The following is a 57671-nucleotide window of genomic DNA, read 5'->3' as shown; positions in this document are numbered from 1 at the left end:
TTCGCAATAAAGCTACGGTGTACGCGCATGAAGCTTGCTTGTGGTAACTTCTTCTCTAAAATTACAAGTGTATCATGTGTTACATACGTTTCCCTCGTTGTTTTTACTGTTACTTTCCCATCTACAAGCCCTACATATATAATATCTTCAATATTCACAAGTACGATTGATTCTTCAATTGGTAATGCTAATTTATGCATCTCTGCTGTTACATCTGTCCCCTTTATTTCGTGCTTCGTTTCTATTTGCGCTTGTTTTTGTTTTTTATACTTCTTTAATGTCTGCACAATACGCTCTTCATCAAATGGTTTTAAAATGTAGTCTAACGCATCTACTTCAAATGCTTGCAGCGCATATTGATCATAGGCAGTAGCAAATACAATTGCAGGTGGATTTTTCATCTTCTTTAATATATTCGCGATTTCAAATCCGTTATCATCGGATAATTGAATATCTAAAAACACAATATCTGGTCTACTTTGCATTAGTTCTTCTAATGCGTCTTCCACACAATCAGCCTCACCAATTATCTCAACTTCTTTCGTTCTCTCTAATAAATACTTTAGTTCATCACGTGCTAACATTTCATCGTCAACTACTAATACTTTTAACACCCGGCTCTTCCTCCCCTACTTTTTTTGGAATAATAAAGGTAATCTCCGTCCCTTTATTTAATTCACTTTCAATATGAAGCATCGTTTCTTTCCCAAATAACCCAATAAGACGTTCATTAATATTATATAAAGCTGTTCCAGTCCCTTTCTTTGACGAAACTACCATCTTTCCTAATTGTTCTAAACGTTCTTCCTCAATTCCCTGTCCATTATCTTTTACTTCAAAGTGAACCATACCCTCTTTTTCAAAAACATGCACTTCCACTTCGCATACTGGTTGCTTCTTCGGAAAAGCATGTCGCAATGCATTTTCAACCAATAGTTGAAGAACAAATGGTGGTACTAAAGTTGTCTTTAGCTCATCTTCAATATACATCTTTACCTCATACTTATTTGGGAACCTTGCTTGTTCTAGTGATAAGTATGCCTGTACATGGTTTAATTCTTGTTCTAGTGGAATCAATAACTGACGTGCCCCTTGCAAATTACAACGGAAATATACGCTAAGCTGTAATAATAACTTCCTTGCTTTTTCTACATCTGTTCGGCATAGAGCTGATACTGTATTAATCGCATTAAATAAAAAGTGTGGGTTAATTTGCGCTTGTAATGCTTTTATCTCCGCATCTTGAAGTAATTTACTTTGCAACTCAGCTTCTCCTAACTCTAACTGCGTGGAGAATATTTTTGCTAACCCTTCTGCTAATTCCTCTTCCACACGACTTAACTGGTTAGGATTTTTGAAATAGAGTTTTAATGTCCCTATCGTATTTCCATGCGAAGTTAGTGGAATTACAATCGCCGCTTGCAAAGGGCAGCCTTCATGTTGACAATTAATAACCTCACGTGATTTCGCTTTCATTATTTTCCCTGTGTTTAACACTTCTTTCGACAAACCGGTTATTAAACTATGTGAAGGAATATGGTGATCTGATGCTAATCCAACATGAGCTAATATTTTCTCTGTATCTGTTAAGGATACCGCATCTGTTCCTGTAAAACGGTGAATAATTTGTGCCACATGCTTACATGATTCTTCTGTTAAGCCTTGGCGGAAATACGGTAACGTTTTATCTGCAATACGTAATACTTTATGGGTCTGAAGTGCCTTTGCATTCTCCTCCTGACGCAAAATAGCTTGTATCATAGAAAGTAAAATAAAACTTCCAAAACTATTTACAAGAATCATTGGTATCGCTATTGTTTTCACAACGCTAATTCCATCCTCTATAATTAATAAAATCATTAGCATTTCTAAAGATACGATAAAAACACTTAAAACTGCTGAAAACTTAGGAGTAATTGTACGATTATATTTTTTGAAAATATATCCAATATAACCAGTTATAATCCCAGCTAAAATAGAAGAGATTGCGCAGCTTAGCGCTGTCGTACCACCAAGCATATAACGATGAATACCAGCAATAAATCCTACTCCAACCCCTACGATAGGGCCACCAAGTAAGCCGCTAATACCGACACCCATAATACGCGTATTCGCAATTGTACTTGACGAAGAAACACCTTGTAACCAGTTTTCATTCATAATCGTATTTCCTGCTATTTCAATCCCAGTGTAATTGCTTACAATTGTAAATACCGAAAAAATACAAATAAGCTTCAGCTTATCTACATAGCCATCCTGTTTATGAAGGAGGCGTCTGAAAGTTTTAATATGAGAGAGTAAAAATCCTAAAATAACTATAAGTCCGACTCGTTCGATCATCATGAGTACTAAATTTAGCATCTTTGATTCATTCCTTTTTATTTAGTTAGTTTTATTATGGGAAAATAATGAAGTCGGCGTCAAGAAGAACGAAATGTTTTTTGAAATATTTTACACATAATAACTTCCTCTTTATTTGACAATACAATAGAAGAGTGCTAAAAATAAAGTAATATAATACAGTCCTTTAACCCAACCCCGTGAGGTTGAGAAGGAAGTCGGAATACAATATACGTATGTTCTTTTTTGGGGATACGTATGCTTTTTTGGCCTTCTCATCATATCAGGTGAGAAGGCCTTTTGTTATTCTTCCATAGCGACTGTAGAAAATAAGGAGGAGTAATAATGAACGTCACTACTGATGTACAACAAACAACAGAGGAGACAAAAGCGAAAAGATATAAAACATTATTTGGTTCTGCGCTAGGATATGCAGCAGAAGGTTTAGATATGTTGCTATTATCTTTCGTACTTGTCTATATTTTAAAAGAGTTTCACTTAAGTCCTGTTGAAGGTGGAAACTTAACTTTAGCTACCACAATAGGAATGTTAATTGGTTCTTATTTATTTGGATTTATTGCTGATTTATTTGGCCGTATTCGTACAATGGCCTTCACAATCTTACTGTTTTCACTAGCAACCGCACTCATTTATTTCGCAACAGACTACTGGCAATTATTAATTCTGCGCTTTTTAGTTGGAATGGGAGTTGGTGGTGAATTCGGAATCGGAATGGCCATCGTAACAGAAACCTGGTCTAAAGAAATGCGCGCTAAAGCGACATCTGTTGTTGCACTTGGATGGCAATTTGGTGTACTGATTGCTTCACTCCTTCCAGCATTTATTGTCCCACACTTTGGATGGAGAGCCGTTTTCTTATTTGGATTAATTCCAGCTTTACTAGCTGTCTATGTCCGTAAAAGTTTAAGTGAACCGAAAATATGGGAGCAAAAACAACGCTACAAAAAGGAACTGTTGCAAAAAGAAGCTACAGGTAAATTAACAACTACTGAAGCAGAACAACTAAAACATATAAAAAAATTCCCACTTCGAAAGTTATTTGCCAATAAAAAAGTAACAATTACAACAATTGGTCTTATTATTATGTTGTTTATCCAAAACTTCGGATATTACGGAATCTTCACATGGATGCCCACTATTTTAGCAAATAAATATAACTATACATTAGCAAAAGCAAGTGGCTGGATGTTCATTTCTACCATCGGTATGCTAATTGGAATTGCAATCTTTGGTATTCTAGCTGATAAAATTGGTCGCCGTAAAACTTTTGCAATCTATTATATTGGCGGTACAGCATACTGTCTCATTTACTTCTTCTTATTCACAGATTCAACATTATTATTATGGGGAAGTGCATTGCTTGGATTCTTTGCAAATGGAATGATGGGAGGATTTGGAGCAATTTTAGCTGAAAACTATCCTGCTGAAGCTCGCTCTACCGCTGAAAACTTTATTTTCGGTACAGGACGTGGGTTAGCTGGATTTGGGCCTGTTATTATTGGCTTACTCGCTACAGGTGGCAACCTACTTGGAGCATTGTCCTTGATTTTTATCATCTACCCAATCGGGTTAATTACAATGCTACTATGTGTACCAGAAACAAAGGGAAAAGTATTAGATTAAACGTAAAAGAGGAAGCATCTTATTTAAGATGCTTCCTCTTTTACGTTTTTATTTATTTTGATTTACTAGCCTTCTGAAATAAGAATGCAGTTTTATCTTCTTCTTTTACAATACCTTGTTTTAATGCTAATTCTCCCGCAACTTTAGGCGCTAACCATAGCATTGGGAATAACAAAATTGATACCGGAACTGCCGTCACCACGATAAACGATTGTAGCGCATTAATACTTCCTTCACCCATATATAAAAGAATTGCTGCAACTGCGCCCATAATAAGCGACCAAAAAATTCGCAAACTAATTCTAGGATCTCCGTCTCCAGTCACTGCCATTGAAATGGAATACGCCATTGAATCCCCTGTTGTCACTACAAATAAAATTGTTAATAAAAGAAATGCTGGTCCAATAATATTAGAAAGTGGCAATTGTCCTGTAATTGCAATCATAGCTGCCGGCATACCAGATTCACTTAATGCGTCCGAGATAGACCCAGGATTCATCAACTCATAAAACACGCCTGATCCACCTAATATAGTAAACCAAAACGTTGTAATAATAGGTGCGATAATTCCAATTGCAACGATGATTTCTCGAATCGTTCTCCCTCTTGAAATTCGACTCACTAAAATTGCCATCATTGGTCCGTATCCAATAAACCATCCCCAGAAAAAGATTGTCCAAGATCCTAACCAACTTGTATCACCACGGTATGTGCTCATCGGTATAAACTCATTTACATAAAATCCAAACGAAGAAACAAACGAATCAATAATAAATCCACCTGGCCCAAATAGTAATATGAATGCCATTAATACAATTGCCAATCTAACATTTAAATTACTTATAATTTGAATCCCTTTATCAATACCTGTTACTGCCGATATGGTAGACACGGCCACCACACAAACAATAATTGCTAATTGAGTAGTAAACACATTAGAAATTCCAAATAATTCTTGTAATCCATAACTTGCTTGTAAACCTAAAAATCCAATTGGGCCAATTGTACCTGCAGCTACTGCAATAATTGCAGCTGCATCAATTATCGTTCCAAGCAGGCTCTTTCTTAATTTTTCCCCAAAAATAGGATATAAAAGCGTTCGAGGTTTTAGCGGCATATCTTTATGATAATGTCCATACATCATAACTACCGCACTAATTGTACCTAAAATCGTCCATGCTAAAAATCCCCAATGCATATAACTTTGTGCTAAAGCAGGCATAACTGCTTCTTTCGTTCCAGCAGATATACCATCATGTATTGGTGGCACCGTCATCAAATGATACATTGGCTCTGCTGCTGCCCAAAAAACGCCACCTCCGGCAAGTAATGTAGACATAATAATAGCAAGCCATTTTGCCGTACTAATCTCAGGTTTTTCTAATCCTCCAAGCTTAACTCTCCCATATTTGGAGAACGCCATACACATCGCAACAATAAATGTACCTAATAATAAAACTTGCCAGAAGGCACCGAAATATTTAATTGAAAAAGCGAAACTTTTATTAATCGCACTCTCTACATAATCCTTGTTCAAAAAAACTGCAATTACAAATAATAAAAGTGAACCACCACTAATAATAAATACAGGCCAATCAGTTTTTCGACTCTTCATCCTCATTTACACTTCCTCCTTCCTCAGCAATCTAAAAAAACAACTTTATTATGTTTTATTGTTTAAAACCAAAACACAATAATTATATATGCATAACATTTTATCGACTTCCCACATACTTATGTTGTCCCTAAAAATATGCCAAATCCCTTATTAAAAAGAAAGAATCTCTTCCTCTTACATAAAAAAGCAAAACAAAAGACCTTATATTTCTATAAGGTCTTCGAAACAGAAATTTGATTATAACATAAGGAACTCCTTGGTTCAAAAAGCCTCTTCCAAAAATAACCGAGAGTAAAGGCTTCCATTTGCTACATAACAGTAATTAAAAAAATTATATTTCACAGAAAAAAACTACACTAAATATCATTTATGAAAGAAATTTGGCTTCAAAATTTCATTCGGATACGGTTTATGATAAATGTGGGTGGTAGCTGGAGATAATGGTGGAATAAGCCATACCCAATTACCTGTTACAACACGACCACAAGCAGCTTCTTGCTTCTCAAATTGCTGAAATTGTTGTGCAGCAGTATGGTGATCAACAATACTAACTCCTTGTTTTTTAAAGGAGTGTAGTACGGCAATATTCAACTCAATTAGCGCCTTATCTTTCCATAAGGTACCGTTTCTCGATGTATCTAAATCGTAGAGTAGGAAGCGAGCGCCTTGTCATATTGCTATGATAGGTTTCTCAAAACCCCTCACCGAACCGTACGTACTCCTCTCAGAGTATACGGCTCTCCATCAATTGCTTGTCAAAGTTATTTTTTTCTGTTTTTCGCTATAAGTTCTACTCTCATATCATAGTGAATTTCATTATGGCAATCCTCACATACGGCTAATGTTTTGCGTCTACGGGCAATCATTAATTTTTGCCATTTGGCTTTGCCTTTCTCAACATCTTTCATTTTTCGGACATGGTGCATTACTAAGTTAGAATCGGTTTTACCACAATGTTCACATTTGTTGGCTGACAACCTATCCATAAGACTAGTTGTTGACATATGAACTCTTGAGGCTAACAAGTTGTCGATGTTATTTTCTTGTGTTTTCATCTTAGTTATATCAACCGTTCTAAATCCTTCCCTGTAGAAAGAATGAGAGTGTTGTTTGCCTTTTTTATCTTTGTAATTGACTATGAATACACCGTTTTTGCAATATTTCCCCTTAATTTTTCCGATTGAGCTTTTATATTTATTGGCGAATGTTTTATACATGCTGTATTCTAGAACGTAACTGAATTTTTGGAGTACCGTTGAATTAACTGCATATTTGTAGTAGTTGTACATCCCTCTGATCTGTAATACATAATTATGTAGTATTTCCAAATCATCTAGGTGTGCCATTTCCGGTCTATGCTTTGGTTTCCAAGTTTCTTTCCCATTCACATACTTCATTTCTAAAACATTCAGGGCAAGTAATTTATTTCGCCATGTTTCATGGGGGATTTCAAGTCTTACTTTTAGATTGTGATGTCTTCTTTTTGCACCTTTCACCGAGTATTTGGTAAATAACTCGTTTCTAGTGATATTGACGTTGTACCCAAGAAATGTTGCTTTCTTGCTAGAGTGGGTGATAAGTGTTTTTTCTTCTGATAAAGTTAATTTTAATTCTTCATTGAGAAATTGAGCTATATCAGATTTAATGGCTTTGGCATCATCTTTACTGCCGATTATCATTACAATAAAGTCATCAGCATATCTAACATATTTTAGTGACTTAAATTTATCCGACATTGGATTGTAGTAGGGACGTTGTCCCCTTTCCTTAACCCATTCGTTGACTTGCTCGATTAATTCCTGAGCTTCATTGTGTTTACCTTGTTCTCTTAGTAAGTCTGCTTTCTTACGCCCTCTTTTTATTTTGAGGTGTAAGTATTGATATCTTTTATCAACTTCTCTGTCTTTTGGTTGACCTTTTCCGAACTTTTCAGCGTATTTTTCCATGTATATATCTAGTTCGTTTAGATATATGTTGGCAAGAAGAGGACTGAGAATCCCTCCTTGTGGTGTTCCACTGAATGTTTTGTGGAATTGCCAATCCTCCATGTACCCAGCTCTTAGGAACTTCCATATTAATCCGATGAGTGTTTCGTCATTGATACGTTTTCTTAGTAGGTTAATTAGGATATGGTGGTCGATATTGTCAAAGAAACCTTGAATATCACCTTCAATAAACCATTTAGTTCCATTACCACTCTTTTTAATTTGTTTCAAAGCTGTATGACAACCCCTATTTTTCCTGAATCCATGTGAGTTCTCAGAGAAGTTTGGTTCATAAATTGCTTCTAAGATATACTTTATTACTAATTGGACAAGTTTATCGTCAAATGTCGGTACCCCAAGAGGACGTTTTTTCTTACTCCCTTTTTTATCAATATATACTCGCTTAACAGGAGTAGGTTTATAGTTACCATTTTTAATGTTGTTGATGATTTTAGATACTCTATTTTTTGAGAAGCCATCAACAGTTTTATTTATGGTTCCTCTGGTCATATTACCTGGATTGGCATATATTTCTTGATAACCTTTATAGTAGAATTCTGGATTATAAAGATTTCTATATAATCTTTTGAACTTATAGTTTTCTTTAATAGTATTCTTCGACAAGGTGTTCAATACATAAACTGGATTTCTCATCAGCATCTCGCTTCCTTCCTGTTTATTATCATCATGAACTAATTGACTACCTTCCTTCGCCATCCTGATTTCACAACCATGACCTAACGTAATTTGTCATACGTTAGTGTGATAGGCTTTCCCTATCTCTGACTACTACGAAGGCTCCGTTACCATATGGAATATTCAAGAGCCACATTTCTTGGTTTTTACCTTGAAATCATCCTCTATAGCCATAAATGGCGCTTCCACTTAGGTAATCCCCATTTAGTACCTTGTAAATAGTTTGTAGTAATGTCGGTTGGGACTTTCAATCTTTACTAATGTACTTTAGTTGGTTCTCTAGTGTGAAACACACCTCTCTCCACAAAAAATAGATGAGCTGAACTAGAGACATATCGTTTCAATGTCTATTTCGATATGGTCGTCGATAAGACCCCTTGATTTATCCTTCACGCAGTTTAGCATTCAACCTTGTTTACCACGGTACACCTAGAAATTCAGTCGCACTCATGACATTAGAGTGACTTATCCCGTTGCAGCCATGCTACACTCCCCGCTCACTTTCGATTACGGATAAGGCTACCGGTGTCGGGTTGTTATCTTGTTTCACTTCACCCGCTGATTTACTAAATCAGAGTTTACAAGGCCCTTATGGGCGCACCATCATCTCCGCAACAGCCGGAAGTAAATTATAACGATCATGATCTGCTAAGTTGCGCGCCCCAATTTCTGTTCCCATATACCATCCATTGAACGGAGCGGCTGTATAAGAAATACCGCCAATTTCTAAACGCATATCTGAAATCATTGGAACACCATACCATTTTACTCCAAGTGATGAAATAGGGTATTCTGGGTGTTCAATTGGCACTTCTTTTACTTCTTCTCTCGGAATTTCTTTATATATAGGCGCTTTTCCATCTATAGAAAACACAAGTGGCAATACATCGTAATTCGTACCCTCTCCTTGCCAACCAAGCTCCTGACAAAAGTCCGTAAATGTAGCGGAATGAGAATCACCAATCACTCCCGTTTCTGTTTTATATCCTGCATATCGAATCAATTGGTGATTATAAATTCTTATATTATTTTCTTCACCTTGATATTGCTTAAAAATCGTAATGGTTGGTTTAACTTTTCCGTCGTTCGTTGCATATTTAATATGATGAATTAATGCATTATATACACCCTCTTCATCATTTACTTCGCGCGCATCTAATATGTGCATCTTACTCCAAAATAGTCTTCCAATACATCTATTACTGTTACGCCATGCCATTCGTGAACCATGAACAAGTTCTTCAAATGTATGCTCATATGTCCCTGTCTTCTCTATCTCAATTTGAATTTCTTTTATACGTTCTGCTATCAATTGTTCTTTATGAAGCTCCTTATAACAAATCGTAATAAAATTACTTGCTTCCTCTATTAATTGTTTCGTTTTACTCATAAACAATCTCCTTCTATTTCAACAAAACCCTGCTACTTTACAGTATAAGCAAAAAGGATAGGAGTCACAAATGAAAGTGAGAGTGTTACTTTTATTGTAATATTTTTCAGAAAATTAATGGAATTACTATTGACTTATATGGAAAATGGGTGTATTTTTGACTCAGGTAAAGTATTTTTACCTAGACCAACTTTTTAAGTCGAAAGGAGGGAATGTTATGTCTTCATTTCAATTGCCAAAGCTTTCATATGACTATGATGAACTAGAGCCACATATTGATAGCAATACACTTGCCATTCATCATGGAAAGCACCATGCGACATACGTAAACAATTTAAATGCTACTTTAGAAAATTATACTGAATTACATAATAAATCTTTAGAAGAATTGCTATGTAATTTAGATGCTTTACCGAAGGAAATTGTTACAGCTGTACGAAATAACGGCGGTGGTCACTATTGTCATAGTCTTTTTTGGGAAGTGATGAGCCCACGAGGTGGCGGTGAGCCTAATGGAGACGTTGCAAAAGTAATTGATTATTATTTCAATACCTTTGACAACTTAAAAGATCAACTTTCCAAAGCAGCTATTAGTCGTTTTGGAAGTGGCTATGGATGGCTTGTTCTTGACGGTGAGGAACTCTCTGTTATGAGTACACCAAATCAAGATACGCCTTTGCAAGAAGGGAAAATCCCCTTACTCGTAATTGATGTATGGGAACATGCTTATTATTTAAAGTATCAAAATAGGCGCCCAGAGTTTGTTACCAACTGGTGGCATACAGTAAACTGGGACCAAGTAAACGAGAAGTATTTACAAGCAATTCAATCACAAAAACATTAGTCGTACGTATAAGGTAAATTTGGTAATGTAAAATCAGTATTGTCGAAATCCTCCAGAATCCCCCGGATTGCCACCGGGGGATTTATGATTACTTCATTGTATTTATATAATGTTTTAAAATATTTTTTATTTCTAGTTTCAGCTCTCGGAACAAAAATCCGAATTCACGAGCCTTTCCATTATGTAACGTACAGTTAGTTACCTCATTATAAGGAGCTATATTTCCCCCAGCTTTCTGAATGAGTGCTTTTATTCCTGTCTTCTCTTCTATGAAATGAATAATTTCTTCCATAGAAACTGCTCCGTTACTACAGGCGTTAATTGGTCCTCTCACATTTGCCATTCCGCACCAAGCTAGAAACTCTCCTGCCTCTTTTTCATGTATAAATGACAAAGTTCCATCTACATGATCCACAACGATAGGTTTTTGGTTCACAATACATTCAACGTAAAATTGTAACCTTTTCGTATAATCATTTTCTCCAATAACAACTGGAAAACGCACTGCAACGACTGGGAATGTTGCATGTTGAAATACAACGGCTTCAGCTAATCTCTTTCCTTCACCATAATTGAAGTCATTCCTATCTCCATACGCGATTGCATACTCGTACGGATTAAAGTCTTCTTCTGATAAGCTTAGGGCAGGTTCATAGACGGCCATTGAAGATGTCATAACATATTTCTTCGTTTTCCCTCGTAACACTTCACATATTACCTTCGCTGCATTCGAGCTATAGCATAAATTATCGTATACAATATCATAACTTTTATCTCCTAGACGCTCTGCTAGTTGTTTTTCATCTTCCCTATCTACAATAAGTCTTTTTACTCTACTGCCAAAAGAATCTTCCGTAATTCCTCTCGTCGCAATCGTTACATCGTGCCCCTCTTGCAAAAGTGCTTCTACTAAATGTTTACCAAAAAATCTTGTTCCCCCTAGCACCAATACTTTTTTCAACTTCATCATCCCCACTTTAGCAAATTGTAAAATACTACCTCTCTATTATAAGTGCTAACATATAAAAAGCATGGAATTCGTTTAACGATTCCATGCCTTTATACAGATAATATATTAACGTACTCGATATTTATAAATACAATAACAGAAGTATAAAATAGAAATTACAGATACATAAACCCATAATTCATATACGAATCCCTCTCCCCACACTCCCATAAAATAAAAGAGTGAAGGTAAAGTCAATGTTACCCATGATTGTACGAAGGCAATCCTTCCAAGATATTGATTAATGTTCTTCTTTTGTGTATTTAATACAAAGAATAAATACCAAAGTAATGCCCACATAAACCACGTTAACGCATTAACAACATCATGGAATTGAACAAATGAAACAACCATATAGAATAAGGCTATAATTGCTACCCAAATACAAAACCATCCTAGACCACTACTATCCATTCCTTTTATAAAAGTAACACCTACATATAAATAAGTTAATCCAAATAAGAAAGTAGCCGCATATGAATACACTGTCCAATTGCTTTGGTCAGAAATCATAATCAAATAAAACGGAATAATAATTTGTAGTGCACCCACAAATAAATTAAAAACACCCGCACTTTTCATCTCTGCTTTCCCTAATATAACAAGACTATTTAAAAATAAAGCTGCCCCTGAAAGTAATAATCCTACATAACCCATATATATTCGTGTGAAAATCTTTACCTTTCACACTTTTAACCTCCCCACACTATAAAATGATACTTATATTATTTTTCTTCCCATTTAAAACTACATACATAATTTTTCACCTAAATAAGTCAGACCTCCTACCTCAAAAAAGGAGTGAACTTAAAACGCTTTCAATAATAAATACTCCTATCAAAACATGAACTAGGATTCCTTGATTATAAACGGACTCTAGCAATGATACAAGTGTTGGAATACATTTCAATAATACGCTTTCAATTCCCATAAAAAATTAATAAAATAATACATTACTCTATCTCATTCTACTACCTTCTAGCATAAGATATTGTAAAATCATATCATTTAAAACAGCGAACGTTCTTTTCTAGGTTCGCTAATAAACTTAGTAGAAAATGAATATAAAAAATGACCTCTTGCTTTTATGCAAAGGTCATTTTTTATATTCATCATTAAACTTCTAAATAGCCATTTTTATTATTTGATTGCCATTTCCAAGAGTCAGCACACATTTCTTCTAATCCGCGTGTTGCCTCCCAGCCTAATTCACGCTTTGCTTTCGATGCATCAGCAAAACATACTGCCACATCACCTGGGCGACGCTCTGTAATTTTATAAGGAACTTTCTTGCCCGAAACTTTTTCAAACGCTTCAACCATCTCTAGTACACTATAGCCCATGCCTGTGCCCAGGTTATAAGCATCTACTCCTGTTGTACTCAGTACTTTCTCAAGCGCCTTTACATGACCATTTGCTAAGTCCACAACATGGATGTAATCACGGACTCCTGTTCCATCTTTCGTTGGATAGTCATTTCCGAATACGCTTAATTCTTTTAACTTACCTACCGCTACTTGCGTTACATATGGCATTAAGTTATTTGGGATTCCATTTGGATCTTCTCCGATACGCCCACTTTCGTGTGCACCAAATGGATTGAAATAGCGAAGTAATGCGATACTCCATTCTGCATCTGCAAATGCTACATCACGCATAATTTGCTCAATCATTAATTTCGTTTGACCATATGGATTTGTTGCACTTAATGGAAACTCCTCCGTAATCGGTGACGTTTCCGGGATACCATATACAGTTGCAGATGAACTAAAGATTATCTTCTTTACATTATGTTTCTGCATTACTTCACATAGCACTAACGTGCTTGTAATGTTGTTATGATAATATGTTAATGGAATCGCTACTGACTCCCCTACAGCTTTAAATCCTGCAAAGTGAATAACTGCTTCAATTGAATTTTCTTCAAAAATTGCGTCAAGCGCTTCGCGATTTAAAACATCTTCTTTATAAAACTTAAATTGTTTTCCTGTTATTTCTTTTACTCGATTTATAGATTCTACCGAGCTATTCGAAAGATTATCCACTACTATAACTTCGTAACCGCTATTTAGTAATTCTACACATGTATGACTACCAATATATCCTGCTCCACCTGTTACAAGTATTGCCATAATTATAGTCCTCCATATTTCATTCATTATAAACTTCTCAAAGTATATCACATATTTCTTATCCTATGTTTAACATGCGAACACAGAAACTTACATTTTATCCCATAATAATTTTATAACATATACGATTCTAATCAGGTAATAAAAAAATGCCACATAATAAAAATTATGTGACGTTTTTTTATTAAATTACGTAACAATATACACTTAGAAAATGCGCAAGACTACCTAATAATACAAAAACATGAAAAATTTCATGATGCCCCATATATTTAAACTCTAACCATTTTGGCTTTGTTCCATAAATAAATCCACCAATTGTATAAAAAATGCCCCCAAGTACTAAGAAAATAATGCCTCCTGTACTTAAATTCTCAGCTAACGGTGCAAAGAATAAAACAATTAACCAACCCATCGTAATATAAATTGCTGTCGATAACCACCTTGGACAACTAAACCAAAACATCTTAAATACAATGCCACAAATCGCAGTTGCATAGACTAAACAAAATAATAGCAAACCACTTGCTGAATTTAATGTAATTAAGCAAAAGGGTGCATATGTACCTGCAATTAATATAAAAATCATAGAATGATCTAGCTTCCTAAAGAAGTATATAACACGTTCATTTGCCACAACACTATGATATACAGCTGACGCCGTATAAAGGACCATCATTCCAATACCAAACAAAATAACAGCTGTAATTGCAGCAAATGATGGCATCTTGATAGAAACTTTCACAAGCATAGCTAATAACGCAATAAATGATAATATCGCTCCACCTAAGTGAGTAAATGCATTAACTGGTTCCCTTACATAAGTATTCATAATAACACCCCTCATATAATTACATGTAGTTTTGATAACTACATGTAATTATATACACATTTCTTTTTAAGGTCAACATTTACAATTCATTTGTTTCGTAATACCATATTTAAAGATATATTAAACATTAAGTTCCACTAAGTTATAAAAGTGAGGGATTCTACGTGGAAAATATAAATGAATTACTTAAGACATTACATTTAGAAAAAAACATTAAACTTGAGGATATTCCAAATGTTGACTTATATGTAGACCAAGTTGTCCAACTATTTGAGAATACTTATGCAGATACAACGAGAACTGATGATGAAAAAGTATTAACAAAAACGATGATTAATAATTACGCAAAAGGGAAACTATTCATCCCTATCAAAAATAAAAAGTATTCAAAAGAGCATATGATTTTAATTAGCCTAATTTATCAATTAAAGGGAGCTCTCTCCATTAACGACATAAAAAGTTCATTAGAAACTATAAATGACTCCTTATTAAATGATGATTCATTCGAATTAAATACGTTATACAAAAATTATCTTGCTCTTACTGAAAGCAATGTCGAAAGCTTTAAACAAGACGTAAATAACCGTGTTACAGAAGTAAATGAGATTTCTTCCTTAGAAGATACAAAGCTAGAAAAATTTCTACTACTAACATCCTTCGTGACTATGAGTAATATGTATAGACGTTTAGCGGAGCAACTAGTGAATGATTTAAAAGAATCATAAATAAAAAACTATCCACCTATTAAAGTGGATAGTTTTTTATTTACTTAATTGCTTCATGAACTTTTAGTTGTTTCCCTTTAATCGTTGTAGTCTTCATGACTTTCAAGATAAGTGGTCCTTTTCCATTTAATATTTCAACGTAAGAAACATTATCTTGTATCGTAATAATACCTATATCTTCTGCTGTAACACCTTTAATTTTAGCAATTGTACCGACGAAATCTACCGCCCTAATTTTCTTTTTCTTCCCGCCATTAAAGTACAGCTTCATAATGCCTTTGTTGATATCTGCATTTTTATCTTTCTTTATAATTGGTTTAGCATGTATCTTTTCTTCAAATGCAGCTTTCTCTTTCATAACTTCTTCTTTTGAAGGTCCAATTGCCTTTGGAATTTCAAATCCAATATACTCCTCAATCTCTTCTAAAAATCTATTTTCATATGGTGTTATAAATGTAATAGCTTTTCCACTATTTCCAGCTCGTCCCGTTCTTCCAGTACGATGTACATAGCTTTCTTTTTCAAGTGGAATATCATAATTAATAACATGTGTAATATTATCAATATCAATTCCTCTCGCAGCTACATCTGTGGCTACTAAATAACGGAATTTTCCTTTTCTAAAATCATCCATGACTTCAAAACGATCTTCTTGTACCATACCACCATGTATTTTATCACAAGGATAGTTAGCTCGTTTTAATTGTCTATATACATGATCTACATTTTCTTGTGTACGACAGAAAATAATACAGCTATCAGGATTCTCAATCGTTGTTACATCTTTAAGTAGTGAAAGCTTCTCGTCTTCTATCACCTCAAAAAGAGTATGTTCAATTTTATCCGTCGTAATCCCAGCTGCTTTAATTTCAATATGAATTGGTGAATTCATATATGTACGAGACAATTTCTCAACATCTTCTGGAAGTGTTGCTGAAAATAACATCGTCATTCTTTTTGTAGGTAATTCATCAATAATTGCCTCTACTTGATCGATAAAGCCCATATTTAGCATCTCATCTGCTTCATCAATAACTAAATACTTCAAACACTCTAAAGAAAGGGTACCCTTCTCAATATGATCCAACACACGACCAGGAGTACCAACTACAATATGTGTCTTTTGCTTTAATTCTAATTTTTGATGTGCAAATGGAGATTTCCCATAAACTGCCGCAGCCTTAATCCTTTTGAATCGACCTATATTTGTAATATCTTCTTTTACCTGTACCGCAAGCTCTCTCGTTGGTGTTAAAACTAATGCTTGTGGTTTATTCTCTTCCCACTCCACCATTTCACAAAGTGGAATACCAAATGAAGCTGTTTTTCCACTTCCAGTCTGGGACTTCACAACAAGATCCTTCTTTTGTAATGCAACTGGAATAACCTCACCTTGTACTTCTGTTGGATGATCATACCCTAACCCAGTAAGTGCCCTTACAATTTCCTTACTTAATTTATAATCAGAAAAACTTTTTTTACTCATATATTAACCTCATTTTATTCTGTATTATTTTCTTTTTTATCTTTTGTATACGTTACTATCACCCTACTTATTATACTTGAAACCTTACATAAAAGGTGAATCATGCCAGATTCATCTTTTTATATAGAAACAAACCTTTTCATTTCATATATTGTTCAACTACTTGATAACATCTTTTGCTTGCATTGTTAGCATTAACCTTTTCATAGTATCCTACATCCACTCCAAAAAAATAAAAAGAATACATACAACCTTGTGTAATTAACTTAATTTTTCAACCTTTTTCATAAACGAACAATAAAAATAAAAAAACGTTTTAAATTCGTTTTTAACGTTGTTTTTCAGGTATAAAATCTACTTTTTCAAAAAATGTTAAGAAATTCTTTGACTTCTTAATAAAAATAATGTAAATTATCCTATGGACGAACATTTTTAATTAATAAAAATAAAATATTCGTATTTTAGGGGTGTAAATGATGGAAAACGTATTCGACTATGAAGATATTCAATTAATTCCTGCAAAATGTATTGTAAATAGCCGCTCTGAATGTGATACAACTGTCACTTTAGGAAAACATAAATTTAAATTACCTGTCGTACCTGCAAATATGCAAACGATTATTGATGAAAGAATTGCAACTTATTTAGCTGAGAACAACTACTTTTATATCATGCATCGTTTCCAACCAGAGAAACGAATCTCATTCATTAGAGATATGCAATCACGTGGATTAATCGCTTCTATCAGCGTTGGTGTAAAAGAGGACGAATATGAATTCGTACAACAATTAGCTGCTGAGCAACTGACACCTGAATATATCACGATTGATATCGCACACGGTCATTCTAATGCTGTGATCAACATGATTCAACATATTAAAAAACATTTACCAGAGAGCTTCGTTATCGCTGGAAACGTTGGAACTCCAGAAGCGGTAAGAGAATTAGAAAATGCTGGTGCCGATGCAACAAAAGTTGGTATTGGACCTGGTAAAGTTTGTATTACTAAAATTAAAACAGGCTTCGGAACTGGTGGTTGGCAGCTAGCTGCACTTCGCTGGTGTGCAAAAGCTGCAAGTAAGCCAATTATCGCTGATGGTGGTATTCGTACACACGGCGACGTAGCTAAATCTATACGATTTGGGGCAACTATGGTCATGATCGGTTCTCTATTCGCTGGTCACGAAGAGTCTCCAGGGGAAACAATTGAAAGAGATGGCAAACTTTATAAAGAATACTTCGGTTCTGCTTCTGAATTCCAAAAGGGTGAGAAGAAAAACGTTGAAGGTAAGAAAATGTTCGTTGAGCATAAAGGTTCTTTAGAAGATACGTTAATCGAAATGGAACAAGATCTTCAATCTTCTATCTCTTACGCTGGTGGAACAAAATTAGATGCTATTCGTACTGTAGATTATGTTGTCGTGAAAAACTCGATTTTCAATGGTGACAAAGTATATTAATTCTTAAATTAACTTGAAGGACAAGCATTTTCATGCTTGTCCTTCTTTTTTGTATATAAAAATGAAAAATATTTTAATTTAACCGAATTTTCTATCATTATATTTTTAGATAGTCTTAATAAGGAGGATATACGACTTGAAAAATGTAATAGAAAATCGTCTTAATTGCGCAGAGGTACCTGCTGAACTAACATGGGATTTATCCGATTTGTATAATTCTGATGCCGAATAGCATACTGCATTAAACGCATTGGAAAATGATATACAGAAACTTGATTCATTTAAAGGACATTTACATACTAGCTCCCACACTTTATTAAATTGCCTACTTTTAGAAGAAGAACTTTTAATGACGTTAACAAAACTGTACTCATATGCAAATTTAAAAGAATCTACTGATCGTACAAATCCAAGTATTCAAGCGAACTCTTCCAAAATTTCTGCTTTATGGACGAAAGTACATACTGCACTATCCTTTATTCATAATGAAATCCTCATATTCGGCGAAGGAACAATTGAAAAATATTTAACTGAAGAAACAAAACTTGAACCTTTCCGTAAATCGTTACTAGAAATACTACAAAAAAGGCAGCACACACTGCATCCACTGCAGTAGCTCAAATGATTAAAGAGGAAGGACAACCCGCTATTGATCGCTGGTGGTACAATGAAACATGCCGGAGTAGATATGTCAAAACCAGACGCAATCCGTAAAGCTGTTTCTTACGTTGGTTCATTAATTGATAAATTAGAGCATTCTTATCAAGTATAAAAAATAAGCCCTCGCTTTATGAGGGCTTATTTCATATTTACTTCCCAAACCGTTTGCGATATCCACATTTCCTGCAAAGTTCTTCAACCGCAACTCTTTTCGAAAATCCATCGACAATGTTTGTTGCTCTTTCACCTTCGATAATGTTAGAAAATGAATCATTATTAATATTCCCAAGGTTAATAATCCCTTCACCATCTAAACAACAAGGAATAACTGTTCCATTCGCTAAAATACCCGCTTGATTACGAAGTCCATGACAGAATCCTTTCCCATCATCCTCTTCTTCATGTAATGCTGGCCACTGGAATTCATAGTCTTGATTAATAAAGACACGTTCTGCAATTTTTATACCTTTTCCTGGTGTAAGCTTCTCTTCAATTTGATAAGATAGATCAAATTCATTTTCAATTATAGATAATAACTCTCTATTTTTCTGGATTTCAGCATTCGTTTTATTATCCTGAGTTAAATTCCATAACCTTAACGATACAATTAAATCTGATTGACTTGTCGCTTCCCTAATGAAGGAAAGTATACTCCTTACATAGCCCTCTTTATCTTGCGAACCTGGATGTCCATCAAAACTATGCAGTGAAAAATTCATTTGTCTTAACGCAGGCTTATTTAACAGCCTATGTCTTCTCTTATTAATTAACGTTCCGTTCGTTGTAATATTAACTTTAAACCCTTTTTCATGACTTAAGTCTAATAGTTGATCTATTTTCGGGTGGAGCAACGGCTCACCCTTCACGTGCAAATAAATGTAGTCTGTGTGAGGTTTAATTTGGTCTAATCTTTTAGCAAAATCCTCCACAGAAATGAATTGCTTCTGCCTTTCCGTCGGCGGACAAAAGCTACACGCAAGATTACATACACTCGTAATCTCCAAGTAAAACTTCTTAAACTTCTTCACCTTTAATTCCTCACTTCTCTAACTACTTATACTTTTTCCTCTTCATATTACAGCATATTTTTATGGAAATAGAAACATACTTATTTTAGGAAATCTACATACCATCTAATAATATTTAAAAGACCATCGGTAATTTTTGTCCAATGGTCTTTTTATCCTTTTATATGCAAAGAATAAATTTATTTATGATACGGTTCATCGTAACTATTCTAAATAAGGTTATTTTTTATTATTTTCATAATTAAATTTAACAAAAAAGGTAGTGCCTTCCGATCCTGTTTGAATTTCTATTTTTGCATTATGGCGGGCAGCAATGGCATAACATACACCTAACCCCAATCCAGTTCCATTATCTTTGGTCGTGTAAAACGGCGTACCCAGTTTCTCTAATACTTCAGGCCTGATACCTTTTCCTTGATCCCGCACTGCAAGCACCACACAATTTTGACCTTCCTTGTAAGTGCTAATGGTTAGAACTTTCCCTGTATTCATCGCTTCTAAGCCATTACGATATAGATTCATTAATAATTGCCGTATTTCATTACGATTTAAAAGTAATTCTGGAATGTCATTTGTATCGACTTGAATATATTTATTTTGATTGTACGTATCAATCTTTATTAAAGGAATAATATCGTGGATAATTGAATTTAAATCTAACATCTGCAAATCCGATTTCCTTGTATTACCCATTGAGAGAAATTCAGTAATAATAGAATTGGCACGGTTAAGTTCTTCAATCATTAAATGAAAGTACTTATTATGTTTCTCATAGGCATTATCTTCTTTTAATAACTGTAAAAATCCTAGTACTGTTGTCATTGGATTTCTAATTTCATGGCTGATACCTGCTGCCATTTGCCCTATTAAATCTATGTTGGATAATCTTTTCAATTCCTGTTCATATTTCTTTTTTTCCGTTATATTTTTAAAAATACAACAAATACCATCATCATACGGGTATGCAATAACTTCGTGCCAATATTCATCTGCAGTAGAAAGAAATTCAAAATGAACTGTAGTTCGCTCTGACATCGCACGATGAAATTCCTTATACATAACTGTGTCGATTTCACTCGGGAAAACATCCCATATATTCTTTCCTAATACATCTTTTGCTGTTTTTCTTTGCGGAAAATATTGGTGCTTATTTACGTACGTAAATTCCCATTTATTATTTAAAATAAAAAATCCATCCGTAATACATTCAATCACACTTGTAACTTTTTCATTAGCAGCAGCTAGCTCTCTCGTTCGCTCTTCCACTATGCTTTCTAGTTGATCCATATATAACAAATTCGAAAACGTAGGGGCTGTAGCATCAACGATAGATTTTGCTAGTTGAAGTTGGGAATCATCATAATTGTGAGCTTTTCCTTCTTTGCCAACGACGATTACCCCTAATACTTCTCCCATTGAAACCAATGGAATCATCAATAGACCCTTACTATCTATATTTTTTGTTTGAATAACCTCTTGGATCTTGGCTTCATAGCTTTTCTCTGTCCAATCCGCTTCTGTCCAATGACAGCCCTTACTTAATTTCGTTGTTTTAATTGTTGTTTTGTTTAGCGGATCTAGAAGATGGGCAGTCATATTTTTACTCTCTAAAATCTGTTCTAGGTAAAAAAAGCATTTATCAAAACTCTCCTGTATCGAGGAACACATTGATAAATCACGTGTAACATTTAGTAACAGCTGCTTCTCAGCAATAAGATTTTCCTTTTGTTTTAAATTATTTGCGTTTTGAATTGCAACCGCAGCCATATTTACATAAGCTTCAACACTTTGAATTTCTGAATCTGTTAAGTTCATCGGAATTCCATAATCAAACAAAAAAACTAGACCAAATAACTCTTGCCCAAATGAGATAGGCAGAGCTAATAAGGACTTAATTTTGAATGCATTAACCGGTCTCGGATCTGGTCGATGATCCTTTGAGGTATCAGGAATATAGATGGGTTTTTTCGTTTCAATAACCTCTTTTGCCAGCAAGTCTATTTCAGGATCAATTACTTGAGTATCAAGCGTTACGCCATTTATAGTCTCTGGTTTTCCTGCAAACCCTCTAAATGTTCCATCTTCCTGAGGTAAATAAATTCCAACAGCATCGCACCTAACAATTTCCTCTGATATCGCCATTGTCACACGCTGCAATACGTCACGTAGTTCTAATTTCGTATTTATTATTTTTGTTATATTTGCGAGTCTAGAATATCTCATCTGATTACTTACCATTCACATAGCCTCCAATTATAGGCATAATAAAATAAATATGATAATATCAGTGTTTTACATAGAATACATTACTTATGATACGGTTCCCCACGATTAATCCGAAACGCTCTATACACTTGCTCAAGCAACACTAATCGCATTAATTGGTGTGGTAATGTCATCTTTGAAAAAGAAAGTGATTCATTTGAACGCTTCATCACTTCTGAGCTTAGTCCAAGTGATCCACCAATTACAAATGCGACTTTACTCTTTCCGTATGTAGCAAGGCGATCTAGACTTACCGCAAATTCTTCTGATGACTTTTGCTTTCCTTCTATAGCTAATGCAATCACATGCGTGTCATCAGAAATTTTATCCAGTATACGTATACCTTCTTTTTCCTTTACAATTAACATTTCTGCTTCACTTAAATTTTCTGGCGCCTTTTCATCAGGCAATTCAATCACTTCTACTTTTGCGTATGCAGATAATCGTTTTAAGTATTCTGCTATACCTTGTTTCAAATATTTTTCTTTTAATTTCCCAATTGAAATAATCGAGATATTCACACGTATCCTCCACCTTACAAACATGTTATCCACAAAACTTATCCACATATCCACAAACGCTACCCACATATTGTGTGGGAATCTGTGTTCGATACAACATATGTCGCCTCATTTTGACAAAATTCACATGTTTTTTTCTCTTTTTCTAAGTTATCCACATTGTTGATAACTGGTGCGACTTCACACTCATCCACAATAATATCTAACGCTAATTCAACATGTTCTAAACAACAAGGTAAATTCATTTTCTACACCTCACTTTTCTACAATAGAAAACAGGAGGTAGGCCCTCCTGTTTTTAATACTTTTGAATGCCTAATTTCACTGTTGTTGTTACTCTTTTTGTACCACGATAAAACGTAAGAGTCATTTTATCATTAATTTCCTTATCATATAAGGCCGTACGGAATCCAATAATATCGCGAATCGGTTTTCCATCTACCGCCACAATAACATCATGTTCTCTTAAACCAGCATCCGCACCTGGCGAAGGACTTTTCACATCCAAAATACAAACTCCCTCTGTTACAGTACCTGGTAAATGTAATGTTTTTGACCAATAATAGTTTGGAATTTCATTTAATGACCTAAGTTCAATCCCAATATAAGGTCTTCTTACTTTTCCATACTTCTCAAGTTCATTCATAATCGGAACAGCTCTAGTCACCGGAATAGCAAGGCCGATTCCTTCTACTTCTTTTGCAGCAATTTTCATTGAATTAATACCAATTAATTGTCCTGCTGCATTTACAAGCGCACCGCCACTATTCCCCGGATTAATCGCTGCATCTGTTTGTAACACTTCTACTTGCCAATCATAATGTCCATCTTGATCTAAATCTACAGGGACAATACGTTCAGTAGCTGAAATAATACCTTGTGTAACTGTTCCAGAAAATTGCAGTCCAAGTGGGTTTCCAATCGCAATGACTGGCTCTCCTCTGCGAACAGTATTAGAATCGCCAATTTCAATTATTTTTTTCACATGCTTTGCATCTATTTCTAATACAGCTAAATCTGTGACTACATCGGTTCCTAATACTTTTCCAGGAACCTTCTTACCATCACTTAGACTTACTTCAATACGATTCGCTCCAGCTACAACATGATTATTCGTTACAATATAAGCTTGACCATCTGTCTTTTTATAAATTACTCCTGATCCTGTACCGGCCTCTGAATCTGCCTCTGAAAAGTTATCTCGTTGAATGTTAATAACACCCACAACAGCTTCAGATGCACGATCAACAGCATCTACAAAGCTAATCTGTTTAATCCCTTGAGCTTCAGCCATATTACTTCCGCTTGCTTCAGCTTGCGGAAGCGTATCAGCAGAATTTGAAAATAAAGGCGCTCCAAACGCAAATAAAGAAGCTCCTACAATTGTTCCCGCTATACTAGAAAAAACTATACCTTTGTGCTTCTTTTTTCCTGCACGTTTCATACGATAACTTTCTTCATCAATAAAGGACATATTTGTTCACCTATCTTCCTGAAAACAACTATATTCACCTTTATTGTTTACTAAAATGAAGAATTATACGTATTGAATTTTTGTAGGCATTTTTGGATCTGTATCGTGAATTTCAAAGGATTCACCCACTCCAAATCCTTTTTCCTCTAGTACTTGTGATACTGACATACGCGCTAGTTCTTTCATGTTATTATCTAAGCTTAAATGGGCTAAATAAATATGCTTTGTCTCATCTGTAATTACATCTGCCATCGCTAATGCAGCATCTTCATTACAAACATGCCCAACGTCACTTAAAATACGTCGTTTAATGCTCCATGGATAACGTCCCATACGAAGCATTTCTACATCATGATTACTTTCAAATACGAAAGCATTAGCTCCCTTAATAACGCCCTTCATACGGTCACTTACGTATCCCGTATCTGTAATAAGCGCTAATTTCCTATTATTGTTATGGAAAGCATAAAACATCGGTTCTGCCGCATCATGAGAAACTCCAAATGACTCGACTTCAATATCACCAAATGTTTTCACATCACCAACTGAGAAAAGAAACTTTTGTTCAGTTGGGATATTTCCTATTAAATGTTCCATTGCATTCCATGTTTTCTCATTCGCATAAACAGGCAAATCATATTTACGTGCCAATACACCTAATCCTTTAATATGATCACTATGCTCATGCGTTACAAGAATACCTGATACATCATTTATATTCAGTTCTGCTTGTTTAAATAAAGCCTCTGTTGCTTTACCACTTAAACCTGCGTCGACTAGTAATTTTTTTTCATCGGTTCCTACGTATAGCATATTTCCTGTACTTCCACTTGCAAGTACGCTAAAATGCAACCCCATTCTTTCTCACTCCAGTATGTTCATCAACCACTCGATTTTCCTTTTCTCCTAATTCCATAACTTGTCCTTCAATTGCATTCACAAAGAAGTCCTGCTTCTGCTCCGTTTTTAAATTCCACGTTGGAGCAAGTACTTGGTTATTAGAAGTAGATGCGGTAAGAGTGGCATAACCAATTTGCGCTTCTTTAACATGCGTATTTCCATGAATTTTATTTTTTAAATACAAATTTTCTAAAGCTGTTTGAGCCGTAATAATTTCTTGCTCTTTCGTTTTTTCACCTTCGCCCATTTCTTTTAAATCAGTTAGCATTGTCTGCGTATATGAAACAAGTTCATTTTTTTCATTTAATTCCACAACAATCATCGCCTGATTATTATAGAAAATAGGCTTATCTTTATATTTTTGGAAGAAATAAATTTTAGAGTCTTTCACCGCTCCAAATTCATACTTTTGTCCATCCAATACATAGTTCTTCAAAAATTCATTATACTTATCTTTTGATAATGATTTCGTATTTAAAAAAGGCTCTTTTAGCTTACTTTCTATCTTGTACATATTTTGTATATGCACCGTTTGATTTTTCAAAGACTGTATATCTTCTTCTTTAAAGGCTTTATTTTCCGCTCTAATAAATGACTCTTTTTTCGGTTCTTTAGGGATATTTCCCATCGTAATTTTATTTGCTTTTAATTCTTGATCTATCTTTGTTTCTGCAATAAGCTCCAATTGATTACTATCTTGCTTTTGAATGAATTGGAAAATGAGAAAGAGGTCCAAAACAAAAAAGGTCACAATAAATATGGTTTTAATCCGATCCCAATCCATTTAGTCCTCCCTCACTCCACTCATAGATTTTCTGTTTACCTGTTTCATCTTCAACAAGCTTTACATACCAAATTGGTTGTAGTCGAACCACTTGCCCATCTAGTGATAACTTGTATCCAATGCCAATATCCTTAATTACTTGTTTCTTTATCTCTGGATTATTTTCTAGGGATGCTATTACAACATGCCCTGACGGAAGAGTAACCTTCTGTTCTATACCTTTAGTATTTAAAGACAGCAACGGTCTTTCATATTCCATTACTTCTTCTGATCCCCATACTTGTCTTAATTCCGCTAATCCATCTGCATTGAATACTGGATATCCATCTTCATTTAAGCGAAATACTGTCTCTCCTTTATTCATATAGTCCAAACGATATGAATCCAAACTCCCACTGTGACCACTTACAAATTCAAAGCTTTTTTGTAAAAGCATTAAATTATCTATCGTTTTCTCAGTTAAGACAGAAGAGTTTTTATACTTTAGCATGTGACGATCGTTTTCAATTTCCATGGATCTAATACCATCTGTAAATGTTTCTTTCGACATCTCGGTAATCGGACTTAAATAACGAGGATCACTAAACAGAGCATTCTTAAACGTATCAACTGCTAAATTAGATGAAATATATGTTATATTGCTTAACTCTGTCGTTCCATCTGGTAAAAATAATTTTTTCATATCATTAAGTTGATAATCAAAATAAGGTTTTGCTGATACTATAAATTGATTTTGGGCATTTACAATATCTTTTAAATACAAGCCACTTAATTTTGCCTCGTATATTTTAAAGTTATCACCATCAGAAACAAAGTTAATTTTAATTTCTTGATCCTTACTTCTAGAAGGATCAAGGAGAATACGATTAAAATGTTTAGGCTTATCTGTACTTTTCTCTTTCATGTTGAACATGGATTTAACTGCATCAAATGGGATATCGGTAGGGAAAACAAGTTCAACTTTCCCTTCACCATGCACATATGAAAGGAAATCACCCTTAGTGATTGATATCTCTCTAAAATCATGTAGTTCCCCTAATTCTAGAGGCTTATAGATTGATTCTATATCTGCCTCTCTTCTGCTCCCATAATGATTTTTATCTTTATGCACGATGATAGAAGTAGGACGGACAACATCGGAAATTTTAGTTTGGTTCATTCCTTCGTTCCCCTGTACAAATTTCGCGTTTTGCATGGATGTAGAATCTGGCACATACGTCCATAGATTAAAAGTAAGAAATAGGCTAATTACAACTAGGTTAATTAAAACTATTGTTTTAAAGTTTTCCATACTCATTCCCAATCGTCCTCTTCATCTGCTGCCATTGGTAACGTGAAATAAATAGTTGTCCCTTTTCCTTCTTCACTCTTCGCCCAAATAGAGCCACCATGTGCCTCAATCATTTCTTTTGCAATTGCTAATCCAAGTCCCGTACCACCCATTTGTCTTGAACGAGCTTTATCTACGCGATAAAAACGTTCAAAGATTTTATCAACGTTTTCTTTTGGAATACCCATTCCTTGGTCACTTACACTAATTTCTAATAAATCACCGCGATCACGTAAACGATATGTTACTGTTCCACCTTCTGGTGAATACTTTAATGCGTTAGAAATAATGTTATACAGCACTTGAGTAATTTTGTCAGTATCCATATCAATAAATCTAGATTTCTTAGAGAAAGATCGTTTGAAACTTACATTTTGCTCTTTAGACATTTCAAAGCGATCAATAATATTATTAAAGAAATCAGTAAAGTCGACCCATTCTTTCATTAAACGATGCTCTGTACTATCCAGTTTAGATAGCTGTAACAACGCATTTACAAGTCTAATCATTCTTTCTGTTTCTTCTTGTGTAACCGTTAAAAATTGTGGTGCAATATTTGGATCCTGCCATGCTCCATCTGTAAGTGCCTCTAAATAACTGCGCATCGTCGTTAATGGCGTCCTTAATTCATGAGAGACATTTGCCACAAACTCACGGCGTTCCCGTTCTATACGTTCCTGCTCTGTTACATCATATAGTACAGCAATTAAGCCGTTTGCCTTCCCTGTTTCTTTTTGAATAACAGAGAAACTAGCACGTAAAATATATGGTTCGTTTCTCGTACTAAAATCTAATAAAACAGAATCTGGCTCTTCATATAAATGATCGAGCGTAAATTCTTCCTGTATTCCTAATACCTCTAAAACAGATTGATCGAGCGCTGTTTCACGAGAAACATTTAACATCTTTTCCGCAGGGTCATTTAGTAAAATAATATCCCCTTTTCGATCAGTAGCAATTACTCCATCTGTCATATGTGATAAAACAGATGATAATTTACGCCTTTCACTTTCTGTAGAAGAACGAGCTTGTTGTAATTTTTTCGATAAATTATTGAAGGATAATGCCAGTTGTCCAATTTCATCATGGCTATGCACTTTTACTTTTCTGGAATAATTTCCTTTTGCCATTTCGATTGCTTGTCTCCGCATATCTGAAATTGGTCTTGTAATTGTTTGAGCCAATAAAATCCCAAGTACGGCCGTTACTAATAAAGCAATTACTGTTCCCGTAGCAAAAATTTGATTTATATCCTTCATTTGTTTATATACATCTTCCATAGATGCCACAATGTAAATAACACCAAGCGCATCCTTACCGTTATCATCTAGAATCGGAGTAAGCATAACTTGAACACGATGACCTGTACTACCATCCTTCTCAATTTTCACTTCTGGCTTTTTTTGTACTAACACTCGCTGAACAGCTATATCAGTTGATGTTCGATTCACCTTATTCTGCTTTGATTCATCTGAAATAGCCAGTAACTTTCTGTGCGAATCAAATACACTTACCTCTTGTATAACTTTCTTCTGATCAGAGGCAAATTTTCGAATTGAAGTTTTAATCGTTTCATCTGTTGACTCTGTTTCTGCTTTTGTATAACTTTTTTTAAACTCTTGCTTCAAATTATATGATAATAAGTTTGTTTGCTGCGTTAAAGAATCCCTAAAACCTTGTACTAAGCTCTTCTCTAATTCCCTTACGAAATATACTCCAATAACTTGCATCGCTATTAATATTAATAGCATATATATAAGCACAAATTTTAAATGAATAGATTGAAAAAAACCAACTTTCTTCATATACTATTCCTGCTCTGGGTCACGCAAGTAATACCCTACTCCACGTCTAGTTACAATTAAAGTAGGATGGCTTGGATTATCTTCAATTTTTTCACGCAAACGACGTACTGTAACGTCTACTGTGCGCACATCTCCAAAATAGTCATAACCCCAAACTGTTTGTAATAAATGTTCGCGTGTCATAACTTGTCCTAAATGTTTCGCTAAATAATGTAGCAACTCAAATTCACGATGTGTAAGCTCGATATTTTCCTCGCGCTTCGTTACACTATATGCATTTGGATTAATCACAATTGGTCCAATAACCATTTCTGTATTTTCTTCTTTTTCCGCAGCACCACCTTGTTGATGGCGGCGTAAATTCGCCTTCACACGAGCAAGTAATTCCCTCGTACTAAATGGCTTCGTTACATAATCATCTGCCCCAAGCTCAAGCCCTAATACTTTATCAATCTCAGAGTCCTTTGCTGTAAGCATAATAATCGGCATTTCTGAGCTTTTACGTATTTCACGGCAAACCTCTAAGCCGTCTTTACCTGGTAGCATAATATCTAATAAAACCATATCTGGTTGCTCTTCATTAGCCTTTTCAATTGCTTCATCACCATCATGTGCCATTACTATTTCAAAACCTTCTTTTTCTAAGTTAAACTTCAAAATATCTGCAATCGGCTTTTCATCATCAACTACTAAAATTTTCTTTCCCATCATCGTCTATTTCCTCCTTATAAAAATATGGTCAATAATCCCTAAACATATTGATGTTTACATAGTATGTCCTATATGACCGCATCCTTTGTTTAAGTATTTTCTCCTCTATTCTCATAGACTCATGTATGATCCACTTTTACACGGCATCCTATACGATCTATAGAAAAACCTCTAGCTTCAACTGCTAGAGGCTCCTCGTTCTATTTTAAAATAACTACTCAGTTTTGTAAAATTACATAAATAAAAAGGATATTAAGTGGGCCCACTTAATATCCTGAGAGTGGCTCGGGACGGAATCGAACCGCCGACACGAGGATTTTCAGTCCTCTGCTCTACCGACTGAGCTACCGAGCCAAAACTATATATAAAACCACTAATGGTGGTATAAACAAAAGTGGCGGTCCCGACCGGGGTCGAACCGGCGATCTCCTGCGTGACAGGCAGGCATGTTAACCACTACACCACGGGACCAAAAATAAGCAAAAAAAAACATGACCCGTACGGGATTCGAACCCGTGTTACCGCCGTGAAAGGGCGGTGTCTTAACCACTTGACCAACGGGCCACGAAAAATAAAATGGTGAGCCATGAAGGACTCGAACCTTCGACCCTCTGATTAAAAGTCAGATGCTCTACCAACTGAGCTAATGGCTCATATTCACCAACGTCATATTTTCGTGACGACAAGATGTATCATAACATGTATTCTGTATTTATTGCAATACTTTTTTCGTTTTTTTATAAAAGAATAAGAAAAAACTCATGCGGACATGAGTTTTTTTCTAAACACTATTAATTAAGCTTCGTATACGTTACGAACAATATTTGTTTGGTTACGATCTGGTCCAACTGAGAACATAGATATTTGAATTCCTGTTAACTCAGAAACACGTTCTACGTATTTTCGTGCATTTTCAGGAAGTTCATCTAATGATTTTACACCAGTAATATCTTCTTCCCAACCTGGAAGCTCTTCATATACAGGCTCACATTTTGCTAAAATGTTTAAGTTAGCTGGAACTTCATCAATAACTTCACCATTGTATTTGTAAGCAACACAAATTTTAAGAGTTGGAATACCTGTTAAAACGTCGATAGAATTTAATGATAGATCCGTTAAACCACTAACACGACGTGCATGTCTTACAACAACGCTATCGAACCAACCTACGCGGCGTGGACGACCAGTTGTCGTTCCATACTCGCGACCAACTTCACGAATTTGATGACCAATTTCATCATGAAGCTCAGTAGGGAATGGACCATCACCAACGCGGCTTGTATATGCTTTACATACACCTACAACGCGAGTAACTTTCGCAGGACCAACTCCAGTTCCAACTGTTACACCACCAGCAATTGGGTTAGAAGATGTAACGAACGGGTACGTACCGTGGTCAATATCAAGCATAACACCTTGCGCACCTTCAAATAATACACGGTGATTATTATCTAATGCATCATTTAATACAACAGACGTATCACATACATATTGCGCGATTTGTTGCCCGTACTCGAAGTACTCTTCGAAAATTTCTTCTACAGTGAAACCTTCTGTATCGTACATTTTTTCAAATAAACGATTTTTTTCTACTAAATTGCGCTCAAGCTTCTCTTTAAATGCTTCACGGTCTAAAAGATCAGCCATACGAATACCAATACGAGCAGCTTTATCCATATATGCAGGACCGATACCTTTTTTCGTTGTACCGATTTTGTTATCACCTTTACTTGCTTCTTCTAACTCATCTTGCTTTAAGTGGTAAGGTAAAATAACATGTGCACGGTTACTTACACGTAAATTATCAGTACTTACACCACGATCGTGTAAGTATTTTAACTCTTCAAGTAATGCTTTTGGATCTACTACTAATCCGTTTCCGATTACACAAATTTTCTCTTTATAGAAAATACCAGATGGAATTAAGTGTAATTTATATTTAACTCCGCCGAAAACAATTGTATGTCCCGCGTTATTTCCACCTTGATATCTTGCAACTACTTCCGCATGCTCAGAAAGAAAATCAGTGATTTTACCTTTTCCTTCGTCGCCCCATTGTGTTCCTACAACTACTACTGAAGACATTATTAAAGCACCTCCGCAATTTTCAAACGATCTATTCAAACAATATAATTGTACCAAAACCGAAAAAGAAGTCAACCGAAAAGCGAACATTTTTTCATAAAAAAACTTTTTCGTTCGTAAGAATTATATATTTAACTTATGAAAGCCTTATCTTTCTTATAAAAAAAAAGAAACACATCTTATTATAAGAAATGTGTTTCTTTTTTATACTGCCTTTATGCCGGCGGAGCATGTCCATCCTCAAAACGACGTTCTAAGTTAACGAACTTATTGAACTCTTTGACGAATGCAAGTTCCACTGAACCTACTGGACCGTTACGCTGTTTTGCAATAATAATTTCAATTGTATTTTTGTTTTCCGTTTCTCGATCATAGTAGTCTTCACGATATAGGAAAGCTACAATATCAGCATCCTGCTCAATACTTCCAGATTCACGAATATCAGACATCATCGGGCGTTTATCTTGACGAGATTCTACACCACGAGATAACTGTGATAAAGCAATAACAGGCACTTGCAATTCACGTGCAATCCCTTTTAAGGTACGAGAAATCTCAGATACTTCCTGCTGACGGTTTTCTCCTGATTTCCCACTTCCTTGAATAAGCTGCAAATAGTCAATCAAAATCATACCAAGACCTTGTTCTTGCTTTAATCTACGACATTTTGCTCGAATCTCATTTACTTTAATACCTGGCGTATCATCAATATATATACCAGCATTTGAGAGACTCCCCATTGCCATTGTTAATTTTGCCCAATCATCGGAAGTTAATGAACCAGTACGAAGTCTTTGTGCATCAATATTCCCTTCTGCACAAAGCATACGCATAACAAGCTGATCAGCACCCATCTCCAAACTAAAAATCGCTACATTTTCATCCGTTTTCGTCGCTACGTTTTGTGCAATATTTAATGAAAATGCCGTTTTCCCTACTGATGGACGTGCTGCCACGATAATTAAATCATTTCGTTGGAAACCTGCTGTCATCTTATCTAATTCAGTAAACCCAGTTGGTATCCCAGTAACTTCACCCTTTTGATTATGCAAAAGTTCAATTTTGTCATAAGCATCTACAAGAACATCTTTAATGTTTTGGAATGCTTTTGCATTCGTTTGATGGGATACTTCTAATATTTTTTTCTCAGCCTCATTTAAAAGACCATCCACATCATCTTCTCTCTCGTATCCATCCGATACAATATGAGTCGCCGTGCGAATTAAACGACGTAAAAGCGCCTTTTCAGCGATGATGCGTGCGTAATATTCTACGTTAGCTGCAGTTGGCACAACTTCTGCTAACTCTGCTAAGTAAGAAACCCCACCAACTTCTTCTAGTAATCCTTGATCAGCCATTGCTGATGTCATCATTACTAAGTCGATCGGCTCTCCCTTATCAGATAGCCCAAGCATGACTTCAAAAATCTTTTGATGTTTCGTTCGATAGAACGAATCAGGTACCAATAACTCTGATGCTGAAGTTAACGCATCTTGATCAATCAATATGGCCCCTAAAACCGCCTGCTCAGCCTCTATATTATGCGGAGGGGTACGATCAGCAAGTACATCACTCATACGCAATCCTCCTTGCTTAATTTATTTTTATTGTTCACTAACATGAACTTTTACTGTTGCTGTTACTTGTGGATGCAATTTCACAGTAACGTTTGTATAACCTAACGCGCGGATTGCATCGTCCATTTCAAATTTACGTTTATCAAGCTTAATCTTGTGTGATTTTTGCATTGCATCTACGATTTGTTTGCTTGTGATAGAACCAAATAAACGGCCACCTTCTCCAGATTTCGCCTTTAATTCTACAGTTAATTTCTCTAAAGTCTCTTTTAACTCTTTTGCATTTTCAAGCTCTGCTGCTGCATCTTTTTCTTCTTTACGCTTTTGAGCTTCTAAAGTTTTCATACTGCTATTTGTTGCTTCAGCAGCTAATCCTTGTTTTAGTAAGAAGTTATTTGCATAGCCATCTGGTACGTTTTTTACTTCTCCTTTTTTACCTTTACCTTTTACGTCTTTTAGAAAAATTACTTTCATGATTGTGTGCCTCCCTGTAAATAGTCATCAATAACAAATCGAAGCTTCTCCTCAGCTTCATCTACTGTAACATTTTTCATTTGTGTGGCTGCATTCGTCAAATGCCCGCCACCGCCTAAGTTTTCCATAATTAGCTGCACATTCACTTCACCTAAAGACCTGCTGCTAATTCCAATGAGATTCTCGCCGCGTTTCGCAACAACAAATGATGCAATAATCCCTGTCATCGTTAATAACGTGTCTGCCGATTGCGCAATAAGCACTTGATCGTAGTAATCATCACTATCAACTTTAGCAATCGCAATTCCATTTTTATAAATGTACGCATTTTTTATAGCTTTTGCAACCCGTAAATACTGATCCATATCTTCCTTTAAAAGTTCTTGTACAAGTACAGTATCTGCACCATGTGAGCGTAAATAAGAAGCAGCATCAAATGTACGAGCCCCTGTCCGGAATGTGAAACTTTTCGTGTCGACAATAATACCCGCTAACAATGCCGTCGCTTCTAACATTGTCATCTTTAAATTTTTAGGTTGATACTCAAGTAATTCTGTAACCAATTCTGCTGTTGAAGAAGCATATGGTTCCATATAAACTAGCAATGGATCTTCAATAAAATCTTCTCCACGGCGATGATGATCAATAACTACTACATTTTCAATTTTATGTAACAGTTTTTGCTCCATCACCATAGAAGGTTTATGCGTATCGACAACAACAAGTAACGACTCATCATTTGCAAATTCCATCGCTTGCTCTGGAGTAATAAAACGAGACCATAACTCCTCATTTTGTTTCACTTTGTCCATCAAACGCTTAATTCCTTTATCGGAATCATTTTCATCTAACACAATATATCCTTTACGCTCATTTAATTGAGCCACTTTTAAAATACCAATCGCAGCACCAATTGCGTCCATATCGGGAGCCCTATGCCCCATAATAATGACATTACTACTTTCTAATACTAAATCCTTTAACGCATGCGAAATGACCCTAGCGCGTACACGGGTACGTTTTTCAACCGGATTTGTCTTACCTCCATAGAACTTAACTTTACCTGTCGCTTGTTTAATAGCTACTTGGTCTCCCCCACGCCCAAGCGCAAGATCTAAACCAGATTGAGCCATTGCTCCAAGCTCTGATAAAGGTAAATCACCTGATCCGACACCCACACTTAATGTAAGTGGTATATTCCTTTTAGATGTTTCTTCACGCACCTGATCTAAAATGCTAAATTTCCCTTTTTCCATCTGCGTCAAAATACTTTCATTTAGCACAACGAAGAATCTTTCTGAAGATGCACGTTTTAAATACGCCCCATACTTAAGTGCCCATTCATTTAGTCGCGATGTCACAAGACTTGTTATATTCGTACGTAATTGATCATCTAATCCTTGTGTAACTTCATCATAATTATCCAAATAGATGACAGCTAAAACAGTCCTTTGATCCTCGTACATCTTTTCGATTTCTGTTTGTTCCGTTACATCAAAGAAATAAATTAACTTTTCTTCTTTCCTTACAAAAACGCGAAACTTTCGATTATTTAAAGAGACTATATCATCAGAAGTTTCTCCTTTAATGAAAAGAAGTAATGTTTCTGATACATCGTAAAGGTGCCATCCAGCTAATGCATGCTGTCCCAGACATGAAGATAAATAAGGATTTGCCCAATCAATCCCATAATCCTTATTGTATAACAAAATACCAATCGGCATTTGGTTAAATGCTTCATTACTTACTTTCTTTACTCTTGTAATCATATCTGTCGTATGCTTTTCGAAATTCCTTTGAAAATTAAGTTCAAATCGTATAACGATAAAGAATACGATACAAAAAATGACAAAAGCAGCTATCCCCATAATTAAATGAAAATAACAGAGAATTGAAATGAGCACAAACACAAAAAATGCCAATACATAAACAGGATATAAAAACCACTGTTTCTTATCAAATTCAGGCATGTATACAACTCCTATAAAGTAAAACTAACTCACCTTCCAGTTAGTTAAACAGATTAAAATAGTATAAGGAATATTATTTTATCCCCCTATTTTAGAACGCAATGAAATCCCTAAGTCAATTATACCTAAGATTGTCACAAGAGGAAACAGCATCGGAATAAACATGCATGCAATAAAACTAATAATAGGAACCCCTTTAGTAAAACCTTTTCTATACGCTAAAAAGGCGATAAATGTCAGACCTTGCAGTACAAGCAATAGTGCAAATATGACATTTAGGTTAGAAAATACCATATGTAAATATGATGTTGGTTCTACTTTTATAAAAGTTGCTAACAAAATAAATATAACGTAATACCAAATGATACTCTTTGGTAATTGTATATCTTTAAATTTAGGCCAAGATATAACGTCATGTTTTAACTTTTTCAAAACACTACCTGATATTATCACTGTAATCCAAGAAAAACATACTGAAACTAGCACAAGTATACTCGGAAGTAATGATTGTAATATATCATTCATTTGTGCAAGTAACTCTTTTTGTTCCTTACTAATCGGCATACCTGTAGCACTTACTATCTTTTCGCTTTTCGCCATACTTTCACTAAATATACTTTGCATTTGCTTCATTATATCTATGTTGAAAAACTTTATACTCGCAACATAAATAAGTACAAAACCAATTAAGTATGCAAGCGTCCCAGCTATTAAGATTTCCACTGGCTTTTTTCTTGTTTTATACATATATCCTAAAACAATCCCTATCAATCCAAACATAATTGTCTTCACTAAATTCATCGGTTGACTCACAATAACAGTAACAAAAAGTGCCGCTACAAAAACCACGAGCACATTAGATAGTTTATGTCTTATCATTAATAGTATAAATGGTAACGGCAACGCAAAAGTTACAACTGTACCCAAAATCGGAACATACATAGATATAAGCAATAACATTGCATATATAGCCAACAACGCGGCACCTTCAGTAATAAATCTTGCTTGTTTCACATTTTAACCTCTCTTTCAAAAAAGAAAAGCATAGCAAAATGCACAGTAGAGTCCGACTCTACTGTGCATTTCATACGCTATTATTCACCAACATATGGTAAAAGTGCCATTTGACGAGCACGTTTAATTGCAACTGTAAGTTTGCGTTGGTATTTCGCGCTTGTTCCTGTTACACGACGAGGTAAAATTTTACCACGCTCAGAAACGAAACGTTTTAATAAATCAACATCTTTATAGTCAATGCGAGTGATGCCGTTAGCTGTGAAGAAACACACCTTACGACGTTTCGCACGTCCACCTTTGCGTCCTGCCATGTCTATTTCCCTCCATTCTTTGTTAAAACTAACAAATTTACTGTATTAGAACGGTAAATCGTCGTCGGAAATGTCGATCGGTTGACCTACATTTGAAAATGGATCGTCATTCTTCGTAAATCCAGAGTTACCTTGGTTACCTGAATTACTAGATTGACCAAATGGGTTAGAGCCTTGGTTACCGAAACCAGCTCCTGATGGTTGCTGATTAAATGAACCACGTTGCTCCCCACCGCCATTACGCGGCTCTAAAAATTGCACGCTTTCCGCAAGAACTTCTGTTACGTATACACGTTTACCATCTTGTCCCTCGTAATTACGAGTTTGAAGACGTCCATCTACGCCTGCTAAGCTACCTTTTTTCAAATAATTTGCTACGTTTTCTGCTTGTTTACGCCATATTACACAATTAATAAAGTCAGCTTCACGCTCACCTTGTTGATTGGCAAATGCGCGATTCACAGCTAACGTAAAAGTAGCTACTGCAACACCATTGGGCGTGTAACGTAAGTCAGGGTCCTTAGTTAAACGACCAACGAGGATAACACGATTCATCAATCGAACCACTCTCCCTTATATATCAATTATTTTTCTTCTTCTTTAACAACGATATGACGAAGGATGTCTTCGTTGATCTTAGCTAAACGGTCGAATTCGTTAATCGCTTCTGCGTTAGATTTCACGTTTAAGATCATGTAGAAACCTTCACGTAAGTCGTTGATTTCGTAAGCTAAACGACGCTTACCCCACTCTTTCGTGTTAATGATTTCTGCACCATTGTTTGTTAAAACACCTGCAAAACGTTCAACTAAAGCTTTTTGAGCTTCTTCTTCAACGCCAGGACGAATGATGTACATAATTTCGTACTTTCTCATTACACTTTCACCTCCTTTTGGTCTAAACGGCCCGTAATGGGCAAGGAGCAATTAATTTATAGTAATTACTCACGAGTTTAGATTATATCATAGTAAGTTATATGAATCAACTCACCAATACATAAAAAACTTGGCAAACATATAATATATTTGCCAAGCTCATATCTTTATTTTTCCTAGGAAATATTAAATTAAACGTTAAAACGGAAGTGCATAACATCTCCGTCTTTTACGATATATTCTTTTCCTTCTAAACGTACTTTTCCAGCTTCTTTTGCAGCTGTCATAGAACCGTTTGTCATTAAGTCATCGTAAGAAACTGTTTCTGCACGAATAAATCCACGCTCAAAGTCTGTATGAATAACACCAGCACATTGCGGTGCCTTCATTCCTTGTTTAAATGTCCAAGCACGTACTTCTTGAACGCCAGCTGTAAAGTAAGTAGCAAGTCCTAATAGATCATATGCTGCACGAATTAATTGATCTAAACCAGACTCTTCAATTCCTAATTCTTCAAGGAATACTTTTTTCTCTTCTTCGTCTAATTCAGCGATTTCTGATTCGATTTTTGCACATACAACGATAACTTGAGAATTTTCATTTGCTGCAAATTCTTTTACCATTTGTACGTATTTATTTTCCGAAGGATCGATAACATCGTCTTCACTTACATTCGCTACGTATAACATTTCTTTTGTTGTAAGTAAATGAAGGCCTTTAACAATCTTCATCTGCTCTTCTGTAAATTCAACAGTACGAGCTGGTTTTCCCTCTTCAAAAGCTTCTTTTAAACGAACTAAAATTTCATGCTCATATACCGCTTCTTTATCTTTTTGTCTTGCTAATTTCGCAACACGCTCGATACGCTTATCAACAGACTCTAAGTCCGCTAAAATTAGCTCTAAATTGATTGTTTCAATATCATCAATTGGATCTACTTTCCCTGAAACGTGCGTAATATTTTCGTCTTCAAAACAACGAACAACTTGACAAATTGCATCTACTTGACGAATGTGAGATAAGAATTTATTTCCTAACCCTTCACCTTTACTAGCACCTTTTACGATACCTGCAATATCAGTAAACTCGAATACAGTCGGAACAGTCTTTTTCGGTTCTACTAGTTCCGTTAATTTATTTAAACGCTCATCTGGTACTTCTACAATCCCTACGTTTGGATCAATTGTACAGAATGGATAGTTCGCAGATTCTGCTCCTGCTTGTGTAATTGCATTAAATAAAGTGGACTTCCCTACGTTAGGTAATCCAACAATCCCAGCCGTTAATCCCATATTTTTCACTCCTATGTCTCAATCTTTCATCATTATAGATAGTAACGAAAAAAATGACAAGTTTCCGCCAAACGAAAAAAAGTAACAGTTACCTACTGTAACTGTTACTCTCCCTCTATTCTTCGTGCTTCACAAGTATTTTTTTTACCTTACGATCAAACTCTCTTCGAGGAATCATTACTGAATGGTCACACCCCTCGCACTTAATGCGGATATCCATTCCCATACGAATAATTTTCCAACGATTCTCGCCACATGGATGGGCTTTCTTCATTTCCACAACATCATACAAGTTATATTCCTTTTGCTCCACTCTCCAAACTCCTCTCCATACTAAATTGCTTTTCCACTAACTAATTCTTCACGATTATATAAAACCATACGCGGATATGGAATTTCAATCCCATGTAAATCAAGACGATTTTTAATCTCTTTACGAAGTGCCCTTGCAATAACTGCATGTTGCATCGGTTCTACTTCAGCAATAACACGTAATATAACTTCTGATGCAGCTAATGTTTGCACACCTAATAATTGAGGCGTTGTTACCATTTTTTCGTACTTTGAAGGTAATTCTACTAATAAATCTTCAATAACCTGCTCTGCTTTCGCAATATCAGCCTCATATGAAATAGATACATCAACAAACGCTACACTATTACTAACTGAGTAGTTAGTAACTTGAATAATACTTCCATTTGGTAAAGTATGAATTTCACCTGTCCAACTCTTTACTTTCGTTGTACGAAGTCCAATTTCTAAAACGACTCCTTCAAATTGACCGATTTTAACATAATCGCCAACTGAAAACTGATCTTCTAACAAAATAAATAAACCTGTAATAACGTCTTTCACTAAACTTTGAGCACCAAATCCGACTGCTAAACCAATTACCCCAGCACCCGCTAATAAACCTGATGCATTAATATCAAACACACCTAAAATCGCAATTAGCATAATGAACATAACAACGTACGCTACAATATTTTCAAGTAATTTCGCTACTGTAACTGTACGACGTTCTGAAATTTGAATTGGAGAACGACTTCCCATGCGAAACGCATTTCGTACAACCGCTCTTGCAATTCGCACAACAACCGCACTAATTATTAAAATAATGCATATTTTTAATGTCGCAACTCCAATATGAGCCCAACGATCAGCATCTAATAAATACTGTTTCATAGAATTAAACCACTTCGTTAATAAATCCATGTACCTCTACCTCTCTAGCTAAAATTTCTTTTTAGTTACCCTTATTATTGTATCAGAAGTCCCCTAATTGCTGAAAAAATTTTATGATTTTAATCCTATTTTATCCCCGATATCCAGGTATAAAATGGAACGGATATATATATACTAGTACTATTATTTCCGTTTTCATTCACATTTTGCAAAAATTACGCACTTATAACTTTCCATTTTCCTCACCATATAACACATATTGAAAATTTATTAAAAGGATGGGTGCTTCATGAATATTGGAAGTTTTCGCTTACCATTTTTTGAGAAAGAAACTCAAAACGTTATGCACCAAGATCTAGAAGCCTCCGAGATAATCAGTAATTTCTTACTTACCCATATTCCTATTAAAACTAATATACCACTCATTCTCGTTTGTATCGGCACAGATCGCTCTACGGGTGACGCACTCGGCCCATTAGTTGGTACAAAACTTGAACAAATAGACATCCAAAACCTCCAAGTATTCGGTACACTAGATGAGCCAGTACATGCGCTAAATTTAGAAGAGAAAATTCAGAATATACAGAAAGAATATCCTACTGCATTTATAATTGCTGTTGATGCATGTTTAGGAAAGTCCCAAAATATCGGATCAATCACTACTGGAAAGGGACCTAGTAAACCTGGAGCTGCTATGAATAAGAAATTACCTGCAGTTGGTGATTTGCACATACACGGTATCGTCAATCTAAATGGGTTTATGGAGTTTTTCGTTCTTCAAAATACAAGATTAAGTTTAGTCATGAAAATGGCTGATGTAATCGCACAAAGTATAAAAGAGACGGATCAAAAATTATCCGCATTAAAAAAAGCAAACCATCTATAAATAATAAGATGGTTTGCTTTTTAATTTTTCTGTGCTAATAGTTCTAAAATACGATTTAAATCTTCTTTATTAAAAAATTCAATTTCGATTTTACCTTTTTCTTTTTTCGTCTCTTTAATTTTCACATCTGTGCCAAACTTTTCTCTTAAGAACGTTTCACGTTCTACGAAAAATATATTTCGCTCTTTTTTCACTTTTTTTGTTTCACGTGAAACGTGTTGATTAATCTCTTGGACGATTTTCTCTAATTGACGAACATTTAATCCTTCTTTTTCAATGCGTTTCAATAAGGACTTCAATTGTTCTTCATCTTTTATCGTAAGTAAAGTTCTCCCATGAGCCATTGAAAGTTGACCATTTGCAATCATATCTTGTACGAAAGAAGGTAGGCTTAATAACCTAGTATAATTTGCAATGTAAGGTCTGCTTTTACCAAGACGTTTCGCTAATTGTTCTTGCGTTACATTTAGCTCATTCATTAACATCTGGTATGCCATTGCCTCTTCCATAGGATTTAAATCTTCTCGTTGTAAGTTTTCTAACAAAGCAAATTCCATCATTTGCTGTTCATTTAATTGTCTTACAACCGCAGGTACTTTTTCTAAACCAGCCTCTTTTGCAGCACGAAATCGTCTTTCACCTGCAACAATTTCATATCCTTTAATGCTCTTCCTAGCAATTAATGGTTGTAGAATACCGTGTTCCTTAATCGAAATTGCTAATTCCTGAATCGCCTCTTTATTAAAGTGTTTACGCGGTTGATATGGATTCGGCCTTAATTCAGTTACAAGAATCTCCTGAATTGTTTCCTCTTCTTTCACATCTAAATCAGGAAAAAACACATTAATTCCTCTTCCTAATCCTTTAGCCACCTGCAATCACTTCCTCTGCTAAATCTATATATACTTCTGCTCCTCTTGATTTAGCGTCATACTGCATAATAGGTTTCCCATGACTTGGAGCCTCGCTCAAGCGTACATTACGCGGAATAATCGAGCGATATACTTTATCCCTAAAATACTTTTTCACTTCATCTATAACTTGGATCCCTAAATTTGTACGGGCATCCAACATTGTTAACAATACACCTTGAATTGCTAAATTTTTATTTAAATGTTTTTGTACAAGTCGAACTGTATTTAATAGCTGACTTAACCCTTCTAGTGCGTAGTATTCACACTGTACAGGAATAATAACAGAATCTGCTGCTGTTAATGCATTAATCGTTAATAACCCTAAAGATGGGGGACAGTCGATAATAATATAGTCATATTCATCACGAACTGGCTGTAATGCTCTTTGCAAACGTACTTCCCGGGAAATAGTCGGTACCAATTCAATTTCAGCACCAGCCAATTGAATTGTAGCGGGTAGAACATCTAAGTTTTCAGTTGCGGTTTTCTGTATAACCCCTTGAACATCTGCATCTTCCACAAGAACGTTGTAAATACATTGATCTAATTCAGATTTTTCAATTCCCACACCAGTCGTTGCATTTCCTTGAGCATCAATATCTACAAGAAGGACTTTTTTACCTACTTGCGCCAATCCAGCCCCTAAATTAACAGATGTTGTCGTTTTTCCAACACCGCCTTTTTGATTAGCAATAGCAATGATTTTTCCCATGATGTCACCTACTTTCAACCTTTCTATCTTATTCTAGTAACAATTACGTTTATTGTAACATGAAATAAAACTTTTTCTTTTACGTCCTTTATTAAACTTCAAAATTTATTTCTAAACTCCTTCTTCATTTAACAAGAAAATATAGTAAAAGAGACCTCTCCAATAGGATAAGGTCTCTAGCACGTCATTATTATTTTTTCTTTGGAATTTTAATTGTAATTTGATAGTACTCATCAAATTCTTCTTCCTCAGAATTAACATTCAAACCACTTTCAGTAACCATTTGTAAAGATTGTCTAATTGTATTCATAGCAATCCTCGTATCTCGACTTACTGCTTTTTGCTTTGCCTTACGCTTCGGTTTCGCTTCCTCTAGTAACTTCGCAATTCGTTCTTCTGTTTGCTTTACATTTAGTTGTTTCTCCACAATTTCCTGTAAAACTTTCAGTTGTAATTCCTCATTTTTTAAAGGAATGAGAGCGCGGGCATGACGTTCTGTAATGCTTTTTTCTAATAATGCACTTTTTATTTCTTCAGGCAACTTTAACAATCGCAACTTATTTGCGATTGTAGATTGTCCTTTTCCAAGTCGTTGTGCCAATGCTTCTTGTGTTAAATTATGTAACTCAATCAGCTTTTGATATGCCACAGCTTCCTCGATTGCCGTTAGTTCCTCACGTTGCAAGTTTTCAATTAAAGCTACAGAAGCTGTCTCTGTATCATTTAAGTTCTTTATAATTGCAGGAACCTTTTCCCAACCTAACTTTGTTGCCGCGCGAAAACGTCTTTCTCCAGCAATAATCTCGTACTTATCATCCTCATATTGCCTTACAACAATCGGCTGAATAAGTCCATGTGTACGAATTGTTAATGCTAGCTCATCAATACGCGCATCATCAAAAACTGTTCTTGGTTGATAACGGTTAGGGGTAATATTTACTATCGGAATTTCTTGTATTTCTTCATATACCTTTTTATCTATCTCTTCATGGCTTTCGTCTTGTAATTCGAATTCGCTCTCTTTATCTCCAAAGCCAAATAAACGAGAAAACGTATTTTTCATACATATTCCACCACCTTTTAGGCCTATTGACTATTCTCCATAAAATGTTTCCTATGAAACATTTACGTTTTCATTTATATAATTTAATCTTACGTCTAATAAGATTTATTTTTCAATAGGTAATTTATTGGGTGTTCCCGGTTTGCGTGGATATTTCTTTGGTGTCTTGCGCTTTTTCTCGATTAATAAAATATTACGTTCACTCTCTTCAAACGGTAATTGGAACGTAGACATCTCTTTTAACTCTCCGCCTAGCACCTCTAAAGCATACTTGCCATTTTCAATTTCTTCGTTTGCTGCTGCACCTTTCATTGCAATGAATGTTCCTCCAACTTTTACAAGCGGTAAACATAGCTCACTTAATACAGAAAGACGCGCAACTGCACGTGCCATTACAATATCGTATGATTCACGTACACCTTCTTTTTTCCCAAACGTTTCAGCACGATCGTGACAAAATGCAACATCACTTAATTCTAACTTTTGTGCTAAGTGATTTAAGAAATTAATACGTTTTTGCAACGAATCTACAATTGTTACTTTTAAATGCGGGAAACAAATTTTTAAAGGAATACTTGGGAATCCAGCCCCTGCACCAACATCGCAAATTGAGAATGGTTTTGAAAAATCATAATAAAAAGCAGCTGTAATGGAATCAAAAAAGTGTTTTAAATATACTTCTTCTTTTTCTGTAATAGCCGTTAAGTTCATTTTTTCATTCCACTCTACTAATGTTTCAAAGTAGATTTTGAACTGCTCTAACTGTCTAGAAGAGAGGGTGATTCCCTTCTCTTCTAGCATAGATTGAAATTGTTCTATGTTCATCTAGCAATATCTCCTTACTATTTATTGGTTCGATACGCGTGCAATTTTTCCTTGTTCTATATACACAAGTAAAATGGAAATATCCGCTGGATTTACGCCAGAAATACGTGAAGCCTGCCCCATTGAAAGTGGACGAACATCTTTCAATTTCTGTCTAGCTTCTGAAGCAATGCTAGAAATCGCATCATAATCAATATCTACAGGGATTTTTTTATTCTCCATTTTCTTCATACGCTCTACTTGCTGTAAAGATTTTTCAATATATCCTTCATACTTAATCTGAATTTCAACTTGTTCTTTAACTTCATCACTTAATTCTACTTCACTTGGTACTAAAAGATGAATATGCTCATATGTCATCTCTGGACGACGTAATAAGTCACTTGCACGTATTCCATCTTTCAATTCACTTCCGCCAATATTGCGAATTAATTCTTGAACTTCAGGACGTGGTTTAATAATAATGCTGCTTAAACGTTCCTTTTCCTGTTCAATTTGTAATTTTTTATTTGTAAATCGCTCATAGCGCTCTTCTTTAATTAATCCAATTTTACGACCAACTTCAGTTAAACGAAGATCAGCATTATCGTGGCGTAATAATAGACGGTATTCTGCACGAGACGTTAATAAACGATATGGTTCATTTGTACCTTTCGTTACAAGATCATCAATTAAGACGCCAATATAAGCATCCTCGCGACCTAAAACAACTTCTTCTTTACCTAAAGAACGGCATGCTGCATTAATTCCAGCCATAAGCCCTTGTCCGGCCGCCTCTTCGTAACCAGAAGTTCCATTAATTTGTCCTGCTGTATATAAATTTTTAATCTTTTTCGTTTCAAGTGTTGGCCATAGTTGTGTTGGCACAATTGCATCATATTCAATTGCATAACCTGTACGCATCATTTCAACATTTTCTAGGCCTGGAATTGTTCTAAGCATGTCACGTTGTACATCTTCTGGTAAGCTTGTGGATAAACCTTGTACATATACTTCTTGTGTATTACGCCCTTCTGGCTCTAAGAAAATTTGATGACGTGGTTTATCATTAAATCTTACTACTTTGTCTTCAATAGAAGGACAGTATCTAGGACCTGTTCCTTTAATCATACCAGAATACATAGCTGAACGATGTAAATTTTCATCTATTAAACGGTGTGTTTCTGTACTTGTATATGTCAACCAACATGGAATTTGATCCATAATAAATTTCGTTGTTTCAAAAGAGAATGCACGTGGCTTATCATCACCTGGTTGAATTTCTGTTTTACTGTAGTCAATTGTATTACTGTTTACACGAGGAGGTGTCCCTGTTTTAAATCTCACAAGATCAAATCCAAGCTCCTCTAAATGCTCAGATAATGTAATAGACGGTTGCTGATTATTTGGACCACTTGAATATTTTAAGTCGCCCATGATAATCTCGCCGCGTAAAAATGTTCCAGTTGTAATTACAACTGTTTTTGCTGTATATTCTGCACCAGCTTGTGTAACTACCCCTTTACATACACCTTCTTCAACGATTAAACGCTCTACCATTCCTTGGAACAACGTTAAGTTTGGTGTTTCTTCAATTGTTTTCTTTAATTCATGTTGGTAAGAGAATTTATCAGCTTGCGCTCGAAGTGCACGTACGGCTGGTCCCTTACCTGTATTTAGCATACGCATTTGAATATGAGTTTTATCAATATTACGTCCCATTTCTCCGCCTAATGCATCAATTTCACGAACAACAATCCCTTTTGCTGGTCCACCAACAGAAGGGTTACATGGCATGAATGCTACCATATCCAAGTTAATTGTTAACATTAATGTTTTTGAGCCCATTCGTGCTGCCGCAAGACCAGCTTCACATCCTGCATGACCTGCACCGATTACTATGACATCGTATGAACCGGCATTGTATCCCATTGTTTATTCCTCCTAATAATCTCTATCTTTCTACAACTTCACTATATTATTTTCCTAAACAAAATTGAGAGAACAACTGGTCAATTAAGCTTTCATGCACTGTGTCCCCAGTAATTTCACCAAGTATTTCCCACGTTCTTGTTAAATCAATTTGTACCATATCAATTGGTACACCATTTTCAATCGCCTCAACTGCATCACCGATTGTTTTTCCTGCTTGTGTTAATAATCCAATATGTCTCGCATTAGAAACATATGTCATATCTGCAGAATCGATTGTTCCTTCAAAGAATAAATCAGCTATTGCCTTTTCGAGTTCATCTATTCCTTGTTCCTCAATTAAGGATGTTGTAATAACACGATTTCCCGCGGCTAACTCTGTAACACGTTCCATATCAATCGCTTGCGGTAAATCAGTCTTATTCACAATAACAATAAAGTCTTTTCCTTGTACCGCACGGAATAGATCTTCATCCTCATTTGTTAAAGCCTCGCTATAGTTGACAACAACTAATACTAAATCCGCTTGGCTCATCATTTCTTTTGAACGTTCCACACCAATTCGTTCAACAACATCTTCTGTCTCCCGAATACCGGCTGTATCTATAAGTTTAAGAGGTACACCACGCACGTTAACGTACTCTTCAATAACATCACGAGTTGTTCCTGCAATATCAGTTACAATTGCCTTTTTCTCCTGAACAAGACTATTTAATAACGATGATTTCCCAACGTTGGGTCTACCGATAATTGCTGTAGCAATACCCTCACGTAAAATTTTCCCTTGTTTTGATGTTTCTAATATTTTTTCGATTTCCGAACGAACATGCGTCGCTTTCTCAATTAAAATATTATGTGTCATCTCTTCTACATCATCGTATTCTGGATAATCTATATTTACCTCAACATGAGCTAATGTTTCTAATATTTCTTGACGCAAAAGACCAATTAATTTAGATAATCGCCCTTCCATTTGATTAATTGCTACATTCATCGCACGATCTGTTTTTGCTCGAATCAAATCCATAACAGCTTCTGCTTGTGATAAATCGATACGTCCATTTAAAAAAGCACGTTTTGTAAATTCGCCCGGTTCTGCCAATCGTACTCCTTGTGCTAGAATAAGTTGCAATACTTTATTTACTGAAACAAGTCCACCGTGACAGTTAATTTCCACTATATTTTCACGTGTAAAAGTCCTTGGTGCGCGCATAATAGACACCATAACTTCTTCAATAACTTGATTTGTATCTAAATCAACAATATGACCATAATGAATAGTGTGAGAAGGAACCTCTGTTAAATCCTTCCCCTTAAAAATACGATTAACTTTCTCAACCGCATCATCCCCACTTACTCGAACAATGGCAATTGCACCCTCTCCAAGCGCTGTGGAAATCGCAGCAATTGTATCAAATTCCATGTCCTTTCACCTCACTTGCTTATTTATCTCTATTTCAACATGATTATTTCTTTCACTAAATTATTAGGATACCATAACGAACCTATCTACAAAAGAAGAATAACTCATTTTATTATATCCCCATGTAAAAAACACTAAACTTATTCACAGTGGATAAGTTTAGTGTTTTTTAGTTATCCACATCTATTTTCCGCTCAAAAAAACCGGCACTCATTTGAGCAACCGGTCATTTAGGAGATATTACAACATGCCGATGTGGTTCATTTCCTTCAGAAGTTGTATTGATACCTTGATGATTTGATAATGCCTGATGAATAATTTTTCGTTCAAAAGATGGCATCGGTTCTAAAATAACTCTTTTTTTCGTATTAAATACTTGTTTCGCTAATCGATAAGAAAGTGATTCTAACGTACTTTTTCTTTTACTACGATAATTTTCAGCATCTAGTGTAATACCGATATACTGCTTCGTGTTACGATTCGCGACAAGTTTTGTTAAATACTGTAAAGAGTTCAATGTATTACCTCTTTTCCCAATTAAAACACCTACATTATCACCAGAAATTGTAAATTCAATTTCGCGTCCTTTTACAATTTTACTAATCTCAACTTCCACACCCATATCGTGAATAACATTTCTTAAATATTCTTCACATTCTTGAATTGGATCTTTCTTCAATACAACTTCTACTACTGCAGGACGATTCCCAAATAAACCTAAGAATCCTCTTTTACCCTCATCGACAATATTTATATCTACTCGATCTTTTGATGTATTTAATTGCCTTAAAGCATCCTCTACTGCCAGCTCGACTGTTTGTCCTTTAGCAGTAATTATACTCACTTGCTTGAGCCTCCAGCTTTGCTAGCCTTAATTTCTGGCCCTTTGATAAAGTACATTTGAGCAATACCAAAGATATTACCAACAACCCAGTAAAGTGATAATGCGGCTGGGAAGTTAATTGCAAAGATTAAAATCATAATCGGCATAAGCCAAAGCATCATTGCCATTTGCGGATTTTGACCAGCTGTTCCTGCCATTGCAAGCTTTTGCTGAATAAATGTCGTAATTGCTGCAACGACCGGTAAGATATAGAACGGGTCTGCATGTCCTAAATCGAACCATAAGAAACTATGTTGTTTAATTTCAGCTGTTCTCATAATTGCATGATAAAAAGCGAACAGAATTGGCATTTGAATAAAGATTGGTAAACAACCAGCTAATGGATTTACACCATTTTTTTGATATAACTGCATCATTTCTTGCTGCAGTTTTTGCTGTGTCGCTTGATCTTTAGAGCTATATTTCTCTTTTAACTTCACCATTTCCGGTTGTAACGCTTGCATCGCTTTCGTACTCTTCGTTTGTTTAATCATTAGTGGTAATAATGCAAAACGAATGATAAGAGTTGTAATAACAATTGCTAAACCGTAATTACTGTTAAATAAGTCGGCAAAATACGTGATTAACTGAGAAAGCGGATATACGAAATATTCATTCCAAATCCCAGTACTTTTCGATGTAATCGGCTGACCCGTTTCACTACAACCGGTGGCAATCGCCATTAATGCAACGACCATGGCTAGTAAACCTAATTTCTTTTTCAAAGCCTACTCCTCCTTGTATCGGTATGTATATAGTGTAATTCATTTCCTTACGCTACTTTTTTATTCTTTTCATACCAGAGCGTTTAAAGACATGAATTAAGCTTTTCTTTACTTCTTCATATGTCATCTCTGCACAAGGCTTCCTTGCTATTATAACAAAATCTTTCCCAGAATCTATCTCATCTTTTAACTCTGTAATAGCCTGACGGACCATGCGCTTAATTCGATTACGAACTACTGCATTTCCAATTTTCTTGCTAACAGAAAGGCCGATGCGAAAGTTTGGCTGTTCTTCTTTATCTAATTGGTATACAACAAACTGACGATTCGCATTTGATTTTCCTTTTTGAAAAACCGCCTGGAATTCATCATTCTTCTTTATACGATGTTTTTTCTTCATATCAATTGACACTCCTGTATTTCATCAGCGGAAATTCACTATTATTAGAAAAAAAGACCACTGAACGATCAGTGGTCTACGCAGATAATACTTTTCTTCCTTTACGACGACGAGCTGCTAGCACTTTACGTCCGTTCGCTGTGCTCATACGGCTGCGGAAACCATGTACTTTGCTGCGCTTACGTTTATTTGGTTGGTAAGTTCTTTTCATTATATGACACCTCCCTGAGGAATATCTGTTAAAGACAGTCCTATAAATTATAGTTAATCAACTAGGAAAATGTCAATGGTTCTAGAAATTTTCATCAAATATTCATTTTGAACCTATTCACATACTTTTACACAGCACCTATATTTCCTTGTGGATAAATGTTTTTTCACGTTTTTTATATCCACAAACTTTTTTCGCACTTTTACACAGTATATCGTGTTGTGGACAAGTTTATTCCACAAGGTATTGATTTTGTGGATAACTTTCTTAAATTCATTGCTATAGCCACTTTTTTTTGATATTATAGTTGTGTTTTCACTTTGAATAAGTTTTCCACACCTTTATTTTATCCACAGTTTGTGTATAACATGTGGACAGTTTTAATCACATGTGGGTAAATAGTTGTCCACATTTGCTTTTTTTGTCGAAAACCCTATCTCATATACAAACGACGTTTTTAGGTTTTAAAATACGTTTCGTATAAATATACATTTTATATTTATTGGGTTGTACATTTGTTGCGCAACCTTATTCTTTTACCATCTTAGTAAAGGAGGGACACCTTTGGAAAATATCTCTGATTTATGGAATAGTGCCTTAAAAGAATTAGAAAAAAAGGTAAGCAAGCCTAGTTATGAGACATGGTTAAAATCAACAACGGCTCATAACTTGAAGAAAGACGTATTAACGATTACAGCTCCAAATGAATTTGCTCGTGACTGGCTAGAATCTCATTACTCCGAACTAATTTCAGAAACACTATACGATTTAACAGGGGCAAAATTAGCAATTCGCTTTATTATTCCTCAAAGTCAAGCTGAAGAGGATATTGATCTGCCTCCAGTTAAGCCGAATCCAGCACAAGATGATTCAGCTCATTTACCACAGAGCATGTTAAATCCAAAATATACATTTGATACATTTGTTATCGGCTCTGGTAACCGTTTTGCCCATGCAGCTTCATTAGCTGTAGCCGAGGCGCCAGCTAAAGCGTATAACCCACTCTTTATTTACGGGGGAGTTGGGCTTGGAAAGACGCATTTAATGCACGCAATTGGTCATTATGTAATTGAACATAATCCAAATGCAAAAGTTGTATATTTATCATCAGAAAAATTTACAAATGAATTTATTAACTCTATTCGTGATAATAAGGCTGTTGATTTTCGTAATAAATATCGCAACGTAGATGTTTTATTGATAGATGATATTCAATTTCTTGCTGGAAAAGAACAAACTCAAGAAGAGTTTTTCCATACATTTAATGCATTACACGAAGAAAGTAAACAAATTGTAATTTCTAGTGATCGACCACCAAAAGAAATTCCGACTTTAGAAGATCGTCTTCGTTCCCGCTTTGAATGGGGGCTTATTACAGATATTACGCCGCCAGATTTAGAGACACGAATTGCGATTTTACGCAAAAAAGCAAAAGCTGAAGGGCTTGATATACCAAATGAAGTTATGCTTTATATCGCAAATCAAATTGATTCAAATATTCGTGAATTAGAAGGTGCACTTATCCGAGTTGTAGCTTATTCATCTTTAATTAATAAAGATATTAATGCTGATTTAGCAGCTGAAGCACTTAAAGATATTATTCCAAATTCTAAGCCAAAAATTATCTCTATTTATGATATCCAAAAAGCTGTCGGGGATGTTTATCAAGTGAAATTAGAAGATTTTAAAGCGAAAAAACGTACCAAATCAGTTGCGTTTCCTCGCCAAATTGCAATGTATTTATCGCGCGAGCTTACAGATTCCTCTTTACCAAAAATAGGTGAAGAATTTGGTGGACGTGATCATACAACAGTTATCCATGCCCATGAAAAAATCTCTAAACTACTAAAAACCGATACGCAATTACAAAAGCAAGTTGAAGAAATTAATGGTATTTTAAAGTAGTAGCTGAATAGTGTGAATAACTTACCTTGTTTTACGCACAGTCTATCCACATGTAGATAGACTGTTTTTACATCCTTTATAGGGGTTATCCACATATCCACAAGCCCTATTACTATTACTACTATTTTTTTATCTTTATTAATTAAATAAAATCTTATACTTACCGGAGGTTTTTCTTTATGCGTTTTACAATACAAAAAGACTATCTTGTAAGAGGTGTACAAGATGTAATGAAGGCAGTTTCTTCTCGTACAACAATCCCCATCCTTACGGGAATTAAAGTTGTAGCTACTGAAGAAGGGGTTACATTAACAGGAAGCGATGCTGATATTTCTATTGAATCGTTTATTCCAGTCGAAGAAGATGGAAAAGAAATCGTAGAAATTGCTCAATCAGGAAGCATTGTTTTACAGGCAAAATATTTTAGTGAGATTGTAAAAAAACTACCTAAAGACACTGTCGAAATTTCTGTAGAAAATCATTTTATGACAAAAATAAAATCTGGAAAATCAGAGTTTAACTTAAATGGTTTAGATTCTGCAGAATATCCGTTATTGCCACAGATTGAAGAACATCATGTATTTAAGATACCAACAGATTTACTTAAGCATATGATCAGACAAACTGTATTTGCAGTTTCTACTTCTGAAACAAGACCGATCTTGACAGGTGTAAACTGGAAGGTATATAACAGCGAGTTAACTTGTATTGCAACAGATAGTCATAGACTGGCACTTCGAAAAGCAAAAATTGAAGGACATAACATTGCAGATGAATTCCAAGCTAATGTTGTTATTCCAGGTAAGAGCTTAAATGAATTAAGTAAAATTTTAGATGAGTCTGAAGAAATGGTAGATATCGTTATTACGGAGTATCAAGTATTATTCCGTACAAAACATTTATTATTCTTCTCAAGATTGTTAGAAGGAAATTATCCTGATACGACACGTTTAATTCCAGCAGAGAGTAAAACGGATATTTTTGTAAATACAAAAGAATTCCTACAAGCAATTGATCGTGCTTCACTATTAGCAAGAGATGGCCGCAATAACGTTGTTAAATTATCAACTTTAGAGCAAGAAATGCTAGAGATTTCTTCGAATTCACCAGAAATCGGAAAAGTTGTCGAAGAAGTACAATGCGAAAAAGTAGATGGAGAAGAGTTAAAAATATCTTTTAGTGCAAAATATATGATGGATGCATTAAAAGCTTTGGATAGTACAGAGATTAAAGTTAGCTTTACTGGGGCAATGAGACCGTTCTTAATTCGTACAGTAAATGATGATTCAATTATTCAATTAATTTTACCGGTTCGTACTTACTAGGTAAGGAATAAGGGTTGCTAGTTTAAAGATGCTAGTGGCCCTTATTTGATTTTTGGGTATTACTTTCCTAATGCTAGTTTATTTAGTACAATGAAAGAATGAACACTTTCAGAAAGTGAGCGATTTTATGAAACGTATTAAAATTTCAACAGAGTATATTACACTAGGACAATTTTTAAAGTTAGCTGATGTAATTGATACAGGTGGCGCTGTAAAATGGTTTTTACAAGAATATGAAGTGTACGTGAACAACGAACTTGAAAATAGAAGAGGTCGCAAACTATATGCGAATGATGTTATTGAAATTCCAGGAAGCGGAACTTTCCAAGTTCAGGCATAAAGGGGGAGCCCTTTGTTTATTTCAGAAATACAATTAAAAAACTATCGCAATTATGAAAAATTAGAGCTTTCCTTTGAAGATAAGGTAAATGTAATTATCGGCGAAAATGCACAAGGGAAAACAAATTTGATGGAAGCTATTTATGTTTTAGCGATGACGAAATCTCATAGAACCTCTAATGATCGCGAACTTATCCGCTGGGATGAAGATTTTGGTCAAATAAAGGGGAAATTACAAAAAAGAAACAGTTCTTTGTCTTTGGAATTAAATATTTCGAAAAAAGGTAAAAAGGCAAAATTAAATCAACTTGAACAACAAAAGTTAAGTCAATATATTGGCGTGATGAACGTTGTCATGTTTGCCCCAGAAGATTTAAATCTTGTAAAAGGAAGCCCTCAAGTAAGAAGACGCTTTTTAGATATGGAATTAGGACAAATAGCTCCTGTATATTTGTATGAATTAAGTCAATATCAAAAGGTGCTCACGCAACGAAATCACTTGTTGAAAAAAATGCAAGGGAATAGTAAGAATGAGGAAACGATGTTGGATGTATTTACACTTCAACTAATTGAGCATGGTGCGAAAATACTGCAAAAACGTTTTGAATTTTTGCATTTGCTACAGGAATGGGCAGCTCCAATTCATCGAGGTATAAGCCGTGGATTAGAAGAGTTAGAAATTGTCTATAAACCAAGTGTAGATGTATCAGAATCAATGGATTTGTCGAAAATAAAAGAAGTATACTATGAAAGTTTTCAATCTGTGAAACAACGTGAAATTTTCCGTGGTACGACTTTAATTGGTCCTCATCGTGACGATTTACAATTCTTCGTTAATAGTAAAAATGTTCAAGTCTTTGGTTCGCAAGGACAACAACGAACGACCGCACTATCCCTAAAATTAGCTGAAATTGAATTGATTTATTCAGAGGTTAAAGAATATCCAATCCTTTTGTTGGATGATGTTTTATCAGAATTAGATGATTATCGTCAATCACATCTTTTAAATACAATTCAAGGAAAAGTGCAAACATTTGTTACAACGACGAGTGTCGACGGAATTGAACACGAAACATTAAAAGAAGCGAAAACAATTCATGTAACGAACGGCACTGTAGATTGTGAAATAGATAGGGAATAACCCCTGTTTAAATGGAAAAGTAGGTGATCTTTGTGTCAATGGAACAAAAGCAAATGCAAGAAAATGCATATGATGAAAGTCAGATACAGGTGCTTGAAGGACTAGAGGCAGTTCGGAAACGCCCTGGTATGTATATTGGATCTACAAGTGGAAAAGGGCTTCACCATCTTGTGTGGGAAATCGTAGATAATAGTATTGATGAAGCACTTGCAGGTTATTGTGATGAAATTAATGTTAGTATCGAAGAAGATAATAGTATTCGTGTAACGGATAATGGGCGTGGTATTCCGGTTGGTATACAAGAAAAAATGGGACGTCCAGCTGTAGAAGTTATTATGACTGTTCTCCATGCCGGTGGTAAATTTGGCGGTGGCGGTTATAAAGTTTCTGGTGGTTTACATGGTGTTGGGGCATCGGTTGTAAATGCTCTATCAACAGAATTAGAAGTATTTGTACATCGTGAAGGTAAAATCCATTACCAAAAATACGAAAGAGGTATTCCGGTTGCGGATTTAAAAGTCATTGGTGACACAGATCAAACAGGAACAATAACTCGATTTAAACCAGATCCGGAAATTTTCCAAGAAACAACAGTATACGATTTTGATACGCTAGCAACTCGTATGCGTGAATTAGCGTTTTTAAATCGTAATATTAAATTAACAATTGAAGATAAACGTGAACATAAGCAAAAGAAAGAATTCCATTACGAAGGTGGAATTAAATCATACGTTGAGCATTTAAATCGCTCAAAACAACCGATTCATGAAGAGCCTGTGTACGTAGAAGGTTCAAAAGATGGTATTCAGGTTGAGGTTTCTCTTCAATATAACGAGGGATACACAAATAATATTTACTCATTTACGAATAACATCCATACGTATGAAGGTGGTACACATGAGGTAGGTTTTAAAACAGCTTTAACTCGTGTAATCAACGACTATGGTCGTAAAAATAGCATTTTAAAAGATGCGGACAGTAATTTAACTGGTGAGGATGTTCGTGAAGGTTTAACAGCAATTGTATCAATCGAGCATCCAAATCCACAATTTGAAGGACAAACGAAGACAAAACTTGGGAATAGTGAAGCGAGAACAATTACAGAGTCTGTATTCTCAGAGGCGTTTGAAAAGTTCTTACTAGAAAATCCTAATGTAGCGCGAAAAATTGTAGAAAAAGGTACGATGGCTGCACGTGCACGTGTAGCTGCGAAAAAAGCGCGTGAATTGACACGTCGAAAGAGTGCGTTAGAAGTTTCAAGTTTACCTGGTAAATTAGCTGATTGCTCTTCGAAAGATCCAGCAATTAGTGAAATTTACATCGTAGAGGGTGACTCTGCGGGTGGATCTGCAAAACAAGGACGCGATCGTCATTTCCAAGCAATTTTACCGCTGAAGGGTAAAATTATTAATGTGGAAAAGGCACGCTTAGATAAGATTTTATCAAATGATGAAGTTCGTACAATTATTACGGCGATTGGTACAAATATTGGTGGAGACTTCGATATTGAAAAAGCACGCTATCATAAGGTTATTATTATGACCGATGCCGATGTTGATGGTGCACATATTCGTACCCTATTATTAACGTTCTTCTATCGTTATATGCGTCAAATAATTGAGTGTGGTTATATCTATATTGCACAGCCGCCGTTGTTTAAAATACAACAAGGTAAAAAAATTCAATATGCTTACAACGATAAGGAACTTGAAAAAATCTTAGCAGAATTACCGGCCCAACCTAAGCCAGGGATTCAGCGTTATAAAGGTCTAGGGGAAATGAATCCAACTCAGCTATGGGAGACGACAATGGATCCAGAAGTACGTTCATTACTTCAAGTTTCCCTTCAAGATGCAATTGAAGCAGACGAAACATTTGAAATTTTAATGGGAGATAAAGTAGAGCCACGTCGTAACTTTATCCAAGAGAATGCAAAATACGTGAAGAACCTTGATATTTAAATGAGTAATGACAGGAATCTAAGTATTCCTGTCTTCTACATATAAATCAATGTATGTGTAACGGAAATGTAAGAGGAGGTGCTCGTTGATGTCAGACAATCAACAACAAGCACGAATTCGAGAAATTAATATTAGTCATGAAATGCGTACCTCATTTTTAGATTACGCAATGAGTGTTATCGTATCTCGTGCATTACCAGATGTTCGTGATGGATTAAAACCTGTGCATCGTAGGGTTTTATATGCGATGAATGATTTAGGAATTACAGCTGATAAAGCGTATAAGAAATCAGCACGTATTGTCGGTGAAGTAATCGGTAAGTATCACCCTCATGGTGATTCAGCCGTTTATGAAACAATGGTACGTATGGCGCAAGATTTTAGTCAACGTTATATGCTTGTAGATGGGCATGGTAACTTCGGTTCTGTAGATGGAGATTCAGCAGCTGCAATGCGTTATACAGAGGCAAGAATGTCTAAGATTTCTATGGAATTAATACGTGATATTTCAAAAAATACAATTGATTATCAAGATAACTATGATGGTTCCGAAAGAGAACCGATAGTACTACCAGCGCGTTTCCCTAATTTATTAGTAAACGGTACAACAGGTATTGCTGTT

52 protein-coding genes, 4 tRNA genes and 3 pseudogenes (2 of these 59 cut by a window edge) are annotated in these 57671 nt (G+C 35.3%); 13 read left to right on the top strand and 46 right to left on the bottom strand.

Going from position 1 to position 57671, the window contains the following annotated elements; translation table 11 throughout:
- Positions 1-614, bottom strand: partial view of a LytR/AlgR family response regulator transcription factor gene (locus QCI79_RS13710; RefSeq protein WP_000921841.1) — the 5' portion only. 127 nt of this gene lie to the left of the window's left edge; 614 of the gene's 741 nt are visible here — the first part of the coding sequence; its start codon is at positions 612-614; its stop codon lies off the left edge, out of view.
- The gene (gene lytS / locus QCI79_RS13705; protein WP_000933590.1) at positions 592-2361 is read right to left on the bottom strand and encodes a two-component system sensor histidine kinase LytS; all 1770 of its coding nucleotides are present in this window, start codon (positions 2359-2361) and stop codon (positions 592-594) included. The genes QCI79_RS13710 and lytS overlap by 23 nt, the downstream gene beginning before the upstream one ends.
- A 324-nt stretch (positions 2362-2685) precedes the next feature.
- On the opposite strand from lytS, the gene QCI79_RS13700 reads away from it, so the two are divergent.
- On the top strand, positions 2686-3984 hold the full coding sequence (locus tag QCI79_RS13700; RefSeq protein ID WP_021727850.1) for an MFS transporter: 1299 nt from the start codon (positions 2686-2688) through the stop codon (positions 3982-3984).
- A 52-nt stretch (positions 3985-4036) separates the two neighbouring features.
- On the opposite strand, the gene QCI79_RS13695 is transcribed toward QCI79_RS13700, so the two are convergent.
- The 4 genes and pseudogenes from QCI79_RS13695 to QCI79_RS13680 all read right to left on the bottom strand — a co-directional run.
- On the bottom strand, positions 4037-5605 hold the full coding sequence (locus QCI79_RS13695) for a BCCT family transporter (protein WP_001242443.1): 1569 nt from the start codon (positions 5603-5605) through the stop codon (positions 4037-4039).
- 360 nt (positions 5606-5965) lie between these two features.
- Positions 5966-6253 (bottom strand): annotated as a pseudogene (locus QCI79_RS13690) (nitric oxide synthase oxygenase); the annotation flags it as partial.
- A 110-nt stretch (positions 6254-6363) separates the two neighbouring features.
- Positions 6364-8241, bottom strand: coding sequence for a reverse transcriptase domain-containing protein (locus tag QCI79_RS13685; protein WP_031310562.1), 1878 nt, complete (start codon positions 8239-8241; stop codon positions 6364-6366).
- A 643-nt stretch (positions 8242-8884) separates the two neighbouring features.
- Positions 8885-9673: pseudogene (locus QCI79_RS13680) on the bottom strand (nitric oxide synthase oxygenase); the annotation flags it as partial.
- 217 nt (positions 9674-9890) lie between these two features.
- On the opposite strand from QCI79_RS13680, the gene sodA reads away from it, so the two are divergent.
- Positions 9891-10517, top strand: coding sequence for a superoxide dismutase [Mn] (gene sodA, locus QCI79_RS13675; protein WP_000094035.1), 627 nt, complete (start codon positions 9891-9893; stop codon positions 10515-10517).
- A gap of 88 nt (positions 10518-10605) precedes the next feature.
- Here sodA and QCI79_RS13670 read toward each other — a convergent pair whose 3' ends face one another.
- From QCI79_RS13670 to trhA, 4 genes are all read right to left on the bottom strand, one after another.
- Positions 10606-11487: an NAD-dependent epimerase/dehydratase family protein gene (locus QCI79_RS13670; protein ID WP_015382520.1), complete on the bottom strand. Its 882-nt coding sequence runs from the start codon at positions 11485-11487 to the stop codon at positions 10606-10608.
- A gap of 105 nt (positions 11488-11592) precedes the next feature.
- Positions 11593-12183, bottom strand: coding sequence for an AmiS/UreI family transporter (locus tag QCI79_RS13665; protein ID WP_000542569.1), 591 nt, complete (start codon positions 12181-12183; stop codon positions 11593-11595).
- A 458-nt stretch (positions 12184-12641) separates the two neighbouring features.
- Positions 12642-13658, bottom strand: a complete 1017-nt coding sequence (gene galE / locus QCI79_RS13660) for a UDP-glucose 4-epimerase GalE (protein ID WP_000996548.1) — start codon at positions 13656-13658, stop codon at positions 12642-12644.
- 184 nt (positions 13659-13842) lie between these two features.
- On the bottom strand, positions 13843-14490 hold the full coding sequence (trhA, locus tag QCI79_RS13655) for a PAQR family membrane homeostasis protein TrhA (protein ID WP_001099730.1): 648 nt from the start codon (positions 14488-14490) through the stop codon (positions 13843-13845).
- A 164-nt stretch (positions 14491-14654) separates the two neighbouring features.
- Between trhA and QCI79_RS13650 the strand changes: the two genes are divergently transcribed.
- Positions 14655-15215: a DUF1836 domain-containing protein gene (locus QCI79_RS13650; protein ID WP_021728783.1), complete on the top strand. Its 561-nt coding sequence runs from the start codon at positions 14655-14657 to the stop codon at positions 15213-15215.
- Positions 15216-15255: 40 nt separating this feature from the next.
- Here the strand turns inward: QCI79_RS13650 and QCI79_RS13645 are convergent, their stop codons facing one another.
- A complete protein-coding gene (locus QCI79_RS13645) occupies positions 15256-16701 on the bottom strand; it encodes a DEAD/DEAH box helicase (RefSeq protein WP_021728784.1) in 1446 nt (481 codons plus the stop codon).
- A 476-nt stretch (positions 16702-17177) separates the two neighbouring features.
- Between QCI79_RS13645 and guaC the strand changes: the two genes are divergently transcribed.
- The 3 genes and pseudogenes from guaC (at position 17178) to QCI79_RS13630 (ending at position 18933) form a co-directional block, all read left to right on the top strand.
- Positions 17178-18161 (top strand): GMP reductase, encoded by a 984-nt coding sequence (gene guaC / locus QCI79_RS13640; protein WP_000432447.1) that lies wholly within the window; start codon positions 17178-17180, stop codon positions 18159-18161.
- Between the two features lie 136 nt (positions 18162-18297).
- Positions 18298-18768, top strand: a pseudogene (locus QCI79_RS13635) (oligoendopeptidase F); the annotation flags it as partial.
- Positions 18769-18828: 60 nt separating this feature from the next.
- Entirely contained in the window at positions 18829-18933 is a 105-nt protein-coding gene (locus QCI79_RS13630; RefSeq protein ID WP_009327392.1) for an oligoendopeptidase F, read from the top strand.
- A gap of 37 nt (positions 18934-18970) precedes the next feature.
- On the opposite strand, the gene QCI79_RS13625 is transcribed toward QCI79_RS13630, so the two are convergent.
- The 25 genes from QCI79_RS13625 to QCI79_RS13505 form a co-directional block, all read right to left on the bottom strand.
- Positions 18971-19849 carry a radical SAM/SPASM domain-containing protein gene (locus QCI79_RS13625; protein ID WP_000713633.1) on the bottom strand — a complete coding sequence of 293 codons (879 nt, stop codon included), beginning with the start codon at positions 19847-19849 and terminating at the stop codon, positions 18971-18973.
- A 219-nt stretch (positions 19850-20068) separates the two neighbouring features.
- Positions 20069-22087 (bottom strand): GAF domain-containing sensor histidine kinase, encoded by a 2019-nt coding sequence (locus QCI79_RS13620; RefSeq protein WP_021728786.1) that lies wholly within the window; start codon positions 22085-22087, stop codon positions 20069-20071.
- Between the two features lie 68 nt (positions 22088-22155).
- Positions 22156-22635: a 23S rRNA (pseudouridine(1915)-N(3))-methyltransferase RlmH gene (gene rlmH, locus QCI79_RS13615; protein WP_001027003.1), complete on the bottom strand. Its 480-nt coding sequence runs from the start codon at positions 22633-22635 to the stop codon at positions 22156-22158.
- 59 nt (positions 22636-22694) lie between these two features.
- Positions 22695-22880 (bottom strand): CxxH/CxxC protein, encoded by a 186-nt coding sequence (locus QCI79_RS13610; protein ID WP_001052824.1) that lies wholly within the window; start codon positions 22878-22880, stop codon positions 22695-22697.
- Between the two features lie 53 nt (positions 22881-22933).
- Positions 22934-24109 (bottom strand): S1C family serine protease, encoded by a 1176-nt coding sequence (locus QCI79_RS13605; RefSeq protein WP_000008040.1) that lies wholly within the window; start codon positions 24107-24109, stop codon positions 22934-22936.
- Positions 24110-24172: 63 nt separating this feature from the next.
- Complete coding sequence (locus QCI79_RS13600; RefSeq protein WP_000522840.1) at positions 24173-24967, bottom strand: MBL fold metallo-hydrolase; 795 nt, start codon at positions 24965-24967, stop codon at positions 24173-24175.
- Positions 24951-25793 (bottom strand): two-component system regulatory protein YycI, encoded by an 843-nt coding sequence (locus QCI79_RS13595; protein WP_000383742.1) that lies wholly within the window; start codon positions 25791-25793, stop codon positions 24951-24953. Before QCI79_RS13595 ends, QCI79_RS13600 begins: the two co-directional genes overlap by 17 nt.
- Positions 25774-27090: a YycH family regulatory protein gene (locus QCI79_RS13590; protein WP_000061556.1), complete on the bottom strand. Its 1317-nt coding sequence runs from the start codon at positions 27088-27090 to the stop codon at positions 25774-25776. Before QCI79_RS13590 ends, QCI79_RS13595 begins: the two co-directional genes overlap by 20 nt.
- Positions 27087-28928 carry a cell wall metabolism sensor histidine kinase WalK gene (gene walK / locus QCI79_RS13585; RefSeq protein WP_000755367.1) on the bottom strand — a complete coding sequence of 614 codons (1842 nt, stop codon included), beginning with the start codon at positions 28926-28928 and terminating at the stop codon, positions 27087-27089. The genes QCI79_RS13590 and walK overlap by 4 nt, the downstream gene beginning before the upstream one ends.
- A 3-nt stretch (positions 28929-28931) precedes the next feature.
- Positions 28932-29639: a cell wall metabolism DNA-binding response regulator WalR gene (gene walR / locus QCI79_RS13580; RefSeq protein WP_000971865.1), complete on the bottom strand. Its 708-nt coding sequence runs from the start codon at positions 29637-29639 to the stop codon at positions 28932-28934.
- Positions 29640-29920: 281 nt separating this feature from the next.
- Positions 29921-29993: transfer RNA gene (locus tag QCI79_RS13575), tRNA-Phe, on the bottom strand.
- Between the two features lie 41 nt (positions 29994-30034).
- Positions 30035-30110: transfer RNA gene (locus QCI79_RS13570), tRNA-Asp, on the bottom strand.
- Between the two features lie 21 nt (positions 30111-30131).
- Positions 30132-30203 (bottom strand) — tRNA-Glu (locus QCI79_RS13565).
- A 13-nt stretch (positions 30204-30216) separates the two neighbouring features.
- Positions 30217-30292, bottom strand: a tRNA-Lys gene (locus QCI79_RS13560).
- A 142-nt stretch (positions 30293-30434) separates the two neighbouring features.
- Complete coding sequence (locus QCI79_RS13555) at positions 30435-31724, bottom strand: adenylosuccinate synthase (RefSeq protein WP_000100238.1); 1290 nt, start codon at positions 31722-31724, stop codon at positions 30435-30437.
- Between the two features lie 215 nt (positions 31725-31939).
- Positions 31940-33301, bottom strand: coding sequence for a replicative DNA helicase (gene dnaB, locus QCI79_RS13550; protein ID WP_001286148.1), 1362 nt, complete (start codon positions 33299-33301; stop codon positions 31940-31942).
- A gap of 27 nt (positions 33302-33328) precedes the next feature.
- Positions 33329-33775: a 50S ribosomal protein L9 gene (rplI, locus tag QCI79_RS13545; RefSeq protein ID WP_000864228.1), complete on the bottom strand. Its 447-nt coding sequence runs from the start codon at positions 33773-33775 to the stop codon at positions 33329-33331.
- A complete protein-coding gene (locus QCI79_RS13540) occupies positions 33772-35745 on the bottom strand; it encodes a DHH family phosphoesterase (protein WP_001113788.1) in 1974 nt (657 codons plus the stop codon). Before QCI79_RS13540 ends, rplI begins: the two co-directional genes overlap by 4 nt.
- A 78-nt stretch (positions 35746-35823) precedes the next feature.
- Positions 35824-36759, bottom strand: a complete 936-nt coding sequence (locus tag QCI79_RS13535) for a YybS family protein (protein ID WP_000806422.1) — start codon at positions 36757-36759, stop codon at positions 35824-35826.
- Between the two features lie 80 nt (positions 36760-36839).
- A complete protein-coding gene (gene rpsR / locus QCI79_RS13530; RefSeq protein ID WP_000918873.1) occupies positions 36840-37073 on the bottom strand; it encodes a 30S ribosomal protein S18 in 234 nt (77 codons plus the stop codon).
- Positions 37074-37118: 45 nt separating this feature from the next.
- The gene (gene ssb, locus QCI79_RS13525; protein WP_000981966.1) at positions 37119-37631 is read right to left on the bottom strand and encodes a single-stranded DNA-binding protein; all 513 of its coding nucleotides are present in this window, start codon (positions 37629-37631) and stop codon (positions 37119-37121) included.
- A gap of 26 nt (positions 37632-37657) precedes the next feature.
- Complete coding sequence (rpsF, locus tag QCI79_RS13520) at positions 37658-37948, bottom strand: 30S ribosomal protein S6 (RefSeq protein ID WP_001233778.1); 291 nt, start codon at positions 37946-37948, stop codon at positions 37658-37660.
- A gap of 191 nt (positions 37949-38139) precedes the next feature.
- Positions 38140-39240: a redox-regulated ATPase YchF gene (gene ychF / locus QCI79_RS13515; RefSeq protein ID WP_000524667.1), complete on the bottom strand. Its 1101-nt coding sequence runs from the start codon at positions 39238-39240 to the stop codon at positions 38140-38142.
- A gap of 115 nt (positions 39241-39355) precedes the next feature.
- A complete protein-coding gene (locus QCI79_RS13510; protein WP_000435485.1) occupies positions 39356-39553 on the bottom strand; it encodes a DUF951 domain-containing protein in 198 nt (65 codons plus the stop codon).
- Between the two features lie 20 nt (positions 39554-39573).
- Complete coding sequence (locus QCI79_RS13505; protein ID WP_021727684.1) at positions 39574-40455, bottom strand: mechanosensitive ion channel family protein; 882 nt, start codon at positions 40453-40455, stop codon at positions 39574-39576.
- Between the two features lie 259 nt (positions 40456-40714).
- On the opposite strand from QCI79_RS13505, the gene yyaC reads away from it, so the two are divergent.
- Positions 40715-41311 carry a spore protease YyaC gene (yyaC, locus tag QCI79_RS13500; RefSeq protein WP_001020715.1) on the top strand — a complete coding sequence of 199 codons (597 nt, stop codon included), beginning with the start codon at positions 40715-40717 and terminating at the stop codon, positions 41309-41311.
- 20 nt (positions 41312-41331) lie between these two features.
- Here the strand turns inward: yyaC and spo0J are convergent, their stop codons facing one another.
- From spo0J to rpmH, 10 genes are all read right to left on the bottom strand, one after another.
- Entirely contained in the window at positions 41332-42183 is an 852-nt protein-coding gene (spo0J, locus tag QCI79_RS13495; protein WP_001051829.1) for a stage 0 sporulation protein Spo0J, read from the bottom strand.
- Complete coding sequence (soj, locus tag QCI79_RS13490; protein WP_000516114.1) at positions 42176-42937, bottom strand: sporulation initiation inhibitor protein Soj; 762 nt, start codon at positions 42935-42937, stop codon at positions 42176-42178. The genes spo0J and soj overlap by 8 nt, the downstream gene beginning before the upstream one ends.
- Before the next feature lie 190 nt (positions 42938-43127).
- A complete protein-coding gene (noc, locus tag QCI79_RS13485) occupies positions 43128-44000 on the bottom strand; it encodes a nucleoid occlusion protein (RefSeq protein ID WP_000799016.1) in 873 nt (290 codons plus the stop codon).
- Between the two features lie 105 nt (positions 44001-44105).
- Positions 44106-44825 carry a 16S rRNA (guanine(527)-N(7))-methyltransferase RsmG gene (gene rsmG / locus QCI79_RS13480; RefSeq protein WP_001019628.1) on the bottom strand — a complete coding sequence of 240 codons (720 nt, stop codon included), beginning with the start codon at positions 44823-44825 and terminating at the stop codon, positions 44106-44108.
- A 21-nt stretch (positions 44826-44846) separates the two neighbouring features.
- Positions 44847-46736, bottom strand: coding sequence for a tRNA uridine-5-carboxymethylaminomethyl(34) synthesis enzyme MnmG (gene mnmG / locus QCI79_RS13475; RefSeq protein ID WP_000541055.1), 1890 nt, complete (start codon positions 46734-46736; stop codon positions 44847-44849).
- 46 nt (positions 46737-46782) lie between these two features.
- Entirely contained in the window at positions 46783-48159 is a 1377-nt protein-coding gene (mnmE, locus tag QCI79_RS13470) for a tRNA uridine-5-carboxymethylaminomethyl(34) synthesis GTPase MnmE (RefSeq protein WP_000393769.1), read from the bottom strand.
- A 226-nt stretch (positions 48160-48385) separates the two neighbouring features.
- A complete protein-coding gene (gene jag / locus QCI79_RS13465) occupies positions 48386-49003 on the bottom strand; it encodes an RNA-binding cell elongation regulator Jag/EloR (RefSeq protein ID WP_000022792.1) in 618 nt (205 codons plus the stop codon).
- Complete coding sequence (spoIIIJ, locus tag QCI79_RS13460) at positions 49000-49767, bottom strand: YidC family membrane integrase SpoIIIJ (protein ID WP_000727737.1); 768 nt, start codon at positions 49765-49767, stop codon at positions 49000-49002. Before spoIIIJ ends, jag begins: the two co-directional genes overlap by 4 nt.
- A gap of 52 nt (positions 49768-49819) precedes the next feature.
- Positions 49820-50167, bottom strand: coding sequence for a ribonuclease P protein component (rnpA, locus tag QCI79_RS13455; protein WP_000726621.1), 348 nt, complete (start codon positions 50165-50167; stop codon positions 49820-49822).
- Between the two features lie 76 nt (positions 50168-50243).
- A complete protein-coding gene (gene rpmH / locus QCI79_RS13450; protein WP_000831901.1) occupies positions 50244-50378 on the bottom strand; it encodes a 50S ribosomal protein L34 in 135 nt (44 codons plus the stop codon).
- Positions 50379-50942: 564 nt separating this feature from the next.
- Between rpmH and dnaA the strand changes: the two genes are divergently transcribed.
- The 6 genes from dnaA to gyrA all read left to right on the top strand — a co-directional run.
- On the top strand, positions 50943-52283 hold the full coding sequence (dnaA, locus tag QCI79_RS13445) for a chromosomal replication initiator protein DnaA (protein WP_000428017.1): 1341 nt from the start codon (positions 50943-50945) through the stop codon (positions 52281-52283).
- A gap of 179 nt (positions 52284-52462) precedes the next feature.
- Complete coding sequence (dnaN, locus tag QCI79_RS13440) at positions 52463-53608, top strand: DNA polymerase III subunit beta (protein WP_001212884.1); 1146 nt, start codon at positions 52463-52465, stop codon at positions 53606-53608.
- 127 nt (positions 53609-53735) lie between these two features.
- On the top strand, positions 53736-53948 hold the full coding sequence (gene yaaA / locus QCI79_RS13435) for a S4 domain-containing protein YaaA (protein ID WP_000821364.1): 213 nt from the start codon (positions 53736-53738) through the stop codon (positions 53946-53948).
- 12 nt (positions 53949-53960) lie between these two features.
- Positions 53961-55088, top strand: a complete 1128-nt coding sequence (gene recF, locus QCI79_RS13430; RefSeq protein WP_071699966.1) for a DNA replication/repair protein RecF — start codon at positions 53961-53963, stop codon at positions 55086-55088.
- Positions 55089-55126: 38 nt separating this feature from the next.
- Entirely contained in the window at positions 55127-57049 is a 1923-nt protein-coding gene (gene gyrB / locus QCI79_RS13425; RefSeq protein WP_021727685.1) for a DNA topoisomerase (ATP-hydrolyzing) subunit B, read from the top strand.
- 88 nt (positions 57050-57137) lie between these two features.
- Positions 57138-57671, top strand: the 5' end (the start) of a protein-coding gene (gyrA, locus tag QCI79_RS13420) for a DNA gyrase subunit A (protein ID WP_001282864.1). It continues 1938 nt past the right edge of the window; the window shows 534 of its 2472 coding nt (coding positions 1-534); its start codon is at positions 57138-57140; its stop codon lies off the right edge, out of view.

Origin of the sequence: Bacillus cereus group sp. MG1 (genome assembly GCF_040460035.1) — a bacterium.
GTDB lineage: Bacteria > Bacillota > Bacilli > Bacillales > Bacillaceae_G > Bacillus_A > Bacillus_A cereus.
This window is presented reverse-complemented; position numbering and strand designations above follow the sequence as displayed.

Excerpts from the sequence above, each read along its gene's own strand:
- lytS (WP_000933590.1), bottom strand. The coding sequence starts at position 2,361 with ATGCTAAATTTAGTACTCATGATGATCGAACGAGTCGGACTTATAGTT.
- QCI79_RS13700 (WP_021727850.1), top strand. The coding sequence starts at position 2,686 with ATGAACGTCACTACTGATGTACAACAAACAACAGAGGAGACAAAAGCG.
- QCI79_RS13695 (WP_001242443.1), bottom strand. The coding sequence starts at position 5,605 with ATGAGGATGAAGAGTCGAAAAACTGATTGGCCTGTATTTATTATTAGT.
- QCI79_RS13685 (WP_031310562.1), bottom strand. The coding sequence starts at position 8,241 with ATGAGAAATCCAGTTTATGTATTGAACACCTTGTCGAAGAATACTATT.
- sodA (WP_000094035.1), top strand. The coding sequence starts at position 9,891 with ATGTCTTCATTTCAATTGCCAAAGCTTTCATATGACTATGATGAACTA.
- QCI79_RS13670 (WP_015382520.1), bottom strand. The coding sequence starts at position 11,487 with ATGATGAAGTTGAAAAAAGTATTGGTGCTAGGGGGAACAAGATTTTTT.
- QCI79_RS13665 (WP_000542569.1), bottom strand. The coding sequence starts at position 12,183 with ATGGGTTATGTAGGATTATTACTTTCAGGGGCAGCTTTATTTTTAAAT.
- galE (WP_000996548.1), bottom strand. The coding sequence starts at position 13,658 with ATGGCAATACTTGTAACAGGTGGAGCAGGATATATTGGTAGTCATACA.
- trhA (WP_001099730.1), bottom strand. The coding sequence starts at position 14,490 with ATGAATACTTATGTAAGGGAACCAGTTAATGCATTTACTCACTTAGGT.
- QCI79_RS13645 (WP_021728784.1), bottom strand. The coding sequence starts at position 16,701 with ATGAGTAAAAAAAGTTTTTCTGATTATAAATTAAGTAAGGAAATTGTA.
- guaC (WP_000432447.1), top strand. The coding sequence starts at position 17,178 with ATGGAAAACGTATTCGACTATGAAGATATTCAATTAATTCCTGCAAAA.
- QCI79_RS13630 (WP_009327392.1), top strand. The coding sequence starts at position 18,829 with ATGAAACATGCCGGAGTAGATATGTCAAAACCAGACGCAATCCGTAAA.
- QCI79_RS13620 (WP_021728786.1), bottom strand. The coding sequence starts at position 22,087 with ATGGTAAGTAATCAGATGAGATATTCTAGACTCGCAAATATAACAAAA.
- QCI79_RS13610 (WP_001052824.1), bottom strand. The coding sequence starts at position 22,880 with ATGAATTTACCTTGTTGTTTAGAACATGTTGAATTAGCGTTAGATATT.
- QCI79_RS13605 (WP_000008040.1), bottom strand. The coding sequence starts at position 24,109 with ATGTCCTTTATTGATGAAGAAAGTTATCGTATGAAACGTGCAGGAAAA.
- QCI79_RS13600 (WP_000522840.1), bottom strand. The coding sequence starts at position 24,967 with ATGGGGTTGCATTTTAGCGTACTTGCAAGTGGAAGTACAGGAAATATG.
- QCI79_RS13595 (WP_000383742.1), bottom strand. The coding sequence starts at position 25,793 with ATGGATTGGGATCGGATTAAAACCATATTTATTGTGACCTTTTTTGTT.
- QCI79_RS13590 (WP_000061556.1), bottom strand. The coding sequence starts at position 27,090 with ATGAGTATGGAAAACTTTAAAACAATAGTTTTAATTAACCTAGTTGTA.
- walK (WP_000755367.1), bottom strand. The coding sequence starts at position 28,928 with ATGAAGAAAGTTGGTTTTTTTCAATCTATTCATTTAAAATTTGTGCTT.
- walR (WP_000971865.1), bottom strand. The coding sequence starts at position 29,639 with ATGATGGGAAAGAAAATTTTAGTAGTTGATGATGAAAAGCCGATTGCA.
- QCI79_RS13555 (WP_000100238.1), bottom strand. The coding sequence starts at position 31,724 with ATGTCTTCAGTAGTAGTTGTAGGAACACAATGGGGCGACGAAGGAAAA.
- dnaB (WP_001286148.1), bottom strand. The coding sequence starts at position 33,301 with ATGAGTGATGTACTTGCTGATCGTACCCCTCCGCATAATATAGAGGCT.
- rplI (WP_000864228.1), bottom strand. The coding sequence starts at position 33,775 with ATGAAAGTAATTTTTCTAAAAGACGTAAAAGGTAAAGGTAAAAAAGGA.
- QCI79_RS13540 (WP_001113788.1), bottom strand. The coding sequence starts at position 35,745 with ATGCCTGAATTTGATAAGAAACAGTGGTTTTTATATCCTGTTTATGTA.
- rpsR (WP_000918873.1), bottom strand. The coding sequence starts at position 37,073 with ATGGCAGGACGCAAAGGTGGACGTGCGAAACGTCGTAAGGTGTGTTTC.
- rpsF (WP_001233778.1), bottom strand. The coding sequence starts at position 37,948 with ATGAGAAAGTACGAAATTATGTACATCATTCGTCCTGGCGTTGAAGAA.
- ychF (WP_000524667.1), bottom strand. The coding sequence starts at position 39,240 with ATGGGATTAACGGCTGGGATTGTTGGATTACCTAACGTAGGGAAGTCC.
- QCI79_RS13505 (WP_021727684.1), bottom strand. The coding sequence starts at position 40,455 with ATGGATTTATTAACGAAGTGGTTTAATTCTATGAAACAGTATTTATTA.
- yyaC (WP_001020715.1), top strand. The coding sequence starts at position 40,715 with ATGAATATTGGAAGTTTTCGCTTACCATTTTTTGAGAAAGAAACTCAA.
- soj (WP_000516114.1), bottom strand. The coding sequence starts at position 42,937 with ATGGGAAAAATCATTGCTATTGCTAATCAAAAAGGCGGTGTTGGAAAA.
- noc (WP_000799016.1), bottom strand. The coding sequence starts at position 44,000 with ATGAAAAATACGTTTTCTCGTTTATTTGGCTTTGGAGATAAAGAGAGC.
- rsmG (WP_001019628.1), bottom strand. The coding sequence starts at position 44,825 with ATGAACATAGAACAATTTCAATCTATGCTAGAAGAGAAGGGAATCACC.
- mnmG (WP_000541055.1), bottom strand. The coding sequence starts at position 46,736 with ATGGGATACAATGCCGGTTCATACGATGTCATAGTAATCGGTGCAGGT.
- mnmE (WP_000393769.1), bottom strand. The coding sequence starts at position 48,159 with ATGGAATTTGATACAATTGCTGCGATTTCCACAGCGCTTGGAGAGGGT.
- rnpA (WP_000726621.1), bottom strand. The coding sequence starts at position 50,167 with ATGAAGAAAAAACATCGTATAAAGAAGAATGATGAATTCCAGGCGGTT.
- rpmH (WP_000831901.1), bottom strand. The coding sequence starts at position 50,378 with ATGAAAAGAACTTACCAACCAAATAAACGTAAGCGCAGCAAAGTACAT.
- dnaN (WP_001212884.1), top strand. The coding sequence starts at position 52,463 with ATGCGTTTTACAATACAAAAAGACTATCTTGTAAGAGGTGTACAAGAT.
- yaaA (WP_000821364.1), top strand. The coding sequence starts at position 53,736 with ATGAAACGTATTAAAATTTCAACAGAGTATATTACACTAGGACAATTT.
- gyrB (WP_021727685.1), top strand. The coding sequence starts at position 55,127 with ATGGAACAAAAGCAAATGCAAGAAAATGCATATGATGAAAGTCAGATA.